A 57350-nucleotide genomic window follows, 5' to 3' on the forward strand; every position below is an offset into this window, starting at 1 on the left:
GAGGAGATGTTGACGATGCGCCCCCAGCCCGCCGCCAGCATGTCCGGCAGGACCGCTTGGACGCAGTGGAAGACGCCGTTGAGGTTGACATCGATCACTCGCTGCCATTCCTCGAACGAGATGTTCTGGAAGCGTTTGAAGCCGTCGACGCCCGCGGCGTTCACCAGCACGGTGACCGGGCCGAGCTTGCCGCGGATGGCGGTCAGCGCCTCGGCGATCTGCTCCGGTTCGGTGACGTCGGCGCGGTAGGCGAAGTCGTCGTCGGCGGGCGAATCGAGGTCGAGCGAGGCGACATGGAAACCGTTGCTGCGCAACCGCCGTGCGATCCCCAGCCCGATTCCGGACGCGCCTCCGGTGACCACTGCCGTCTTCACGCGCGCGACCCCTCTCCGGTGCTCGAGCCGCCCGGCGCCCGGCGCTCACGCGGCTCGGTCGAGGTCGGGTTGCGTGTTGTGTCGACCACAAGAATCTCCCTTCCGAATGTGAGAACCGTACTCTCGTTCTGATCGGGCGCGCAAGTGTCGCGCTCCCGACCGGCGGAGTCCGGCCTCGCGGGCCCGCGGCGTCGTGTGGCGAGGCCGCAGGTTGGCGATAGTGGCTGCATTTCGGTACCGCGAGTGTTAAATTCTCGGATATAGAGAATGTTATTTCCACATCCGGCGAGGAGACAGGATGTCAACGCAGGAACAAGCGGTAGCGGTGGCGCGGCGGCTGCTGATCGACGGACAGCTGGTCGAGACAGGGCGCACGCTCGCATCGCTCGATCCCGCCACCGGTGCGGTGTACGGCCACGCGCCGGAAGCCGGTGTGGCGGAGGTGGACGCGGCCGTCGCGGCGGCGCGGCGGGCGTTCGACACCACCGATTGGGCGACGAATCACGAGTTCCGGGCGCACTGCCTGAATCAGCTGTACCAAGCGCTGCGCGACAACGTGGAGGAACTGCGCGAGCTGACCATCGCGGAGGTCGGCGCGACGCGCACGCTCACCCACGGCAACCAGCTCGAGGTCCCGTTCGAGATCGTGCGCTACTACGCCGGACTGCTGGCGGACTACGCCTGGAGCGAGGACCTCGGCGTGGTCGAGCTCCGCGGCCAGCGGCACCGGCGCTGGGTGGAGCTGGAAGCCGCGGGCGTGGTGGCCGCCATCGCGGCCTACAACTACCCGCATCAGCTGGCGCTGGCCAAGCTCGCGCCATCGCTCGCCGCCGGATGCACCATCGTGCTCAAAGGCGCCCCCGACACTCCGCTGGCCACTTTGGCGCTGGGGGAGATCATCGCGCGGCACACCGACATCCCGGCCGGCGTGGTGAACGTCCTGGCTTCCTCCGATGTCGAGGTCGGCAAGCGGATGACCACCCACCCGGACGTCGACGTGGTGACCTTCACTGGGTCCACGCCGGTGGGCCGCCAGATCATGGCCGCCGCCAGCGGCACGCTCAAACGGGTGTTCCTCGAGCTGGGCGGCAAGTCCGCGATGATCCTGCTCGACGACGCCGACTACACCAAAGCCGCTCTGTTCGCGGCGTTCAGCGTGGTCACCCATGCCGGGCAGGGTTGCGCGCTGACCACCCGGGTGCTGGTGCCGCGGCAGGACCACGACAAGGTCGCCGAGCTGATCGCGGGCAATTTCGCCCACGTCACCCACGGCGACCCCAGCGATCCCAAGACCTATATGGGCCCGCTGATCAGTGAACGCCAGCGCGAGAAGGTGCACGGCATGGTGCAGCGCGCGGTGGCGGCGGGCGCCACCCTCGTCACCGGCGGCGAGAAGCTGGACCCGGGCTACTTCTACAAGCCGACCCTGCTGGCGAATGTCGACCCGGACAGCGAGATCGCGCAGGAGGAGGTGTTCGGGCCGGTGCTGACGCTCATTCCCTACACCGACGAGGAAGAGGCGGTCGGCATCGCGAACAACTCCATCTACGGCCTGTCCGGAGCGGTGTTCAGCGCCGACTCGGAACGGGCGAAGGCGGTCGCGCGCCGCGTCCGCACCGGCACCCTCAGCATCAACGGCGGCAACTACTTCCATCCCGACGCGCCGTTCGGCGGATACAAGCAGTCGGGCATCGGCCGGGAGATGGGCCGCGTCGGGCTGGAGGAATTCCTGGAGCGCAAGACGCTCGCGGAGGTGGTCGCGTGAGCCGGCGTCGGCGAGTGAATCGAGGACCCAGCGCGCACTCGCGCGCGACGGGGACGAGCACGGGCGAGGTGGAGTCGTGAGCAAGCCGCTGGAGGGCATCCGCGTGCTCGAAGTCGCGATGTACGGGTTCGTCCCGTCGGCGGGCGCCGTGCTCTCCGACTGGGGCGCCGACGTCGTCAAGGTCGAGCACGCCGTCACCGGTGACCCGCAGCGCGGCCTGCGGCAGGTCGGGGTGTTCAAGATCGAAGGCGACCCGAATCCCAATGTCGAGCACGCCAATCGGGGCAAGCGCAGCATCGGCGTCGACATGTCGGTGGCCGAGGGCCGCGAGGTGATCTACGACCTGGCCCGCCGTGCCGACGTGTTCCTGACCAGCTTCCTGCCGCAGGCGCGCACCAAGTTCGGCATCGACGTGGACGACATCCGCGCGGTGAACCCGGACATCGTCTACGCGCGGGGTAGCGCGCTGGGACCGCGCGGTGTCGAATCCGACCGTGGCGGCTACGACATGACCGCGTTCTGGTGCCGCGGTGGCATCGCGGCCACCATCACCCCGCCCGGCATCGAGGGCATGATCCAGCCGCCCGGCCCGGCGTTCGGCGACACCATCTCCGGCACGAATCTCGCCGGCGGGATCGCCGCCGCGCTGCTGAAACGGGAACGGACAGGGCAACCTTCGGTGGTCGACGTCTCGCTGCTCGGCAGTGGGCTGTGGGCGATGGGCCACACCGTCGCGTTGTCGGCCAGCCAGGACAAACCGCTGGTGGCGCCGGTACCGGGCGCCCATGGCGCGCCGACCAATCCGCTCTCGGGCCTCTACGCCACCGCCGACGACCGCTATCTGTCGTTCGTGATGCTGCAGCCCGCCAAGTTCTGGGCGGACGTCTGCCGCCACATCGACCGGCCGGAGTTGGCCGACGATCCGCGTTTCGCCGACGCCGGGCAGATCGCCGCGCACACCGCTGATGCGGTGCAGATCCTGCGCGAGGTGATCAAGGGACGCACCCTGGCGGAGTGGACCGAGCGCTTCGCCACCCTGGCCGGACCGTGGGCTCCGGTGCAGGACTCGTGGCAGGTGACGCAGGACGCGCAGATCAGGGCGAACGAATATCTGTTGCCCGCGGGCGAATTGGAGCTGGTGTCGAGCCCTGTGCAGTTCGACGTCGGCGCACCGGAACTGCGGCCAGGGCCCGAATTCGCCGCCCAGACCGAGGAGGTCCTGCTCGAACTCGGCCTGGATTGGGATCGCATCATCGCGCTGAAGGCCGCGGGCGCGGTCGCCTGAGCGTGGGAAAAGAGGGACCGATGCCGTACGTCGCATCGCTGGGCACGTATCTGCCCTGCTGGGGTAGCCAGCGCAGCCGGATCCCCGGTGACGACGAAGACGCCGTCACCCAGGCGGTGGAGGCGGGGCGTTGCGCTGTCGCCTCCGGCGAGCCGGTGGAACGCGTGGTGCTGGTCAGCCGGGACCTGCCGCTGGTGGAGGGCAGCAACGCCGCGGTGCTGCTGGCCGGTCTCGGCCTGGATCCCGAACTCGAGGTCATCGAACGGCTCGGCGGCGCACCGGCGGCGCTGGACGCTCTGAGCTCGGCCCGCCCGCGCACCTTGGTGATCGGTGTCGACCTCGAACCGGCGGGTGCGGCGGCGGCTTGGGTCGGCGACCGCGACGGCTTGCAGGTGCGCACCGCGGCGCGGGTCACGCGCAGCCTGCCGGTGCGCACCCGCAACGCGCTCGGCGCGGTGCACGACTACGGCGATCCCCGGCTGCTGCACGAACGGGGGTTGGTCGCCTCGCTCTCGGCGGCTTGGCTGGACACCCCGGTCGCGGTGGCAGGCGTCGATCACAAGCAGGCCGCGGCGCTGTGCCTGGTCACGCCGCCGCAGCTGCCGACGCTGGGCGCCAGCGCAGGGCTTTTCGCACTCGCCGCGATGGCCGACTGGGGCAGGGTCGGGTTGCTGGTCGGCGTGGAGCAGGCCAACCTGTCCGGGATCATGGTGGTCCCGGGCGCGGCACGGGTGCGGCGCAACGAACCGCCCGCGCGAGCGCTTCCGGACGTCGTCTCCCTGCCCGGCGCGGACCTGCCGATCTCCCTGGCCGCCTACGAGCGCGCGTTCGAGGCCAAGGTCCGCTGGGAGGCGGGCAGGCACGGCGACAGCGCGGAGCTGGACTTCCCGCCCCGCTACCGGGTGGGCCCGGACGGCACCCTCAGCACCGCTTACACCCTGGTGCCGCTGCCGCGCACCGGCAGCGTCTACGCCGAGACCACCGTGCGGATCCCGGTGCCGGGTCTGAAGAGTCCGTACTCGCTGGTGATCGTGGAACTCGACGACGTCGGGGTCCGCGCGCTGGCCAAGGTCACCGGCGCCGACCCGGGCACGGTGGCCATCGGCGACCGCGGGCGCATGGTGCTGCGCCGGGTGGCGGTGCGCTCCGGCGTGCCCGATTACGGATACGCGTTCGAACCGGAACCGGAGGCGGCATGAGGAAAGTGGCCATTGTCGGCGCGGGGATGACACCCTTCGCCGAACATTTCGCACTCGGCATCCAGGACCTGCTGCTCATGGCGTTCGCCGACTGCGCGGCCTCGGTCGACAAGGGCCTGCGCACCACCGACCTGCAGGCCGCCTGGTTCGGCGCGATGGGCGCCACCGGCGGTTTCCCGGCCGGGGCGCTGGCCGACGCGCTGGATCTACCCGACCTGCCCGTGACGCACATCGACAACTCCTGTGCCACCGGCAACGACGCGGTCCGCAACGCGCTGTTCGCCATCTCCTCCGGCGCGGTCGACGTCGCGCTCGTGATCGGTGCGGACAAGCTGCGCGAGACGGCGCAGAAGGACCTGCTGCGCGAGTGGGAGACGCTGACCAGGGACAACGCCTGGGACTACCAGCTCGGCCTGTTCGCCCCCGCCGGTTTCGCGTTGCACGTCAACCGCTATCTGTACGAGTCGTCGGCGACGCGGGAGCACCTGGCGATGGTGGCGGTGAAGAACCATCGGCACGGCGCACGCAACCCCAAGGCGCGGTTACGGTTCGAGATCACGCTGGAGCAGGCGCTGGCCGCGCCGATCGTGGCCGACCCGTTCGGCGCATACGACTGTGTCCCGCAGAGCGACGGGGCGGCGGCCCTGGTGCTCGCCGCCGAGGACGTGGTGGACCGCTACACCGACAGCCCGGTGTGGGTCCGCGGCGTCGGTCTCGGCTTGGATTCGGTGATGCACCAGCACAAGCGGGACATGACCACCTTTCCCGCGACGGTGCGCGCGGCGCGCGCGGCGTTCGCGATGGCGGGGCTGGGCCCGGCCGACGTCGATGTCGCCGAGGTGCACGATTTCTTCACCGGCATCGAGCTGATCAGTTACGAGGACCTCGGTTTCGCCGAGCGCTTCGAGGCGCACAAGCTGGTCGAGGCCGGGGCCACAGCGGTCGGGGGCGTGCTGCCGGTCAATCCCAGTGGCGGGCTGAAGACGAAGGGGCATCCACCGGGTGCGACCGGCGTCGCGCAGTGCGTGGAGCTGTTCGAACAGCTGCGCGGACATGCGGTCAACCAGGTGGATGGCGCGCGAATCGGGTTGGCGCACAACCTCGGCGGTCCGACGGCGGTGTCGGCGGTGACGATTCTCGAAGGGCCGCACTGAGGCGTGCCCCGGCAGCGGACAGCCCCGGTGCCCGACGGTCTCGGCCGTTGCGCACCGGGGCTGTCGTCGCTCAGATCGGTTCCCAGACGGTGATCCTGGTGCGGGCCGGGTCGGCGGCCGGGGTGACCGCCATGCGTCCGTCGGCGGCCCGCTCGCCGAGTTCCGCGAGCACGGTGCGGACGTCGCCGTCGATGTCGTACACCGCGAGGTAGCGTGCCTCGCCTTCGCCGCCACGGATCAATCGGTGGCGGGTGCACGACAGGACGCCGGGAACGGCGAGCATCTCGGGGATGTGCGTCCCGGCGTACCACTCGTTGTATTCGGCGTCCATTCCGTCACGCGGAGTGGAGAAGATCAGCAGCCGCACTCCGGCGCCTCAGCTCGCGCGCTGGGCGTAGGCAGCCGCGTATTCCTTGCGCGACCTGGTCGAGGTGTCGACGTCGGTCGCGTTGGCCCGCAGCGCACCCACGGTCGCCTGCTCCTTCGGGATGTGCGCGAACGGGTCCCAGTTGAAGTGGCGGGTGGCGTTCGCCCAGGTGATCTTGTGGATGTCGGTGTCGTCGGCGCCTGCGGCCTGCAGTTCCCCGAGCACGAACTCCGGGGCATCGGGCCAGATCGAGTCCGAGTGCGGGTAGTCGCATTCCCACGCGATGTTGTCGATGCCGATGTCGTGGCGGAACTTCAGCGCGGTCTTGTCGGTGACGTAGCAGGCGAGCACGTGCTCGCGGAACACCTCGCTGGGCAGCTTGCCGCCGAAGTCGCGGCGCAGCCAGCGCTGATTGGTGTAGTGCCGGTCGGAGCGGTCCAGGAAGAACGGGATCCAGCCGACGCCGCCTTCGGACAGCGCGATCTTCAGTTTCGGGTAGGTGCGGAACGCGGGGCCCCACAACAGATCCTGGGCCGCGATCAGCGAGATGCTCGGCGCCAGCACCATCAAGTTGTCGATGGGCGCGTCCTGCGCCAGCCGCAGCACGCCGAAGCCTTGGCCGATATGCAGGTTCATCACCGTGTCGTTGTCCGACAGGGCCTGGAAGACCGGCGCCCAGTAATCGAGATCGTGGTAGCTGGGCAAGCCGTCGATGTGCGGCAGCTCCGGCATGGTCACCGAGTGGCAGCCCCTGGCGGCCAGCCGCTCGATCTCGGCGACCGCCAGCGCCGGGTCCCACATCGGCAGGATCCCGATCGGAATGAAGCGGCCCGGGTAGGCGCCTGCCCAGTCCTCGATGTGCCAGTCGTTGTACGCCGAGATCATCGCGACGGTGATCTCGTCCTGGCCGCCGCGGCTGAGGTGGCCCGCGCTGAAGCCGGTGAACGTGGGGAAGCACATGGAGGCGAGGACGCCGTTGGCGTCCATGTCGCGGACGCGGTCGTGCACGTCGTAGACCGCGGGCCGCATCTCGGCGTATCCGGCCGGGTCCTTGCCCCATTCCTCGGCGGGCCAGGTGACGACGGCGTTGAGACCGGCCACGCCGGTGGGCCGGTCGCGGTATACCCACCGGTCGATGCCGTTGTCGTCGACAACGACCTTCGGTGCGAGATCGGCCCACTTCTTCGGAACGTGGCCGTCGAACATGTCGAGCGGCTCGACCACATGGTCGTCGATGCTCACCAGGATCATGTCGTCGATGTTCACGTGACTCCTCGCTGTTCGTACGCTGCGCCGGGGGTGCGCCCCGGCGATCCGAGACGGTAAATCTTCAATGAAGAGAATGGCGCTCTCGTAGCTGTAATAGACGATACACCCATGATTGGGGCCTGGTCGACACTCCGTCGGTACAGCCGCGCTCGGTCTCCGCCCGGCGCATGCCTTGCCGCGGCCGTCACTTCCTTCTCGCAAATGAAGAATTCAATTTCCGCTGAATCGGCCGCGGACCGCAATCGCAGCAAGCTCCGAATGAATGACAATCGGACCCCGAGCGGAACTGGACGGGCATACCGAATTCCGGCTCCCCCCATCGGAATGGCGGATATCCGCGGGATCGGCACGCTGACCCGGTACTGCTGAGCCGTGCGGACTAGCCGTCCGCCACATGCACAGGGGTGCCGTCCACGATCGTGGCCGCGACCAGGTCCCGGTCCGGGACGGTGACCTCCTGCGGCGGCACGCGCAGCAGGGTCAGGTCGGCGACCTCCCCGGCGGCGATGCCGCGTGGCACGCTCGGCCGGTCGGGGTGTCCGGCGAACAAGGCGAGTGCGGCGGCCGGCGACAACCGCTCCGGGCCAGGCTCGCGCTCGATGGCCGCGCGCACCACCCGCCACGGGTCCGGGTCGCCGAACGGAGCGTCGGTGCCCGCCGCGACACCGACTCCGGCGGCCTGCAAGGAGCCGAGCCGCCACAGGTCGCACCGGTCCTCGGCGGCCACCTCGCGGGCGTACTGCTCGGCCCGCTCCACCGGGAAATGCGGTTGGGTGATCACCGGAATCCCGTTGCGGCGCAACCATTCCATGCTGTCGACCGGCACCATGGCGCCGTGCTCGATCCGGTCGCCGGCCAGCGCCCCGGCCTCGTCGACGGCCGCGATGGTCAGGATCAGCTGCACCCGGGTCACGCAGTGCACCGCGACGGGTCTGCCCGCCAGGTGTGCTGCCCGGACGAGTGCGACGAACTCCGGCAGCGGGGGAAGCGCGGTGTCATCGAGCAGGATCTTGGTGGGTCCCAACGAGAATCGCGGCTGCCCTGGATCGGTCACGCCGGGCGGCGCCATGCAGTGCACCCGCTGCCGGATCTTCCCGGCCGCCACCGCCTCGCCGAGGGCGTCGATGTCATCCTGGGACAATCCCGGTGTCGCGTCGGTGTAGCCGGTGACGCCTGCCGCCGCGGCCCGAGCGCTGATCAGCGCCGGATCGGCCGTGCCGGCAGGCACTCTGGTGCCGAGCCAGGAGTCCAACCGCCACAGTCGTCCGTTCGCCGCACCGTGCGAGTCGCGCTCCACGCCAGGAAGCGCGCAGGCATTCGCCCCCGTATCCTGGCAGCCGCGGGAGTTCAGCACCCACAGCGCACCGGACCGGTGCTGGATCCGCACCGGCCGATCCGGGACCAGATGGTCGAGCACAGCGCGGTCGAGCGGACCAGCGACACTCTCGTGGTAGCCGACGCCGCGAATCCACTGTCCTGCCGGTAGCTCGGCGTCGGCCCGGCGCAGCGCCGCGGCGAACTCGATGGCGTCCCGCACTCCGGGCGGGCCGACCGGTACGGACCCGGCCTGCGCGGCGAGCGCCCGCAGATGGATGTGGTGGTCGTGCAGTCCGGGCAGCAACCATCCGCCGTGCGCATCCAGGTCGTCCTCGCCGGGCAGCGGACGCAACCCGGTGGCGCACTCGACGATGCGCCCGCCGCGCCAGCGCACGTCGGTGTGCGGGCTTCCGGTCAGCGTGGCGTTGCGAATCAGCATGTGCCGCTCAGGCCAGGTACCTGACCACGTGCTCGGCGACGCAGGCCGGCTTGTCCGCGCCCTCGGCGGTGATCGTCACGGTGCGTTCGGCCTGGACCCCGCCGGGCACATCGGTGACGGCGGTGAGGGTGACGGTGCCGCGCACCCGGCTGCCGACCCGGACGGGACTGATGAAGCGCGCTTTGTTCAGCCCGTAGTTGATCGCCATCCGGGCCGACCGCACGGTCATCAGCTGCTGACTGATCGGGGCGAGCAGTGCGAGAGTGAGGAACCCGTGCGCGATGGTGGCTCCGTACGGGCCGTCGACGGCGCGGTCGGGGTCGACGTGGATCCACTGGTGGTCGCCGGTCGCCTCGGCGAACAGATCGATGCGCCGCTGGTCGATCTCGATCCACTCACCGGGCCCGAGCGCGGTGCCCACCGCGGCGCGCAAGGCGTCGAAATCATGGAAATCGGTCATGCGGCATCCCTTCGACGATCGACGTGAGCACGATATCGGGCGCGTGAACCCGGCGCCTCGTCGCCGCTACCGCAGCTGATCCTTCATCACCTTGCCGGTCGCGTTCAGCGGCAATGCGCCCAGAAAGCACACCGAGCGCGGAACCTTGTAGCCCGCCATTCGGTCCCGGCTCCAGGCGATCAGCTCGTCTTCGGTGATCGGATGCTTGGTCACCACGAAGGCACGGCAGACCTGTCCGAGTCGTTCGTCCGGGACACCGATGACTGCGGCCTGCGCGACCGCGGGATGTTCCAGCAGAAATCCCTCTATCTCGGCCGGATACGCGTTGAACCCACCGACGATGAACATGTCCTTCTTGCGGCCGATGATGCGCAGCCTGCCGTCGGAATCGAGACTGCCGAGATCGCCGGTGTGCAGCCAGCCGTCGGCGTCGATCGCCTCGGCCGTCGCCTGCGGATCGTCCAGGTAGCCCTGCATCACGCTGTAGCCGCGGACGAGAACCTCACCGTCATCGGCGATGCGGACCTCGACACCGTCGCAAGCCTGTCCGACGGTCGTCGCGATCTGCTCGAAGGTGTCCCCGGGCCGCGACGCGGTGGCGGTGCCCGCCTCGGTCAACCCGTATCCGGTCATGATCGACTGGAACGGAAGTTCCTCGCGCACCCGGCGGATGAGCTCGACGGGGATGTCGGCCGCTCCGGTGACCGCCGCTCGCAACGACGAGAGATCGTGCTCGCCCGCGGCCTCCAGCAGCGAATGGTAGAGGGTCGGCGGGCCCGGCAGCATCGTGATCCGCTCCCGTTCCACCAGTTCCAGCACCCGATCGACGTCGAACACCGGCACCGGAAGGATCGTCGCGCCACGGATGAGCGACGCGACGAGACCCGCTTTGTAGCCGAAGGTGTGGAAGAACGGGTTGACGATCAGATAGCGATCGCCCTCCCGCAGATCCGCCAGATCGCACCACTCCGCGTAGAGCCGCAGCGTCTGCGCGTGATTCATCATCACGCCCTTGGGACGGCCGGTGGTGCCGGAGGTGTAGACGATGTCGGCGATGTCGGTGCCTGCCACGCTCCGTTCGAACGGAGCGCCGCTGTCCAGGAAATCCGACTTCAGATCGATCACCGGCACCTCGGCGGCGCCGGTGTAGTCGACGCCGAGGAAGCCCTGCTGGACCAGCACCGCTTTGGCGCCGCTGCGGCGGATGACGTCGCCGGCTTCCTCCGCCTTGAAGCGGGTGTTCACCGGTACCAGCACGCCACCCGCGGTCAGCAGGCCGAATGCCGCGACGATCCACTCCGCCGAATTCGGCGCCCAGATCGCCGCCCGGTCGCCCTTCTCGATGCCCGCCGCGGCGAACGCCCCCGCGGCCCGGCGTACTCGGTCCGCGAGTTCGGCGAAGCTCCACCGCAGGTCCCCGTCGACGACCGCTTCGGCATCGCCGAAGCGGTCCGCCGTCGTCAGCACCATCTGCGGGATGGTCTGCCAGGTCATACCTTCAGCAGCCGTGCCAGGTTCCCGCCCATGATCTTCGCTTGGTTCTCCAGCGGCATGTCCTTGATCTCGTGGATGTAGCGCGCCGGCTCGGCCAGGCCCTCCGGATGCGGCCAGTCGGAACCGAACAGCACGTGATCTGCGCCGATGACGCTGGACAGCCGTTCCAGATCCTCTTCCCAGAAGGGGCTGACGTAGAGGCTCTGCTTGATGGCCTCGATCGGGTCGCGGAACCCGAAGCCCTCCGGCGCCTTCTTGTAGACGTCGGACAGCTGCTGCAGCAGCGGCTCCAGCCAGGCGGAGCCGTTCTCGATGACGGCGATCTTCAGCTCCGGGAAGCGGTTGAGCGCGCCGTGGCAGACCCAGGACGCCACCGCGTCGGTGACCGGACGCCATTGGTTGGTCATCGCGAAGGTGTTGGTCTTGAACGGCAGCATCTCGAGGGAGCTGCCCTCCCATTCGGCGTCGAAGCGCGAGTAGCCGCTGTCCGAGGAGTGCATGGTGACCAGCACGTCGAGCTCGACGACCCGCTTCCAGAACGGATCGAACTCCGGCAGTGCGAACGAGCGCATGCCCTTGAAGCCGGGCACCGGAGCCGGGCGGACCAGGATCGCCTTGGCGCCGTGCTCGACGACGCACCAGTTCAGCTCCTCGATCGCCTTCTCGACGATCGGCAGGGTGACCACCGGGACGGTGAAGATCCGGTCGGAGTGCACGAAGTTGCCGTCTCGGCCCCAGGTCTCGAGCATCCACTGGTTCAGCGAGTGGATCACCGCGTGGATCAGCTCGGGATGGTTGCGCATGCGTTCCTCGACCAGGCTGGCCAGGGTCGGGAACATGAGCGCGCGCTGCAGCTGCAGCTCGTCCATGACCTTCAGGCGTTCCACCGGGTCGCGGAAGGCCTGGATGGCGCGCATCGGCTCACCGAAGATCTCGCGCCTGCTCTTGCCCTCGGGATTGCCGTGCTTGAAGTACTCCTCCATGGCGCCGGGCCGGGCCACGACATCGAAGGTGGGATTGGGGATGTACTCGCTGATCTGGCCGAGCACCGCGATCTTGGTGCGCCCGTTGATCTCGACGTACTGGATGGTCCCCGCGTACTCCTTGGGCAGGTATTTGGTGAGGGCGTCCTTGGTCTCGTACAGGTGGTTGTCGGCGTCGAAGAGCTGATAGGGCAGCTCGACTTTGGTCATGGAATCCTCCTTGGCGAATAATGAGAATGTTATTCTCTTCAGGGTTGCACCGCAACGCTCTCGGCGACGGCGCGCGTGGCGGCGAGATCCTCGCGGACCACGAACTTGCGGATCTTGCCGCTGGCTGTCCGGGGGAAGTCCGCGACGACGTGCACTTCCTCCGGCCATTTCTGCTTGGCCAGTCCGGCGGTGGCGAAGTGGGCGCGCAACTCGTCCAGGCTCGGCACGGATCGGCCCGGCTGCAGGCGCAGCACCGCGGCGGTGCGCTCGCCGAGCCGGGCATCGGGCACGGCGACCGCCACCGCCTCGGTCACGCCGGGCAGGGTCAGCAGAACTTCCTCGACTTCGAGCGCGCTGATGTTCTCGCCGCCGCGAATGATCATGTCGGACTTGCGGTCGGTGATCGTCAGGTAACCGTCCGCGTCCAGCGCGCCGACGTCGCCGGTGTGGTACCAGCCGTCGTCGTCGAAGGCGGAGGCGGTGAGCTCGGGATCGGTGTAGCCCAGGCACAGATCCGGTCCGCGGCTGAGGATTTCGCCGTCCTCGGCCAACCGCAATTCCACGCCGGGGAGCGCGGCGCCGTCGGTGAACAGCCGCTTGGCCTCCGGTGCGGTGTGGTGCGATCCGGTGATCGAGGGGTGCTCGGTACTGCCGTAGGAGCGGTACACGGTGATGCCGATCCCGGCCAGCCGAGTGGTGACCACGGCGGGCACCGCCGCGCCACCCAGACCCGCGTAGCGCAGGTGTGGCAGGTGCGCGCGGGTGTAGTCCGGATGGTCGAGCAGGCTGGTGACGTAGTAGGGCACGCCGCCGCCCACGGTGAGCCGCTCGGTGAGCATCAACTCGAGCACCTTGCCCGGATCCCAGACATCGAGGAGGTTGATCGGCACCCGGTCGAGCACCGGGATCAGGAAGGCATTCACCATGCCGATGAAGTGACCGATCGGCGCGCCGGTCAGCTGGTCTCCTCGATCGGCCGGGTATATGCCGGCCAGCTGCCGGGTCTCGTGACCGAGCGTCTGGTGGCTGTGCACCACGCCTTTCGGGGCGCGGGTGGTGCCGGAGGTGAACGCGATCAGCGCGGGGCCCGCGGGATCGACGGCAACGGTTCCCGGCAGGGGTTCCCGATCGAGCAGGTCCTCGAAATCGTCGCCGACCACGCCGACGATCGGGACGGGCTCGCGCAGGTCGGGAGCGAACTCGGCGTTGCCGAACCGATCGGTGGTCACGAACACCTTCGGCCGGACCGCCGCCAGGATGTAGGCGACCTCCTTGCGTCCGTAGAAGTGCACGATCGGCACCACGGTCGTCCCGAGGAGGGCCGACGCCCAGAACACCGCCGCCGCCTCCATCCAGTTCGGCAGCTGGAAGGCGACCGCGTCGCCCGGGCCGACGCCGCGGCGGCGCAATCCGGCGGCCAGCCTGCGGGCGACGTTCTCGACGTCGGCGAAGGTGCCCGACCAAGGGCGCACCGCGGAGTGGACGCGGAACGCGGTGTCCGGCGCGGCGGCCAGTCCGGCGGCCAGGAGGTCGCCGATCGTCTCCGAGGTCCACCAACCCTCCTCCTGGTAGCGCTGGACCAGGTCGAGGGGGATCTTGCGCATCGTCGACTCCCATCCCGTGGCGGTGCGCCGCGCGAGATACGTATAGTGTTCTCTGAAACAGAGAATCACATTTCCTAATGGGAGAACAAGACATGGTCGAGCTCGAGCTGGACGCGGGATCGGCGGTCGTCACGATCAATCGCCCGCACGCCCGCAACGCCATCGCCCCGGCCACGATGGACGAACTGGAGAAGGCGATCGACGCCGCCTCCGGAGCCAGGGTCCTGGTCATCACCGGGGCGGGGGACCGTGCCTTCGTTTCCGGCGGAGACCTGAAGGAACTCGCCGCGTTGCGGACCGAGGAGCAGGCGGCGGCCATGGCCCGGCGGATGCGCGAGATCTGCGACCGGCTCGCCGCGTTCCCCGGCCCGGTGATCGCCGCGCTGAACGGGCACGCCCTCGGCGGTGGTGCGGAGGTGGCGGTGGCCGCGGACATCCGGATCGCGGCCGACGACATCAAGATCGGGTTCAATCAGGTGTCGCTGGCGATCATGCCCGCGTGGGGTGGCGCCGAGCGGCTCGCCCGGCTGGTCGGCCCGGGCCGGGCGCTGCTGCTCGCGGGCTCGGGGACCATCCTCGACGCCGCGTCCGCCGAGCGGATCGGGTTGGTCGACCAGGTGTTGCCGCGCGCCGAATTCGACAAGGGCTGGCGCGCCGTGGCCCGGTCGCTGGCCAACTCGTCCGCCGCCGCGATCAAGCGGGTGGTCGGCGGTGTGCCTCCGGAGGAGGCTGTCGCGGCGTTCGCCCGGCTCTGGGTGGCCGACGAGCACTGGCGCGCGGCGGATCGAGTGATGAACCGCGCCAGATGATTTCGTGCAGTCACGGCCGTGGGGCGGCATGGCTGGACGGAGTGAATGTTGTGCCAATAGTGATGTAGATCACATACTGCATATTTGCGAGGTAGGTATCACGGATGCGAGAACCAACTTACGGTGTGATCGGTAGGTCTCCCGGTGGAGCGAGGCGATGGTCCGTCAGCAGCCCTGGCGCTCCGTTCACTTCCCGGATCGACCTCTCGGCTCGGCGTGCGGCCGCCGTCGAGGCGACGGTTCCGCCGATTCCAGTGTCGGCGCGACCAGCGGCGCCCGATGCCGGGCCCGCGGTCGGACCTGCCCGGAACTGCACGTTCGATAACGGGATGAGTAACCATGGCCAGACGATCCGTCGATTCCGTTGACCGAGGTGTTCGGGAAATCCGCTCCGTTTCGCGCTGGCGAGCCCACGCGCGACGGCATCCGCTGCGCTACCGCTCGGCGGTGGTGGCGCCGAGTGCGATCGAGGTGATCCGCCACGCGGGCGGCTGGCTGTTCGACCGGACCGCCGCGGGGTGGGAGGTGACCGTGCTGGTCTCCGACCACGCCGATGTGCGTCCGCTGCGGATCCTCGGCGCCACGGTGCTCGACCTGGAGCAGTCGCTGGCCACCCCGGTGCACGACACCTGGCCGACGGCCGTCGCCGTGGCCGCGCGGACCTACCGGTCCGACGCCCGGGTGCGCGACGGGGTGCTCGACTGCCTCGACCGCGGCCTCACGGAGGTCGCGGTGTGGGGTGCGGACCTGCCCGCCGAACTGGATCAGCGCGTCGGCCCCGCGCGGCATGAAATGAGCGTTGCGGCAAAAGCTTTCAAGTCGTGTGCCCTCACCGCGGCGGGACTGCCCGCCGAGGTGGCGGGATCGAGCGAGGTGTTCCGGACCGGAGGACTTCGGCCGTCGACCTACCGGTGCGAGGTGGATCTCGTTCCGGCGCAGTGACGGCCGCCGATCGCGCCGCCGGTCAGGCAGGGGCCGGTCCGGCGTCGCCGCGTTCGCCTTCGAGCTTCTCGATCTCCCGCTCGACCAACTCGAAGGCTTCGGCGTGCCCGCCGGACATGCCCAGCGCCCGCTCCAGCACGACCACCCGGGAGACGCTGGTCATCAGCACCGCCATCGCGGCCGGCGGAAATCGCGTTGTGTCGAATTCGTATTCGTTCAGAATTCGCTGCAGCACGGCCGTCTGGATGGTGCGGAATCGCTCCGCGTAGTCGGCCACCGCCTCCCGTATGGCGGGCCGATGATTGGACAGGCCGACGAATTCCATGGTGAAGCGCACTGCCGCCGGGTCGGTGCTGAAATCCCACAGGGCGCGCAGCGGTTTGTCCGTTTTCATCATCTCGGCCTGGAGTTCGAGCCCTTGCTCGGCGCGGCGCTGGAAGATTTCCAGCAGCAATTCGTCCATGGAGCGGAAGTAATAATGCACCAGCTGCGGCTTGAGTCCGGCGCGGTCGGCCACGCGGCGGGAGGTCACCGCTGCCCAGCCCTCCTCGAGCAGAAGCTGTTCAGCGGCGTCGAGCAGGACGCTGCGATTTCTGGCGTCGGGGGCTCCGATCCTGCGGGGCGATGGCATCCGCCGTCCTCCTTCGAGAAAGCTGGTCGTGGGATCAATTCGTATCGTAGTACCGGACACCGGTTCTATTGACGCGTTGTCTCGGCACATGCTATGCATGTGCACAGCATCTTGCTGAGCATCCGCTCGGCATCCGGTGCCGGGGCGGTGGATCCGGCCGCTGTGCACCGATGTCGCGGGGTACTCGACACGTGAACATCAGGTAGTCAGGAGGCCTGTGCGGGCTCGCGGTGATACGGCGCGCACTTCGCGGCACCTCTTTCGTGGTGCGCGCGGAATTTATCGCACGGCGGCTCGGCCGCCGGAATAACGACGCCTCGTTCGGCGAAACGAGTCGTTCGGTCGACGATGTCGTCGACTGTTCGAGTGGCAGGAAACAGCCTGTCACTCCATTTGTGCTCTCGTTCTCGTGTCGTGTCCAATACTATTCACTTCTTTCCGGCGAAATTGCGAAAATCTTTTCACTTACGCTATTGACTCGTGATGTGACTGCCCGCACAATAACGATGTGACGCTTCGTTGCCGGAGCGAGCACTCGGGGCGAGATTCGAGTCGGGCAGGTGGGCCGACGTCTCGGGTGCGGATTTCCGACCCTCCGGAAGCGCGGCAGTCACTGGACCGTTCGAATGTCCGGACAATTCCTTGTGCAACCGTGTTGCCGTCGCGTGGAACAAAACTGTTTCAAATTGTTCTCCAGTGCCGATGGATATGGGCCGATGGATGCCGGACCTGAAGAGTTTCGAGAGCATGATGATTCCCCGAGAAGCCGACGCGCGTGCAGGCACGCGCGCCTCCGCCGGCGGCGACGCGCCGCCGGAGAGGTGGGCGACTCGGGCGATCACGGCGTGGTTCCGCGGATACCTGCGCCGGCATCCGATCACCGCCCTGGAAACCGTTGGCGGCCAGTTCGTTCTGGGCGTGCGCGCACTGCAGTACCTGTGCGTGGACGTCGTCACCGGGCGTTTCGCGTTCGCGGAGTTCGTCAGGCAGGCCGCCTTCATGGCTTCGGCGGCCGTGTTGCCGACGATCTTCGTGTCGTTGCCGATCGGGGTGACGCTGTCCATTCAGTTCGGCCTGCTGGCCGGGCAGGTCGGCGCGACCTCGCTGGCGGGCGCCGCGAGCGGGTTGGCGGTCATCCGGCAGGGCGCGCCGATGGTGGCCGCGCTCCTCATGGCCGCGGCCGTCGGCTCGGCCATCTGCGCGGACCTCGGCTCCCGGAAGATCCGCGACGAGCTGGACGCGATGGAGGTCATGGGGGTTTCGGTGGTGCGTCGACTGGTCGTGCCGCGGCTGGCCGCCGCCGTGGTGGTGGGCGTGTCGCTGACCGGTGTCGTCTGTTTCGTCGGCTTCCTGGCCGGCTACCTGTTCAACGTCTTCGTCCAGAGCGGTGCGCCCGGTAGTTTCGTCACCACCTTCGCGTCGTTCGCGACGGTCAGCGACCTGGTACTGACCCTGTTCAAGGCCGTCGTGTACGGCGCCATCGTGGCCGTCGTGGCGTGCGAGAAGGGATTGTCGACCAAAGGCGGTCCCGCGGGCGTGGCGAACTCGGTCAACTCGACCGTCGTCGCGTCGATCCTGCTGTTGATGACGGTGAACGTCGCGGTCACGCAACTGTCGATGATCCTGTTCCCCAGGCAGGGGTTGTGATGGCCGCGCCCTACCGCCCGCCGGGGACGCGCCTCGCACTGCGGAGCTTCACCCTGCTGGGGACGGCGATCATGCGCCTGGGGCACATGATGACGTTCTTCCTGCGCGCCGTGTTCTCGATTCCGGTGATGCTGCGCCACTACCGAACCGAGTTCGTGCGCATCCTGTCCGATGTCACGTGGGGCAACGGTTCCATCGTCGTCGGCGGCGGGACCGCGGGCGTCATCATCGTGCTGGGCGCCGCGGGCGGGGCGATCGTGGGCCTGGAAGGCTACAACGCCCTGCATCTGCTCGGGATGGAGCCGACGGTCGGGTTGATCGCCTCGACCGCCTCCACGCGCGAACTCGCTCCGATCATGGCCTCGCTGGCGTTCGCGGCGCAGGCGGGCTGCCGTTTCACCGCGCAGCTGGGCGCCATGGGCATCGCCGAGGAGATCGAGGCTCTGGAGTCGATGGGTATCCGCTCCATCCCATACCTGGTCAGCACGCGGATCCTGGCCTCGGTGCTGGCGATGATCCCGCTGTACGTGGTGTGCCTGGCGGTGAACTATCTCGCGGTGCGGGTGGTGGTCGGGCTGTCCGGCGGGCTGTCGGCGGGAACCTACGAGCACTACTTCCAGCTGGTGCTCAACGGGCCGGACATCGTCTACTCGCTGATCAAAGCGGTCGTCTTCGTCGTCCTCACCTCGACCGTCCAGTGCTACTACGGCTTCTACGCCGCCGGCGGCCCGCAGGGGGTCGGCATCGCCGCCGGGCGGGCGATGCGAGCGGCGATCTCGTTGATGATCGTCGTCAATCTGCTGCTCACGGTTGCGCTCTGGGGCATCGGCGCCAGCGCGAGGCTCGGAGGATGACCATGTCCATCCTGTTCGAGAAAGACGGGCGTGGCCCCTCGGCGGTCGCGCTGCTCTTACGCGGACTGGTTCTCGTCGTGGTCACCGTGGCGGTTGTGTCGGTGCTGCTGATGAAGTCCACCGGCCGCTTCGACGACAAGGTGGAGGTGACGGCCTTGCTGGAGCAGCTCGGCGACGGACTGCCCGCCCGCTCGGACGTGAAGTTCCGGGGGATGCTGGTCGGCACCGTGGCCGAGGTCGCACCAGCCGTCGGCAGCGGCCCCAACCGGGTACGGCTACTGCTGGATCCGTCGGCGGTGGCGCGGATTCCGCGGACGGTGACCGCGCGGGTGGTGCCGAGCAACGTCTTCGCCGTGTCGTCGGTGCAATTGGTGGACAACGGTCCCGGCGCCCCGCTACCCGCGCACGCCGAGATCCGCCAGGACCGCAGCCTTTCGACAGTGCAACTGCAGACCGCGCTCACCAAACTGCGCGAGATCATCGCGAGCACAGCGCGGATCGGCGCGAGCAACACGGTGGGTGTGCTCGCCGCGGTCGCGACGGCGACCGACCGTCGTGGCGCCGACATCGTCGCGGCGGGCGCTCGACTCGAGCGCATCACCAAGGAGTTCGACGCGCTGCTCACCCCGGATGGCGGGCCGCCGACGCTGACCCTGATGGCCGACGCCGTGCGCGGACTGAACGCCTCCGCACCCGACCTGCTCGACGCGCTGCATCACGCGGTCGCGCCCATGCGGACCTTCGCCGAGCACAACCAGCAACTCGTCGGCCTCCTGTCTGCCGGTGGCACGACCCTGTCCGCCGTCGGCGACACGCTGGACCGGCGCACCGACCAGATCGTCACCGTGGCGAACCAGATGGGCCCCGTCCTCGACGTGTTCGCCGAAGGCTCACCGGCGTTCGGGCCGATCGTCGTCCGGATCAAGAAACTGTCCGACCAGTGGTTCACCGAGTTCTGGAATCAGGACAGCCCCCGCGGGCGCGGCAAGTTCCAGTTCCGCTTCACCCCGCACACGCTGTACACCAGGGCGGATTGCGCACATTACGGCGAGCTGGCGGCGCCCAGCTGCAGCACGGCGCCGACCGCCGTACCCACCCAGGAGCTGCCGCCCACGATGGACCCACGGACCTATCCGCCGGCGCCGGTCCTGCCCGCGGATCTGCAAGAGCTGATCCGCCGCGTACTGAGCGGAGACGCCAATGGCGCGGAATCGGTCCTCGCGCCGCTGCTGGGCGACGGCCCCTTCCCTGGAGGCGCTCGATGAGTTATCGCCGTTCCCTGGTCGGGGTGAGCCTGTTCGTCGCCGTCGCTGTCGGCCTGCTCTGGGTCACCTTCGTGACACTGGATCGCGGGGTCAACGGCGGAACCCACCCTTATTCGGCGGTGTTCAGCGATGTCAGCGGATTGCGGGTCGGCGACGACGTGCGCATGGCCGGGGTCCGGGTGGGCCGCGTCGACAAGATCGAGCTGGACGGCACGCGAGCCAGGGTGCGGTTCCGGGTCGAGGACGCCCAGAAATTGTCCGGCAACACGAAGGCGTCGATCACCTACCAGAACGTCATCGGCCAGCGATACCTCGGTCTGTCGCCGGCCGATTTCGGTGACCCGTCTCCGCTGCGTCCGGGCGGGGAGATCCGGCTCGAGCACACCGAGCCCTCGTTCGACATCTCCGAGCTGCTCAACGGATTCGAGCCGCTGTTCGGCGGGCTCGACCCGAAACAGGTCGACAACGTGACCGGTGCTCTGATCAAGGCGTTGCAGGGGGACAACACCTCGGTGGTCCTGCTGATCCAGCAGGTCTCGACCCTGGCCCGATCGCTGGCCGGCCCGGATCAGGTGCTCGGCTCCGTCATCACCAACCTCGATCGGGTGGTGGGCGATCTGGCGGTGCACAGCGGTGAGGTGAGCTCGCTCATCACGCGGTCACGCTCGATCATCGACGGGCTCGCACAGCACCGCGACGAGCTGCTCGGCACGCTGAGCACCGCCGCGACGATGACCGACCGGATGGCGGGCGTGGTCGCGGGCGTGCAACCCGAACTCGACGAAATGCTCTATCGCGAACCGGGTTTCACCCGGCACTTCATGGAGAACAAGGAGAACTTCGCCTACCTCGGATTCAACCTGCCCGCCCTGATGAAGGGCCTGGCCAGGGTGAGTCAGGAAGGCGCCTACCTCGGCACCTACCTGTGCAATTTCGGCGTCGACCTGTTTCCCAGCCTGACGACGCTCGTGCCCACCGTGGTGGGGCTGGCGTCGGCCACCGGGAAGCCCCAGCAATCACCGATCTGCGGGTGAAAGTATGAGACTGAAAAACGTTGCGAGACAGATTGTTCCGACGATCAGGCAGCCGATCGAGGAGCACCCGCGCGGCACCCTGGGCGTGGTCGCGTTGGTGGCGCTGCTGGCCGTCCTGGGCGCCGCGCTGGGGTTCGACGCGCTCGGCGTCGGAAAGGTGACCTACGAGGCGGAATTCGCCCAAGCCGCCGGGATCCGCCCGGGTGACTCGGTGACCGTCGCCGGCGTGCCGGTCGGGACCGTCGAGGCGCAGCGGCTGGCCGGCGACCACGTGGTGGTCACCCTGGAAGTGGACAAGAATGTCTCCCTCGGCTCGGAGACCGGCGCCGCCATCAAGCTGACCACCCTGCTCGGCGCGCGCTATGTGGAACTGCGTCCGGCGGGACAGGGTTCGCTGCCCGGCAGGCGAATCGGGTTGAGCCACACTGCCGTCCCCTACGATCTGCAGCGAGCGCTGGAGAACGCCACGGTCACCTTCGATCGGATCGACGCTCGGCAGATCAGCAAGTCGCTCGACAGCTTGGCCACCCAACTGGACGGGGTGCCCGCGGTGCTGCCCGGCCTGCTGGAGAACATGCGCGCGCTGTCGGAGATCATCGGCGACCGCCGCGGGGAGCTGGGCGCGCTGCTGGCCGGCGCCCAGCGGTTGACCACGGTGGTCACCGAGCAGCGTGCGGACCTGGCCGCGATCACGACTCGGGGCCGCGACCTGCTCACCGAGATCGTCGCGCGTCGCGACGCCATTCAGCGACTGATGGACGGAACCCGGCGTCTCGCCGACCAGCTGCGCGTGCTCGTGGTCGAGGACCGGCCGAAACTCGAAGAGCTGATCACCGGCTTGAACGGATTGCTCGGCAGCCTCGCGCGCAACGACCGACTGCTGCGGAACACGCTGGAGATCCTGCCCGTCCCGGTGCGCAATTTCGCCAACGCCTCCGGCACCGGGAACGAGGTCGACTTCACCTCGCCGGCCGGGCCGCTGGTCGACTCCTGGATGTGCGCCATCAGCAGCCGCGCCCTGCAGGCCGATCTGCCCCCGTACTTCAAGGACTGCAAATGAGAGCGATAGGTCTTCTGATCCGGTTCGGCGCGGTGCTTGTGGTCGGTGCGCTGGCCGGCTGTGCCGGTGACGCGGTGGGTTTGCGAGACAGCGGCAAGACCGTGACCGCCTCGTTCGACAACGGCGCGGGTCTCTACGTCGGCAACGCGGTGGCCGTGCTCGGTATGCCGGTCGGCGAGGTCACCGCGGTCGTCGCGCGCGGCTCACACGTCGAGGTGACGATGGAGATCGACGCCGAGGTGGACATCCCCGCCGACGCGACAGCCGTCACGTTGTCGACGTCGGTGCTGACCGACCGTCACGTCGAGTTCACCCCGGCCTACCGCGGCGGCCCCACCCTGGCCGACGGCGCCCGGATCGGGCTCGACCGCACCAGGACGCCGGTGGAATTCGATCGCCTGCTGGGCGCTGCCGATCGGATGGCGGGCGAGCTGAAAGGCGCGCAGCCCGGCGACGGCCCGATCGCGAGATTGCTCGGCGTCTCCGCGGCGATCACCACCGGAAGCGGTCCCCAGCTGCGTGCGACCATGGACGAACTGGCCGCCGCGATACGCCTGGGCGACGACGGCGGCGCCGCGGTCCGCGACTCGATCACCCGGCTCGTCGACCAGCTGGCCGTCCTGGTGCGCGCGGTCGCCGACAACGAAGGCGTGATCCGCGAATTCGGCGCCGCCACTGGGCAATTGGGTGATGTGCTGGCGGACCTCGATATCGGCGCCGGCGACACGGGTGCGCAGATCAACAAGATTCTGCTGCAGGCGAGCGATCTGCTCACGCACAACGCCGAGAGCATTTCGGCCACGGTCTCCGACGCGAACACGGTGACGCGGGCGCTCGCCGACTACCGGCGCGAGCTGGCCGAATTCATCGACGTGACGCCGCTGCTGCTGAACAACGCCTACAAGGCGGTCGATTTCGAGCATCGCGGTGTGCGGGTGCACGCGCTGCTGGACAAGGTGTTCTTCGACAGCCAGCTCGTCAAAGAGGTGTGCAACATCCTGGGCTTGCGCCAACTCGGCTGTGCGACCGGTACTTTGCAGGACTTCGGGCCGGACTTCGGGATCACCGACATGCTCGAAGCGATGTCGAGGCTGCCACGATGAGGACCTGGCGACAAGGATTCCGCGCGGCGGCACTCGGCGTGGTGGTGCTGGCGACGACCCCGGCGTGTTCGGTCGGGCTGGAGGACCTCCCGTTGCCCGCGCCCGGCGTCGGAGGCGCGAACTACACCATCCACGCCGACTTCGCCAATGCGCTCAACCTGCCCGCCAAGGCGAAGGTCCGGCTCGCCGGAGCGGACGTCGGCGAGGTGACCGGTATGGCGGTGCGCGACTTCACCGCGGTCGTCACGATGAGCATCGGGCAAGACGTGATCCTGCCGCTCGGGACGCGCGCGGAACTGCGCACCGCCACCCCGCTCGGCGATGTCTTCGTCTCGCTCACGGCACCGGCGGACGCCACGCCCGAGACTCCCGTGCTGCGCGACGGCGACAGCATCGCTCGCGCTGCCACGGCCGCCGCCGCCACCATCGAGGAACTGCTGACGACGGCCTCCCTGCTGGTGAACGGTGGCGCGATCCGCAATCTCACCACCCTCGTCAACGGCCTCGGGCAAGCGGTCGGTGACCGCGGCGACCGGGTCGGCGCCTTGATCGAACAGTCGACCCGAGTGGTCCAGGCGCTGTCCGCGCGCTCGGAGGACATCCGCACCACCCTCGCGCAGATCGACCAGCTGACCGGACAACTCGACGCGCAACGCCGCACGATCGATGACGTGGTCTTCGCGGCCGGGCCTGCGCTGACCACCCTTCAGGACAATGCGCGGCAAGCGCTGGATCTGGTTCGCAGAGTGGACCGGATCAGCGGGCAGCTCGCGAAGTTCCCGGGACTGAACGGCGCCGCCACCACCGGCATGGTCGCCGATATCAACCGGATCGCGGCCGAACTGAACGCCGCGGCAACAGATCCGAACGCGAGCGTGGCGGCGATGAACGCGATGCTCGGACCGATCATCGCGATCACCACGAGCACGTCGGCGAGTGTGGACGCCGACATGCGCGATCTGGCGATCGGCGCCTTGCCCGATCCGAACCACACCGGTGATCCGGAGAGCCGGGTGCCCGGCGCGGGGGACTGGGCGGCGTTCGTGGGGAGTCTCACCTACACCCTGCTGAGGCTCCAGCAGCGGGTGACCGGCGGTGGCCGATGAGCGGGTCGACCCGGCTGCGCGCGGCGGGCGCGACGGCGCTGGAGATGCCCGCGCGGGTGCTGGTGAGGACGGTGCGCGCGGGACGAGCCAGGCGTTCGGTCCTTTCCGCGAGCGCGCTGGTGCTCACCCTGGTGGTGGGAGTGGGTTATCTCGTCTTCGGCGCGCTCGGCGTCGATCCGGTGGCCTCGACGATCACCGTGCGGGTGCATCTCGCCGACTCCGGCGGTCTGCTGGCCGGTCGGCAGGTCACCCTGCGCGGCGTGCCGATCGGCCGGGTCGAGTCGGTGGAGCTGACCGGCACCGGCCTGGTCGCGGTCGCCGCCGTCGACGCGGATGCGCGGGTGCCCGCCGAGGGGGAGGTCCGCGTGGCGAGCCTCTCGATGGCAGGCGAGCAGTACCTGGACTTCCGCCCCACCCGCGACGACGGACCGTATCTCGCCGACGGCGCAGAGATCGCGGTCGAACGCACCACGACGCCGACACCGCTGTGGAAGACGCTCACCGAACTGGATTCGGCACTGGCCCAGGTGGATCCCGCAGAGCTGGCGGCCATCGTGGACGAGCTCGGTGTCGGTCCCGAGGGGCCGGGCAAACTCGCCGACATCCTCGACGGCGGCCTGTTCCTGGTCTCCACCCTGGATGCGGTGCTTCCGCAGACCGTGAGCCTGCTGCGCGACAGCCGGTCGGTGCTCGCGACGATCAGCGATTTCGGTCCCGGCCTCGGCAGATTCGCCGCCGACACGAATACCTTGCTCAGTGGCGTCGAGCAGAAGTCCGGTGGTTATGTCGAGTTGCTCGCAGCCGCACCGGGAACCTTGCGCGCGCTCGACGCCGTGCTCGCGGAGAACTCCGCCGCGGGCGCGGGGCTGCTGGCGAACCTGACGGTGGTGGCCGATACGACGTCGAAGCGAGTGCCCGCTTTCCAGGAGTTCTTCTTCCCGACCGAGCGCTCCGGCTCGACGCTGGATGCGATCGGCGTGGCGTTCCACGACGGTGGCGTTTGGGGATTGGTGAATCTGTATCCCCGCTACACCTGCGACTACGACCTTCCTCGGCGCCCGCCGTCGCTGCCGGACTTCCCCGAGCCCTACCTGTACACGTCGTGTCCCAACCACGATCCCTCGGTGCTCATCCGCGGCGCGCGCAACGCGCCCCGCCCGCCGGGAGAGGAAATTCCGGACGGGCCGCCGCCGGGCGTCCGTGCGGATCAGCAGGCCACACCCACCCCGATCGGGCCGCTGTCGCTTCCGCTCACGTTCGCGGGACCGCCGCTGCCGCCCCCGCCGCCCGCGCCGCGGCGATGACCGAACGGAGAAAGGAAGATCTATGAGCCACAGCGACATCGAGACAACGGTAGCGACGAAGGAGAAGCCGCCGACAGGGCAGGACGAGCCCGAGGAGGCGGCTGCCACGACGGACTCCGCCCGGTCCGAGCAGCCCGCCGACAGCGCCGCGGCCGAAGCGCGGCCGAGCGAGACCCCACGGCGGGGCCGGATGTCCCGGGTGCTCCCGTTGGTCCGCCGGGGGCTGCTGCCCGTCATCGCGGCGGTGGCGGTGGCGGCGATCGTCGCCGCGGCCGTGCTGGGATGGCAGCTGAAGAAGGAACGTGACGTGGACGCCGCGGCGGAGGCCGGGCTCGCCGCGGCGCGCTCGTACGCTGTCACGCTGACGAGCGTGGACTCGGGCACGCTGGACCATGATTTCGCCGCCGTGCTCGACGGGTCGACAGGTGAGTTCCACGACATGTACACCCGCTCCAGCGGACAGCTGCGGCAGCTGCTGCTGGACAACAAGGCGACCGGTAAGGGCACGGTGCTCGACGCCGCGGTCAAGTCGGCGACGGAGACGAAAGTCGAAGTCCTGCTGTTCATCGATCAGACGGTGACCAACACCGCCTCGTCGGACCCGCGGGTCGATCGCAGCCGGGTCATGATGACCATGGAACTCGTCGGCAGCCGTTGGCTGGCGAGCCGCGTCTACCTGCCCTGATAGCTGATCCGCTCATTACCCTTGCAGCCAGATGAGAATGCTATTCGCATATGCGAAGAGTGCTGTTACCATCGAGAAAGGTTGCTTCTACCCCTCCAGGAGTGCTCCGCATGACTGACTTCGATTCGGTCGACTACTTCACCGATCCGGCGCTCGTTCCGGACCCACACCCGTATTTCGATCATCTGCGGGCGAAATGCCCCGTGACGCAAGAATCCCGGTACGGCGTGTACGCGGTGACGGGGTACGAAGAGTCGACAGCGGTGTTGAAGAACGCCGATGTGTTCTCCTCGGCGATCGCGGTCGGCGGGCCGTTTCCCCCGTTGCCCTTCGAGATCGAGGGTGAGGACATCACCGAATTGATCGAGCGGCACCGTGATCGGTTGCCGATGTTCGAGCACATGGTGACGATGGATCCGCCGCAGCACACCTATGCGCGCTCGCTGCTGAATCGGTTGCTGACGCCGGCGCGACTGAAGGAGAACGAGGACTTCATGTGGCGGCTGGCCGATCGCCAGCTCGACGAGTTTCTGGAGCGTGGCCGGTGTGAGTTCCTCGCCGAGTACGCCAAGCCGTTCTCCTTGCTGGTGGTGGCCGACATGCTCGGTGTGCCGGAGGAGGACCACGAGCAGTTCCGCATCGCGCTCGGCGCCGAGCGCCCCGGGTCGAGGGTCGGCGCGATCGACAACGAAATCGTGTCGAGCAACCCGCTGGAGTGGCTGGACGAGAAATTCGGTTCCTATATCAGTGATCGGCGGCGTGAGCCGCGTGACGATGTGCTGACCTCGCTGGCGCTGGCGAAGTACCCGGACGGGTCGACCCCCGAGGTCATCGACGTCGTGCGCTCGGCCACCTTCTTGTTCGCGGCCGGGCAGGAGACCACGGCGAAGTTGCTGAGCGCGTCGTTGCGGATTCTCGGCGATCATCCCGAGGTGCAGGAGCGATTGCGGGCCGACCGCAGCCTGATTCCGGTGTTCATCGAGGAGACGCTGCGGTTGGATTCGCCGGTGAAGAGCGGTTTCCGGTTGGCGAAGCGGGCGACGACGATCGGGGACACCGATATTCCGGTGGGATCGACGGTGATGTTCTGCCCCGGTGCGGCCAATCGTGATCCGCGTCGTTTCGACGATCCGCACGAATTCCGTTTGGATCGCCCGAACTTCCGCGAGCACATGGCTTTCGGCCGCGGCGTGCATTCCTGCCCCGGCGGCCCGCTGGCGCGTGTCGAAGGCCGGGTCTCGATCGAACGCATCCTCGACCGCATGCTCGACATCTCGATCGATGCGCAGCGGCACGGTCCGGCGGGGCAGCGTGACTACACCTACGAACCCACCTTCATCCTGCGTGGGCTCACCGAACTGCACATCACCTTCACTCCCGATCCCTGAGCGACCGGGCGCGAATTCCCCTCGCTCCGAGTCCATTCACGAGCAAGCCGTTTCGGCGAGACAACGAATAGAGGTAACCATGACCGGACGGGTCGAAGGAAAGGTCGCGTTCATCACCGGCGCGGCGCGCGGCCAGGGCCGCAGCCACGCGGTGCGGCTGGCGCAGGAGGGCGCCGACATCATCGCCGTCGACGTCTGCAAGCAGCTGGACAATGTGCCCTTCCCGATGTCCACGCCCGAGGATCTGGCGACCACCGCCGATCTGGTCAAAGCCGAAGGCAGGCGCGTATTCACGGCCGAGGTGGACGTGCGCGACTACGCCGCGCTGAAGACCGCCGTGGACAGCGGCGTCGAGCAGCTCGGGCGGCTGGACGTCATCGTCGCGAACGCGGGCATCGGCAACGAGGGCGGGCAACTGCTCGACCTCGAGGAGAATCTGTGGGACGACATGATCGATGTCAACCTCGGCGGCGTGTGGAAGACCGTGAAAGCCGGCGCGCCGCATCTCATCGCCGGTGGACGCGGTGGTTCGATCGTGCTCACCAGCTCCGTCGGCGGGCTCAAGGCGTACCTGAACGTGGGGCACTACGTCGCCGCGAAGCACGGCGTCGTCGGTCTCATGCGGACCTTCGCCGTGGAACTCGGCCAGCACTCGATCCGGGTCAACTCGGTGCACCCGACGCACGTGAACACGCCGATGGTGATGAACGAGGGCACCTACAAGCTGTTCCGTCCCGACCTGGAGAACCCGGGCCCGGCCGATCTCGAGCCGATCTGCCGGATGTTCCACACCCTGCCGATACCGTGGGTGGAGCCGGTCGACATCAGCAATGCGGTGCTCTACCTGGCCTCCGACGAATCCCGTTTCGTCACCGGTGTTCCGCTGCCGATCGACGCGGGCAGCATGCTCAAGTAAGCAGCGGCGGTATCGAACCGGATCCCGTGGGCGAGAACGCTATGCGATACGGCCTGTGTGTGCCCTGCCTCGGCGAGTTCGCCGAACCGCGTCAGGTCGCCGACCTGGCCCGGCGAGCCGAGGAGGCGGGGTGGGACGGCTTCTTCGTCTGGGACCACGTGGTGTTCCCCTACGGCGCCGTCGACCTCGCCGACCCGTGGGTGCTGCTCACGCTGGTCGCGGCCGCGACCGAACGCATCCGTCTCGGCCCGTTGGTGACTCCGGTCGCGCGCCGCCGCCCCGGCACGCTGGCGCGCCAGACGACCTCGGTGGACCGGCTCTCCGGCGGCCGCCTGGTGCTCGGCGCCGGACTCGGCTTCACACTGGAAGCCGAATACGGCGCCTGGGGCGAACCGGCCGGGCCACGTGAGGTGGCCGAACGGCTCGACGAAGGGCTGGCCCTGCTCACCGAACTGTGGTCCGGCGAGAAGATCGACTTCCACGGCGCGCATCTGTCCGCTACCGACGTCACCTTTCGGCCGACCCCGGTGCAGCGCCCCCGCCCGCCGATCTGGATCGGCTGCAACTGGCCCAACCGTCTGCCGCTGCGGCGCGCCGCCCGCTGGGACGGCGTCGCCCCGATGATCGTCGGCTCCGACGGAGCCTTCGGCCCGACCCCGGAGATCGTCACCGAACTGATCCGCGCCGTCACCGAATATCGCGAGGACGCAACTCCTTTCGACGTCGTCATCACCGGGCGCACGCCCGCAGACCGGCCCGGCACGGCCTGTGCCACGGTCGAAGCCATCGCGGCGGCAGGCGCCACCTGGTGGCTGGAGGGCTTTCATCCCGGCCCGGGGGAGTACGCGCAGGCGCTGCGCCGGGTGACGGCGGGTCCGCCGCGCCACGGCAGGACCACTCGGCCGCGGCGCCGCGGAGAGGGAACGAGATGACGCATACCGAGCACGACCGGATCGGCTCGGGCGCCGACGCGATGAGCGCCACGGAGGAGACGTCCGCGCACGGCGAGTCCTCCGTGACGCGGATGCTCGAGATCTTCGATGTCGCTCCGGTCGGCGCGAACACCTTCATCGGCGCCAGTGACGGCGGATCGCGCAAGGTGGTCGACGGCACCCAACTGCTCGCCCAATCCGTCGTCGCGGTCGCGAAACGACTGCCCGGCAAGTCGATTCGTTCGGCGCACGCCGTCTTCGTGCGGGTTGCGGATCCGGACGAGCCCGTGGAGTTCGTCGTCGACGTGACCCACGAGGGGCGTTCGATAGCCGCCGCGTCGGTGGCGGTGAATCAGCACGGGCGGCGCTGCGCTTCGGTCTCCGTGCTGGCCGACACGCCGGCAGCGGACGTCATCCGGCATCACGCGCCGCGCCCGCGGGTGGCCGGGCCTGCCGAGTCGATCGAAGCCGATATGCCGATGGCAGGTCGCGAGTTGCGCATCGTCGGCGTCGCCGACGTGAACGATCCCGCGGAGGTCGGCCCGCCCGAGTTGTCCGCCTGGCTGCGCTACGAACCGATTCCGGTTCGCGACGATCTCGCCAAAGCCCTGCTCGCCCACTTCACCGGTCACCTGTCGGTGTCGACGACCATGCGCGCGCACCTCGGAGTCGGCACCAGCCAGGCGCACCACACCATCTCCACGGCGGTCATGACCGTGACGGTGAGTTTCCACGAACCGGTCGGGTGGGACGGTTGGCTGCTGTATTTCCACGAGAGCACGCAGGTGGGCGCGGGCATGTCCTATGTCCGTGGTCAGGTGCACACCGAGGACGGTCGGCTGATCGCCTCGTTCACGCAGGAGGCGATGATCCGCCCGCCGCGCAGGGAACATTCCGCGATCCCCGCGAATTCGCGGCTCTAGGACATCGGCAGTTGGGAAGGAGTCTTCGGATGGGTGAACAGCGGGCAGCCGCAGGCGTCGAGGTCTCCGGCTTCGCGGCCAGACCCGACTATCGCGTCGACATCCACCGCCGCCGCAACCTCGTCACCGCCCGTCTCGGCGACCGGCTCGTCGCCGAGACGACCCGGCCCCTGCTCGTCGACGAACAGGACCACGGGCTCGTGTTCTATTTCCCGCGCGAAGACGTGCGCGTCGCGCTTCGGCGCGACGACGCGCGCGGCAGCCGATGCCCCTTCAAAGGGCAGGCGACCTACTGGCGTTTCGACGGCGACGGCGACGCGGCCGTGTGCTGGAGCTATGACAACCCGGTCGGCCAAGTGGCCCGTCTGCGTGGGCACGTCGCCTTCTATCAGGACAGGGTGCAGGTCTGCGTCGGTGTGGCGACGCCTGCGGTGCTCGGTGTCCGCGCCGCGGTCTGAGACGGCGGCTGCCGCACCGACGGCCTGCTCCTCGTCTGGCCCGCGATCCTTGCTGGAAACCAGATTCTCCAATCTGAGAATTTTGCTTCTGAGAAGCGCTGCGGGCGCCTATGCTGAGCGGGTGCCAAACACAGCTACGTACAAGGTCGTCCAGTGGACGACCGGCAACGTCGGGAAGAGTTCGGTGCGGGCGATCGTGGCGAATCCCCTGCTCGAACTGGTCGGCTGCTACGCGTGGTCGCCGGACAAAGTGGGGCGCGATGTGGGCGAGCTGTGCGGTATCGAACCCCTGGGCGTCACCGCCACCGGCGACGTCGACGCGCTGCTGGCGCTGAAGCCGGACTGCGTGGTCTACAACCCGATGTGGATCGACGTGGACGAGCTGGTCCGCATCCTGTCGGCTGGTGTCGATGTCGTCGCGACCGCTTCGTTCATCACCGGCCACAACCAGGGGGAGGGGCGCGAGCGGATCGCCGAGGCATGCCGCCGCGGCGGATCGACCATGTTCGGTTCCGGCATCAGCCCCGGGTACATCAATCTGCTGGCCATCCTGTCGGCGAGCATCTGCGACCGGGTCGACAAGGTCACCGTCAACGAGGCCGCCGACACCACGTTCTACGACTCGCCGGAAACGGAGCAGCCGGTAGGGTTCGGCCGACCGATCGATGATCCCGGCCTGCCCGCGATGACCGCGCACGGCACCGGAGTGTTCGGCGAGGCCGTGCGGCTGATCGGCGACGCGCTCGGTGTCGAACTCGACGAGGTGCGCTGCGACGCGGAATACGCGCAGACGACAGCCGATCTGGACCTCGGATCGTGGACCATACCGGCGGGATGCGTGGCCGGCGTGCATGCGACCTGGAGGGGGCTGATCGGAGACCGGACCCTTGTCGAGATCGACGTCCGCTGGCGCAAGGGGCATACGCTCGAGCCCGATTGGAAGATCGATCAGGACGGGTGGGTCCTGCGGGTCGACGGGCGTCCGACGGTGCAGAACGTCGTCAGCTTCCTGCCGCCGCCGGATTTCCAGGCCGAGACGATCGCCGATTTCATGACCCTCGGGCACATCATGACCGCGATGCCGGTCATCAACGCCATTCCCGTCGTCGTGGCCGCCGGCCCCGGCATCGTGACCTACAACGACCTGCCGCTCACGCTGCCGCGCGGCGTGGCGCGGCAGGGCTGAGGCCGTTCATCCGCCGAATGTGCGGGCCGTCGCCAACGTGGTGAGCCGGTTGTCGTTGCCGCTGTCGCGGAGCTCGATCCGGCCGAGGCCCTCGTGCAGCCGGGCCTCCGCGACCACCGGTCCCACCCGCGCACCGAGCAGATAGCGCAGGCCGAGAAAACTGAGGGTGTCGCCGGGGGCGAGTGAGAGCACGGCCTCCTCGGCGGCCAAGGCGATCAAACCGCCGTTGACGGTGTCCGAGGCGTTCAGCCCCTCCATCGTTCGCGGCAGTACCACCGTTCCGGGGGCGACGCGCTCGCAGCGGGCCCGTTCGGCCAGCGGCATCGGCAGCCGCTCGGCGGTGGCAGGCAGCTCGACGCTCAGCCGCGGCGGCAGCTGCACGTCCGGATCCGGCGCCACCATGAAGGAAGCCGCCCCGAGGGCGATCGGTTCGGCGTCGACGCCGAACTCGAACTCGGCCACGAACACCGAGCGGCCCACCTTCACCGTTCGCCCGACGGCGCGGACCTCGCCCGTTCCGGGGGCGGGGCGGTAGAGGCCGACGTCGAGTTCCAGCGTGACCGGCACGCGCGGGCCCATCACGAGCGAGGCCGGGAGGCCCGACACTGTGTCCGCCCAGGTCGCGAGCACAGACGTGCGCAGCACGGTGGTGCCGGGGACGTGCATCTCGGGCGTGATCTCGGCGCGACCGTGCAGTTCCTCGCCCACCCGCCGGGTCGTGAAGCCCAGTTCACGCAGGATGCGCCCGCGTTCCTCCAGGCTGCTCGGCACGATCGTCACGGCTTCCTCCTGCTCGGCACCGGGGGGCCCGGGCTCATCTGCTGTGCCTCGGACGACCCTTCCATTGGTAACTGCATTCTCGAATACGAGAATGTCAATTTCGAAGGTAGCGCGCCGTCAAGGGTCGAAGTCGTCCTCGGTGTGCGACACAGGGCAGCGGTGAGGCGTTTTACCTGCCGGGTCCTGCCGGTTGGGCAGCGTCGTCCGACCCACGCGGAGCAGGACCGACGGCGAACACCGGGAATCTGTCCCCGCGAGGACACGCGTGGAATCGCACACGGATCGGCGTGGCGGAGGATGGCGGCAGCTCGCCGTGGATCGTCGTGTACAACCACGGTCCCTCGTCGAGTTCGACGATGGCGATCGTGGATCGCTTCGTCTCGGCGCGCGGGTTCGCCGAGCAGTGCAGCACCCGCCAGGAGACGACCGACCCCGCACCGGAGGACGGCACCCATTCCAGGTCCTCGGATCGGCAGGACGAACACGCGTCGAACAGCGGGGCCAGCAATCTGTCGCAGCACCCGCACCGCCGGATCATCAACGTCGTCTTCGCGCAGCCAGCGGGGTTGTCGCCGCAGGCTCGAGCGTGCTGGTGGTACGTGGAAGCCTGGTACATGGAAGCCTCGGTGTGATCGTGTTGATGTAACCAACCACGTCAGCGTCTCGTGTACGCACGCCGATCCGCGACGACCGATCGGCCGGGGGTATACCTATTTCTGCCGCCCCCCCGAATCCAGGAGGTTTCTCGACGCCCGCGATGACCAGCGCCTAATCGAGCGCGAATTGTTCGCCGACCTGGGTGCGGGCTTCCCGCGAGGCGGCGACGGGACGGGGGAAATTGCCCTCCGCGGCGGTGCCGAGCGTCCGCCTGACATGATCTGCTCGCCGGTCCACCGGGCTGCCGGTCGCTTTCGGAGCACTCCGCTGAGCGCAGCGGGCTCGGGAGGCCGTTCATGCCAGTGACGCGGGTGTCGCGTGCCGGGCGTGTATCTCCCCGGTTCGCTCCGCCGCAGGTCGCCGACCTCGTCGCCCAGGGACTCAGCAACAAGCGGATAGCCGCCGAATTGGTGATCTCGCCGCGCACTGCCCAAGGCCACGTCGATCGCGGCCTGGGTGGCGGTGGATGCCGGTCGCGAATGAACAGCACCGCGGGTGCAGGTCGCACAGCCTGCTGCGGCGGGAACACGTGCACGCAGACTTTCGCGTCGACCTGCGCGATCGTCCGGCCCGAAGGGCTGCGGTTCCCTCGACAGGCGGGTCGAGTTCCTGGAGAGGGCGAGCGAACGCCGCGCTCACAGCTGCGGCATGACTTCGGCGGCGAAAAGCTCCATCGTCGCGGCGGCCTGTTTCGCGCCGGTCATGAATACGAAAGACGAGATGCCTTGCTGCGCTCGTTCACCCAGCCGGTCCACCAGCATGGCGGGCGTCCCGATGTAACCGTCGTCGACGCCGAACGCCTCCGCGTCGAAGCGGCGCCGGATTCGCGCGCGCAGTTCGGGGAGGTCACGCTCGTGCGGGGCCACCGCCAAGACGGCTTGGTGCGACCTACGGATCTGGCCCGGATCCCGGCCGAGGCGTGCGCATTCCGTCTCGAGCACGCGGGTGAGCGCCGGCCAGTCGCGCAGCCCATAGGTAGGGACATTCCATACGTCGGCATAGCGAGCGACCAGCGGGATGGTGTATTTCGGGCCCACGCCTCCGATGTGGATCGGCGGACGCGGCTGCTGAATCGGGCGTGGCCAGTTGGGCATGTCGCTCACCTGGTAGTGGCGGCCCCGGAACGACGTGCGGTCCGAGGCGAACATGCGGGTGATGATCTCGAGGGCTTCACCGAGCCGCTCCGATCGCTGCGCGGCCGACCCCCAGGGCAAGCCCGCCTGCTGGTGCTCCGCTCGGATCGAACCGCTGCCGAGCCCGAATTCGAGCCGGCCCCGGGAGATCACATCGAGCGTGGTGGCCATGCGGCCGAGTAGCACGGGATGCCGGAAGTTGTTGCACAGGACCAAAGTTCCGACACGCAGCGTCGTGGTTTCGGCGAGCAGCGCGGTGGTGGTGGTCCACGCCTCGAGCGCCGGGTGGTCGGGGAGCCCGGGAGCGTAGAGGTGGTCGAACAACCACAAGGTGTCGAAGCCGGTGCGCTCGGCTGTTCGAGCCAGGCCCGACAACGTCTCGTAGTCCGCGACGATCTGGGGAACGTAGATCCCGAACTCCGTCCCGCCGGAAGTTCTGACCCTCCCGTGCGGCGCAACCGGATCAGGGCCCGGCATGTCCGTCGTCACGTGACCACCTCCGAGGGGATCTTCGGCTGCAGATCCGGAACGCACCGGACATATATGTCCGGTTATATCACTGCCGCGTAGCGGCGCAGGTCGGCTTCGCGAGATCTCGGCTCGCGTCCGATCCTCGAGCTGGGGCGGTCAAGCGTCGGGAAGGAGGGGGCGCACCGCTGTTGCTTCGGGCCCCCGCTTGCGCATGGTGGCGCGGAAAAGGACAGGCTGGCCCGCCATCAGTGACTTGTATCCGGTGGTCTCGATACTTGTGTACTCGACGAAGACCGGCACGGGGTGGTCGTCTGGCTGAAGGAATCCGAAGCCCTTCTCGATGTTGAACCAGGCCACCGTGCCGCGGCGCCAGAAATCCGCCGCGGTGCGATGATCGGGCCGGTCGGTCACGAGACGATGGGCCGGCTCACGCGGCGCTGCGATTCATCGGATCGGAATGCATGATCCGGTGCCACCAAGCGTCCAGGGGGCTGGGGTCCGGCCAGACAACCGCTGCTTCGGGCGAGGCCCCGGCTGCGTCCGCGGCGGGTATGAGCAGAGGGTCGCGTACTTCGGTGGATGCCATGATCGGGTACTCCATCAGGTGTTCCGTATCTCGAGAATAACCTCTGTGCGGTAACGCCTTACGCGTTCCGGCCAGAAGCGGGCCCGGAAGTCCGGGCCCGCCCGAAGGGGTGATATGACACTTTTCGCAGATCTGCTCCTGTAGCACCGGCTTCGACATCACCTCTCTTTCGGCTGCGTATCTTTCGCGGACGGGTCAGGCGTCGATCGCTTTGTGCCCGTTGCCGCGACCGATCTCGATCTTGCGCGGCTTGGCCTTCTCCGCGACCGGAATCGTCAGGCGGAGGACGCCGTCGGTGTAGTCGGCGCGGATATTGTCGGTATCGAGGTTCTCGCCCAGGAACAGCTGGCGGCTGAACACGCCGCGGGAGCGTTCCGCGGCGATCATCTCGCGGCCCGTGTCGAGCTCGGGACGACGCGCGCGCACCGTCACCACATTGCGCTCGATGTCCAGGTCCAGGGACTCGGGGTCGATTCCGGGCAGATCGAACTCGACGACGAACTCCTCGCCCGCGCGCCAGGCATCCATCGGCATCACCGCTGGATGTGCCTTCGTGCCGAACACCTGCTGCGTCAGACGGTCCAGATCGCGGAACGGATCGGTGCGCATCAGCATGGTCGCCACCTCCACCTCACTCCATTCTTAGTAGTAGGGGCCAGATAACCTCTGTCATCTGGTACAGATTTTTTATAGCACCGAGAGAAGTTGAGCGCAAGGCGCTAAACTAGGAAATCTGTTGGACGACGCGAAGTGAGGATGGATGGCGCAGGAGAGGGGCGACTCGGGGCATCTACCGGATCCCGGCCAAGCCGTGTACGGGATCTCGGTGGCGGCCGGACTGGCGGGAATCGGCGTGCAGACGCTCAGACTGTACGAGCGCCACGGGTTGCTGACTCCCGCGCGCAGCGACGGGGGTACCCGCCGCTACAGCGGCGACGATCTGGCCCGCCTGCGGCGGATCACCGACTTGGTCGCCACCGGCGTGAATCTGGCCGGGATCCGCCGCATTCTCGACCTGGAGGATGCCAACGCCGACCTGCACGCCGACAACGACCGGCTGCAGGCCGACAACGTCCGTTTGCGAGACGCGCAGGACAGCCCGTCGGAGTTGTAGGTCCGGGGCTCACTCCGTGAAGCGTGTGCGCAGATCCACGACCGTACCGGACTCGCCGGTGACGACGTCGACCTCCGGAATGAGGGCGCGAATCAGCGGCATGCCGCGCCCGCGCATCGAATCGGCCTGCGGATCGGGTGGTTTCCACCGCCCGCTGTCGGCAATGGTCACCCGGAGTTCGTCTCCGCTGATCGAGGCCCGCAAACGGACCACGCCACCGTCCCCGCGATGGCCGTGCTCGATGGCGTTGGTACACGCCTCGCCGACGGCGAGCAGCACATCGTAGGCCGGACCCGCCGCCACACCGGAGTCGGCGAGCCATTCCTGGAGCGCGTGCCGGACGGATGCCAGTTGGACGGCCTCGGCGGGGAAATCCAACTCCAGCGGCGTCACCGCGCTCGGTAGCGGGACCCGCTCGCCCGCGCTCACGGGCGCGTACCAGCCGCCGTAGTCGTCGTCGTGCGTCTCTCGCGGCCCGCGCTTCTCGTCGTCGTGCTGTCCCAAGGGCGTCGATGCGCCGTCACCTCGTTACCTCCCTGTCGGGGATCGGTGCGCTGTATCCGCGCCACGCCGAGCACGCGGGCCGTCGGGCTCGGCTGCCGTGTTCGCCGTGCGTATGCCATGCTCCCCGAAGCTATACCCAGTCGAGCAATCGGCATTCACTTCCGCGGTTCCGCTCATGGGAACCCCGCCGGGCGCAGCGTTCGGCGACCCCGTAAAGCGCTGTGCCGCAGTCGCGACGACGCGGCGGCGGGCCTGTAGAGGCTACTGGCTCTGGCGGGGGAGCCGGACGACCTGGACGAAGAAGTCGTCGATCTGCTTGATGGCGGCGACGAACTGGTCGAGGTCGACCGGCTTGGTGACGTACGCGTTGGCGTGCAGCCGGTAACTGCGCAGTATGTCCTCTTCGGCGGCGGAGGTGGTCAGCACCACCACCGGAATGTGCGACAGATCGGGATCGGCCTTGATCTTCTCCAGCACCTGCCTGCCGTCGTATTTGGGCAGGTTGAGGTCGAGCAGGATCAGGTCCGGTTGGGGCGCGTCCGCGTGCTCGCCTTGGCGGTAGAGGAAGTCTAGGGCCTCCTCGCCGTCCCTGGCCACATGCAGGTTGTTGCCGATCTTGTTGTCCTCGAACGCCTCTCGCGTCATCAGCTCGTCGCCCGGGTCGTCTTCGACGAGCAGGATGTCGATGGGCCGGCCGGGATTGGTCATGCGGTGACTCCTTCGTGGGCGGGGGCGTCGGCGGTGAGGGCGGTGCTGTCGGCCTCGGCGACGCGCAGCGTGAAGCAGAAGCGGGTGCCCTCGGTGTACTCGGTGTCGATCCAGATCCGGCCGCCGTGGTACTCCACGATCTTCTTGCACACGGCCAGCCCGATGCCGGTTCCGCTGTACTCCTCCCGATTGTGCAGGCGCTGGAAGATGACGAACACCTTCTCGGCGAATTCGGGTGCGATACCGATGCCGTTGTCGGAGACCGACAGCAGCCAGTCACTGCCGTGCTCGGCCTGCTCGCAGGTGATCTCGATCTCCGGGCTGCGGTCCGGCTCGCGGAACTTGACGGCGTTGGCGATCAGGTTCTGCCAGAGCATCGTCAGCAGTGTCGGATCGCCGATGATCTCGGGAAGCTCCTCCGGGCGCCGGACGAGCGCGCCGGTGTCGTCGATCGCCGAGGAGAGATTGGTCAGCGCCTTGTCCAGGGTCTGGCCGAGGCCGGTCGGAACGTTGCGGTCGGTGATCCGGCCCACGCGGGAGAAGGTGAGCAGATCGTTGATCAGCACCTGCATCCGCTTGGCGCCGTCGACGGCGAAGTCGATGTACTGTTTGCCGCGCTCGTCGAGCTGGTCGCCGTACCGCTTCTCCAGCAGCTGGCAGAACGCCGCTACCTTGCGCAGCGGCTCCTGCAGATCGTGCGACGCGACGTAGGCGAACTGCTCCAGCTCGGTGTTGGACCGGCGCAGCTCTTCGGCCTGCAGGTCCAGATCGGTTTTCTGCTCGGCGAGCGCGGCTTCCTTGGCCCGCGAGGAACTCAGCTCGGCGACGATGCGGCGGCGCATGCCCTCCACCGCGTCCGCGACGCTCGCGAGATCGGCCGGGCCGTGCGCGTCGATGTGATGATCGAAGTCGCCGCCCGCGACCCGCAGTGACGCATCCGTCAGGTAGCTGAGCGGGCGGGCGATCAGGCGCCGGACCAGCACGGTCAGCAGCACGCCCGTCAGCAGGAACGCGATGACCATCCCGGCCAGCACCGCGTCGCGGACCGCGCGGGTGTGCGCGAGCTGATCTTCGTCGTGCGCGATGGCCGCCGCGAGACTGTTGTTCTGGATTTCGAAGCGCGCCCGGAGTTCGTCGAACAGCGGTTTACCGCGCGTGGGGGTGGCGGGATCCATGCCACGGGCCGAGCCGGAAGCCAACGCCGCGACCAGCGGCTCGGCGTACTCGGTGCGCCACCGCCGCGCGGCGGACTCCACGGCGTCGAGCTCGTCGAGCAGTGGTTGCCGGTCGGCGAGCAACTCCCGCAGGCGGGCGACCGACTGGGACTCGTCCCGGGTGCCGTCGCGGTAGGGCTGCAGGAACTGCGGGTCGGCGGTGATCCCGTATCCGCGCAAACCGGTCTCCTGATCCACCAGTGCGTTCTGCAACCGGTAGGCCTCCGTCGCCGCTGGCATGGACTTGTCCAGCAACCGATCGGTCACCCGGTTGGTCTGGGCGATCACCTGGGCGCCCGCCACGGTGCCGATGATCACCACCAGCACCATCGCGGCCAACACCAGCTGGAACCAGGCCTGCGCGGTCAACCGCGCGCTCAGGGGCGTCCGGCCGGTCTCGGTCCTCATCGCTTGTCGTCCTGTTCTCGCTCGTCCTGTTCTCGCTCGTCGCGGTTCCACCCCAGATACAGGATCGCGACATCGTCGTCCAACCCACCCGACGCGCTCGCCAGCGACTCGACCCGCCCGATCAGCTCGTCGACGAACCAGTCGGGATCGGCGGCTCGGACGGCGCGCGCGACCTCCATCAGGCCCTGCTCGCCGAGTCGTTCCTGGTCGGTGCCGACTCGCCCCTCGAACAGACCGTCGGTGAACACCATCAGCCCGGAGTCCAGCGGCAGGTCGAGGTCGTGGACGGGCCACTCGGCACGTCCGGGAAGGAAGCCGAGCGCGGGCCCGCCGGGGACCTCCACCCAGGTCAGCTCGGTGGCCGAGCGCAGCAGCATTCCGGGGTGCCCGGCCCGCAATACCTGCGCGCGACGCCTGCCGGGGTGCAACATCAGGCTCGTGACCGTCGCGAAGGTCTGCCTGCGGGTGCGTTCGGCCAGCAGGACCTGTTCGAGCAGCCGCAGCTGCCGATCACCGGTCACCCCGCTCAGCACCAGGGTGCGCCAGGCCAGGCGCAACGCCACACCGGTAGCCGCCTCGTCGGGCCCGTGTCCGGACACGTCACCGATGACGGCGTGCACGGTGCCGTCCGCGTCCTGCACCACGTCATAGAAATCGCCGCCCAGCAGTGAATGCGCCCGACCGGGACGGTAGCGCGCCACCACGTCGACTACGCGCTGTTCGCGCAGCAGGGGGGTGGGCAGCAGGCCGCGTTCCAGCCGCGCGTTCTCCTGTGCCCGCATGTTGCTCGCCTGCAATGCCGCGCTGGTTCGCTCGGCCTGCTTGCGCTGGATCGCGTAGCGCACGGCGCGCCCGAACAGTTCCGGCTCGACCCGCCCTTTGACCAAGTAGTCCTGGGCTCCCGCCGCGACCGCCGCCAAACCGGTCTGCTCCTGATCGAGACCGGTCATCACCACGATCGCGACCTGATCGGTGTGCTGGCGGATGCGCTCCACCGCCTCCAGCCCTTGGGCATCGGGAAGGTGCAGGTCCAGCAGCACGCAGTCGGGTTCCGCCGAGGCCAGGTGCTCGGCGGCCTCCGCCAGCGACCGGACCCAGTGCAGCCGCAGGCCGGGGGCGCCGTCCACGACCAGTTCCTCCACCAGCAGCGCGTCCCCGGGATCGTCCTCGATCAGCAGCACCGAAGGTTGCTGCCACGGCCAATCCGTGTTGACGATCACCTCGGGATCGTCATCCGTCCCGTCACGCCGCACGGAAACCACCGGTCGCGGGTCCAGTTGTGGCGGAGCGAATGGCAGCACTACTGCCGACGTCGGCCGACACCGACAACCCGGTCTCCGATCACCAAGGGGCGGCACGAGCGCACGCCGACTGTCTCAGCGGCCGTTTGCTGGACCGAGAGCCAGCCAAGATCGTATCGGATCTTTTACCCGATCGAGACATGAGGCGTTGACCTGCGTGGAAGGGAAGGACGGCGAACGGGGCCGCCGAGAATCAGACCGAGGTGCCCGTGAGCCGCGCGGTGTCCCGCACGTCGCCCCGCGCCGCGCCGGCGCGGCGCGGGGAGCGAAGTTCCGCCAAGCTGCGTGCGACGACCGTGGCATGGACCGCGATGACGGCAAGGGAAGCCGAGCCGATCACAGCAAGAAGCACAACCACGACAGATACCGGTCCTTTCGGGTGCGAGCGGGCCCGCTGCCCACTCGATCGGGTGCCGAGTTCGCATCCGCCGATCCCGGCGGCCGCGCGCTCCGTCTCCAACGTGCCCCGGCGTCTGCGGACCAAACCCACGATTCCGGCGCCGCGAACAGCGGTTGCCGGGATCACGCGAGGACGACCTCGGCCGTCGCGCGACCGAAGATCCTGCGTCCGTCGTGCTCGGCGGTGATCGCGATGGTGGCGGTGCGTGTCTGCGCGTCCAGGTGTTTCACCCGGCCCGAGAACTCGATGTTGCCGCCGGTCACGCCCACGTGGACGGGATTGGTCAGGCGCACGTTGTAGGAGCGCAGGCCGACGGGGTCGCCCAGCCACGACGTGATCAAGTCCACACTGAGGCCGATAGTGTACATGCCCTGGGCGACAACGGTTTCCAGCCCCATCCGCGCGGCCGTCTCGGTACTCCAATGGATGGGGTTGGGGTCGCCGGCGACTCCGGCGTAGTTGACCAGGTCGCCCCGGCTGACCCTGAGGGTGCGCGGGGGAAGCTCCGCCCCGGGAGCCACCGCGTCGAACCGGCGCAGCCGGGGGCCGGCCGGTGCGGTGCGCGCCTCGCTCACCGACTCGGTGCCGTTTCCCGCGTATCGCGGCTGCGGCGCACGGCGAATCCGCTGTGCCTCCGGGCGCGCGCCGTGCATCACAACCGCGTCGAACCACGACGGAAGAGCCTCGTCGGACCGCCCGACCAAACTGGTCCGAGACGTGAGGACGGGCCGATCGTCCTGGTCCAGCATGGTCTGGCGCAGCCCGATGAGATCGCCGCCGAACGCGTGCCGGAACGAGTCCAGGCACATCTCGAAGCCGATCCGGTCGCCGGCCAGGAGCGGGCGGTGGAATTCGATCATCTGATCGGTCTGAATGGTCCGGCTCAGGTCGTAGCCGGGCAGAATCGTATCGAACACTTCGGCATAGGCGAGGTAGCCGGGCACCGCCCCGAAGGTAGGGGGAGCGAGCAAGCCGTCGTAGCCGAGGTCTGCTGCGGCGTCCTCCGACCAGTGCGCGGGATGATGATTGCGCACCGCGCGGGCGTACTCGCGGATCTTCTCACGTCCGACCTCATAGTGATCGCCGCTGCGATACCGGCGCCCGACCATCGAGGCGGGAACCGCGGGATCGGTCACTTCGTTCGCACCCGATGGGGCAGGGATTCTGGACATCGCGGGGGAATCTACCCAACGGAGGCCGGAATTCCGGTCAGCCCGCAACGCACGCCGTTTCGCGCCCGACGGCCCCCGCGATCAGCGCACCGCACAGCGCGAGCTTCATTTCGTTTTTCCGATCGAAAGAAATTGTCGTCGGACGGAATTCGGCATGCGACAGTCGGCGCAGCCCGGCTGCCCACCGGCCGCCGCGCCGGAGAACTCGTGCACCCGTCATCTGCGCACCGATGCTCCGGAGATTTCGGTGGCCGGTCCCGGTCGATCCGGTGACTTTTACGGCGGCCGGCCCGGTCAGCAGTAGTTTGAGGCCCGGGCCCCTGGGAAGTCGATCGACAGAACCGACGGAAGGGCAATCGCGGCATTCGGTCGGCGAGGGCCGCGCTCCTCGACCGGCTGTCCGGCTCCGAGAGCCGACCGGCATCGGCCGGCCCGCCGACCCCGTGAACCATCGCCGCCACGCACCGCGGTACCGCGCCGCTCGTTCCGGCGGTTCGTCGCCGGGCTTTCCGCCCGTGCTCGGAGGAGAGGAGAGAAATGCCTGTTCCGAACTACACCACCGACGACGCCGGAATCCCGGTTCCCAGCGACGAGCATTCGCTGACCGTCGGGCCGGATGGACCGATCCTGCTGCAGGACTGGTATCTGATCGAGAAGATGGCGGCGTTCAACCGTGAACGGGTGCCCGAGCGCCAGCCGCACGCGAAGGGCGGCGGCGCGTTCGGCGTCTTCGAGGTCACCCACGACGTGAGCGCCTACACGATGGCCGACGTGTTCCAGCCGGGCAAGAAGACCGAGATGCTGGCGCGGTTCTCCACCGTGGCGGGCGAGCGCGGCAGCCCGGACACCTGGCGGGATCCGCGCGGGTTCGCCCTGAAGTTCTATACCGAGCAGGGCAATTTCGACATGGTCGCCAACAACACGCCGATCTTCTTCGTCCGCGACCCGATGAAGTTCCAGGACTTCATCCGTTCCCAGAAGCGCCGCGCCGACAACAATCTGCGCGACCACGACATGCAGTGGGACTTCTGGACGCTCTCGCCCGAATCCGCCCACCAGGTGACCTGGTTGATGGGTGACCGCGGCATCCCGCGCACCTGGCGGCACATGAACGGCTATTCCAGTCACACCTATATGTGGGTGAACGCCGCGGGGGAACGGTTCTGGGTCAAGTACCACTTCAAGACCGATCAGGGCATCGAGTTCTTCACCCAGCACGAAGGCGATCAGATGGCCTCGATGGACACCGACTACCACACGCGGGATCTGTGGGAGTCGATCGAAGGCGGCAACTATCCGAGCTGGACGCTGAAGATGCAGATCATGCCGTTCGAAGAGGCGAAGACCTACCGGTTCAACCCCTTCGACCTCACGAAGGTGTGGCCGCACGGCGACTATCCGCTGATCGACGTCGGCAAGATGACGCTCAACCGCAACCCGGCGGACTATCACACCGAGATCGAGCAGGCGGCATTCGAGCCGAGCAATTCGGTGCCGGGCACCGGGCCGAGCCCGGACAAGATGCTGATGGCCCGCTGGTTCTCCTACCCCGACGCCCACCGGTACCGCATCGGCGCAAATTACAAAGAGGTGCCGGTGAACACTCCGCACGCCACCACCGTCCGTTCGTACAGCAAGGACGGCGCGCTGCGCCACCACAACCCGGGCGACCCGGTCTACGTGCCGAACTCGAAGGGCGGCCCGCACGCCGATCCCGCCGCCGCGGGACCGCCCGCGACCTGGTACGCCGACGGTGAACTCGTGCGCTCGGCTTACACCCTGCACCGCGACGACGACGATTGGGGTCAAGCCGGGACCATGGTCCGCGACGTGCTCGACGACGCGGCGCGCGAGCGGCTGGTGGACAACATCGTCGGACACCTGCTCAACGGTGTCTCCGCGCCCGTGCTGGAGCGAGCGTTCGAGTACTGGCGCAACGTCGACAAGAGTCTCGGCGACCGGGTCGAGGCCGGGGTGCGCGCGAAGCGGGATGAACGCGACCCGAAGGCGGCCGACCAGGCCAATCCGGCTCGATCGTCGGCGCAGGCCAAAGCTTGACGGACGCGTCCGCCGAGCGTGCCGACGATCGCTCCGGCGTGCCCGCTTGCCGCCCGGCGAGCGGGCACGCCGTGTGACGTGGCAAGACGGTTTGTGATCCTTTCGTTATCGCCCGCTCGTGTGTCTCGTTCGGGCTCTCCGATCTCCTGCGGAAGCATCACTGCCGGATCCAGTGGACCGACAGCACCGTGGTGTATCGAATCATTTCGAGGCTCGGTGACGTCCCTGTGGCACCCCATGGGTCGCACCGGCCTGCCGACGGAGATCGGAGGACCGCGCCATGGCGTTCGACGCCGATATTCGATCTGATCGACTCTCGCACCGAAGTTCGTGGCAGGCCGTCGCGGCGGGCGCTGTCGCCCTGGCCGCCGCGGCAGTGCTCAGCGCAGCACCCGCAACCGCGCAGCCCGTATCGAGCAGGGCATCCGATATCCCGGTGGAGGTGCCCATACCCGGTGGATTCCCGGGTTTCTCCGGGATCTTGCGATTTCTTCCGCCCGCCCCTCCCCAGCCGCAAATGCCCCTCGGGCGACTGGTGCCCGATCGCGGCCCGCAGCCCGCTCCGACGGCGTACGGATAGGTCCGCCGCGCAGCCATTCGACGAAATCCGGATCAGGGTGTCGCGCCGGGCGAGGCATCGCCCACCGCGATGCGGACATCGCCGACCCACTCGAACAAGACGTCGTCCCGTGGCGAACCACCCGTCGCGGGCGCCCCCGCCCGGCGCGCGATCGGCGCCTCGTCCTGGCCCGCCGCTTCCGCGCGCGCGGAAGCTCTGCGCAGCAACTCCCGGACCTCGGCGTCGCTGGTCTGCTCGAACTGCCAGTAGGACGCGCCGACGGCGGAGAACGGTGTGGGCGTGGTCGCGCAGACGACGCGATCCGCGAGGCGGCTCAGTTCCCGGCACGTGGACTCGGGTGCGGCGGGTACGGCGACGACGATCCGCGCCGGACACAGCTTGCGCACCGCCTCCAACGCGGCGCGCATGGTCGCGCCGGTAGCGAGGCCGTCATCCACCGCGATCACGGTCTTGCCTGCGACGTCGACCAGCGGCCTGCCTTCCCGATAGGCCGCCTCGCGCCTGCGCAGTTCCCGCGTCTCCTGCTCGGACACTCGCTGGAATTCCCATGGGCGGACCTGTTCGGCACGTAGCACGCCGTCGTTCGTCACGAGCACACCACCGCTGGCGATGGCTCCCATCGCGAGTTCCGGGAACCGGGGGACGCCCAGTTTGCGCACCACGAACACGTCCAGCGGGGCGCCGAGCCGCTGAGCCACCTCGTACCCGACGGGTACACCGCCGCGAGGGAGGGCGAGCACCACCACGTCTTCGCGGTCGTGGTACTGCTCGAGCAGTTCGGCCAGTACCCGGCCTGCGTCGTGCCGGTCATGAAACGTTGTGGCCACCATGTTTTCGCGCTACCCACAACGCGCGCCGGGTAACTCGGTTCGGCGCGCTCGGCTCGAGCCGCTGCCACCGCTTCGGGGTCACCCGGCCATTGATCAGGCTGTATTGCCGCTGCGGCTGCAGCACGGCGATCCGAGAGGGTTCGTTCTTCGGTACGGCGCGGAGCACGAGGCCGACCGCGCAGCCGACCACGATGGCGAACGCCGCCCATCCCGAACCGGAGAACACGGTGGCGGGGCCCCAGTCGCCGAGATAGCGCGGCGGAACCATCGTCCAGTCGAACGATTCGGTACGAATCGGCGCCACGGTGGACGGCCGCCACAGCATCGCGATCGCCAGGATGCTGCCCGCGGTTCGTGGCCGGACGAAGGCCGCGCAGTACCCCGCGGCGACGGCGAGCGCGGCCGTGGTGAAGTTGCGCACGCCATCTGCCGGAGCGATGGCGGCCAGCAGCGCGACAGCCGCGAGTAACCCGGTGCCGACCAGCGGATTCGATAAACGCATTCGGGCGGGCGGTTTCGGCGACCGGGTTGCGGACGGCGGATTCCATATCCGGGTTCCGGCCAGGTAGCCCAGCGCGATCAGCCCCAGTAGCAGCGGCACGCTCCATGCCGGTCGCGGCCCGTTGCCCACCGCGCTGCCGGTGGCGCTGAGCGCGACCGCGAGGTAGATCGCGACCCCGTCCCGGCGCGGCAGCAGCCATGCCGCGACGGTCGTGGCCAGCAGGGTGCACAGCGCCGTCACGAGCAACTCGACGCCGCCGTCGCCGTGGCGGAAGCGCCACTGCGCGACGGCCAGTTCCGTCATCACCAGCACGATCGCGGCGACCACGGGGCTGAGCGGCAGCTCCGGGTAGATCGGTTCGGGTGTGAACCGTTGTCGCGTGACCAGCTGACACGTCAGGATCAGCACGACCACCGCCGCGAGCAACCAGAGGGGCTGCGTTCCGAATACCGACCACACGTGCGGTTCGGACGTCGCGCGATGCGGATTCCCCAGCAGGCCCGAGGCCTGCGAGAGCGTGATGACGACGAAACCACCCACGCCGCCCAGGACGAAACCGGTCGCGGGGATGCGGCGGCCGAGTACCGCCACGCCCGTCGCGCCGAGCAGGATTCCACTGCCGATCGCGTCGAGGTATGCCGCGGTCGTCAAGATGTCCGGTGAGGCGCTGTGCGCTTCGATGGTGTGGGTGATCAACAGCAGCAGTGTGGCCGCCAGCGCGATCCACCACGCGGTCCGCGAGCGGGCCAGACTGACCGCCACCACGGCGGTGACCGCCGCGACCAGCACCCCGATCGCCGCTTCCCGGGGCACGCTGAGGACCAGCCGGTTGACCTGGTAGGGCGTGCACAGGCAGGTCCGGCCGTAGCTGAGCGGCACGACCAGCAGCAGCCCGGCCACCGCGGTAGCCAGGAACGCCGTGCCGCTCTCGAGCGCTTCACTCCGTCGGACCACTTCACAGTCGTACCCAGCGAGGACGAACCGAACATCGCGCCCTCGCCCGGTCTGTGCACCCACGGTCTGCCGGCCGGGGCGCGACAGCTCGACGCCGAGCGAGAAGACCGGGGAGCAGATGCGGCGATCCCATACCGAAGGGCGTCCGCGGCGCCTACGCGGCGCCCGGCGACGCGGACACGCCGCTGGTGCTGATAAGCGGTCTGGTCGAGCGCGGTAGCTACCCGGAGGGCTCCGCCGTGGTGAATCTTTGGGTCTCGGTCACCCGCAACAGCTCCAGCGCGGAGGCTTCCCGGCTGCCGGGCGCCGCCGAGTAGACCACGACGGCTTGGTCGGTGTCCGGAACCAGCAGGGTGTCGCAGTCCAGCCGCAGGGATCCGAGATCCGGGTGGTCGATCGTCTTGGTAGCGCTGCGCCACTGCCCGGATCGTCGCGCGGTCCACAACTGCTCGAATCGCGAACTGCGCGAGCGGAGTTCGGAGACCAAGCGCAGGAGACCGGGATCGTCCGGGTAGCGTGCGCGTGCGCTGCGCAGGCCGGCGACCGAGAAGGACGCCGCGTTGTCGGCCTCGGCGGGCGTCATCGCGACGCGACCCGGCTCGGTGCCGAGGAAACGCTGCCAGATGATGTTGCGCTGGGCGGGCGGCCAGGCGGAGAAATCGCCCAGCAGCGCGATCGCCATCGGATTCCATGCCAGCACATCGGCTTTCGCCGACAGCACCAGTGCGGGCAGGTCCGCCATCCGGTCCAGCAGACGTAAGACGCTCGGCCGCACCACCATATCGATGCGGTCCTGCTGCGGGGGAGCCGCGCCCGCGAACTGGAACAGCAACGCGCGATCCTCGTCGTTGAGCCGCAGTGCGCGGGCGAGCGCGGCCAGCACCGAGCTGGACGGACGGGGACCGCGCCCCTGCTCCAGGCGCACGACGTAGTCGACGCTGACCCCGGCCAGTTGGGCGACCTCTTCGCGGCGCAGCCCCGGCACCTGTCTGCGCGGGCCCGCGGGTAGGCCGACATCGCCCGGACGCACTCGGCCGCGTGCCTGCTGGAGCAACGCGGCCAGCTCGGTTCGATCCACACCTCGATCATGCCGCAGGCGGTCGGCGCCGAGGTGGGATCGCTGCTCCAGGCGCTGACAGCCTCGGTACGCCGGGTGCCGGATGAATCACCTGGCCGGGCCAGGCGTACCGGCTGACCCGGTTGCCGCGGCGAGAACTGCTGGTTGGGAGCGTACTTTGCTTGGGTCAGCGCTGCTGCCAGTAGCCGTTGGGGGTGTGGATGGACTGCGGCGAGTGGGCGCTGGGCGCACCAGGCGCGGGCTGCTGCCATGCGGCGTTGGGCGCACCGGTCGCGGGCTGCTGCCATGCGGCATCGGGTGCGCCGGGCGCGGGTTGCTGCTGCCATTGCGGGGTGGGTGCGCTGAGGGCGGGCTGCTGCCAGTGCGCGTTGGGGCCGCCGGGCGCGGACTGGCCGGGACCCATGGTCTCGGCGTTGGCGCGGGCGAGCAGGTCGGGGATCTGGGGGACGGCGACAGGTGACGAAGCGCCGCACCAGGTGCATTCCAAATAGTGCTTGGTGCTCAGTGGGAAGAGCGGAATGAAGAAGAACGTGAACTTGGTGACGAGTTTGCGCAGCCCGTGTGCGGCGGGATTGCCGCAGCGGCCGCAGACCAGAGTGATCATGACGAGCGTGTGAATACGCTTCTGCCAGCCCCAGATCAGCATGTGAAACCCCCAAAGATAGAGAATCTGATGTCGGTCACAGTAGTAGATCGACCAGACAGCTGCGGAAGTTAACGGACCGGTTTCCCTGACAGTCGACGCATGCGGTTCAAATTCTGTAATGCCACCTGGCAAGGGGTGTTCGGAGCGTTGCTTTCTGATCGCTGGAGCCGACGGCAGGACGTCCCGCGAGACCGGCAACGCGGGCGGCTTCGGGTTGGTCCGGCCGCGGCGGATCGGCGAGCGCCGCGTTGAGTGGGCCGTCGCGCGGACCGGCGACAGTCAGCGCCACCGGTGGTTCCCTGACGCTCAGCCTGGGGCGCACTGCCCGGTTCGGCGGCACCAGGCCGAACAGGGTGTCGATTCCCCGGTAAACGAACGGGATTGGGCTCTGGTCCTGGATGGGCGCGGGCCAAGATGGTCTAGCCCGAGCTCGAGGTGCCCTGGAGGAAGATGACTCGGGGCGTTCTGCGTTCCGCATCCGGCCGGACTATGCGGCCGATCAGGGGTGGGCACTCGGCTGCTCACCAGGTACGCGCGGAGCTCCGATGATCGTCCGCGGCTGGGAAGCGGGGACATGGCTTCGGCGCGGACCGCTCGACCGAGGCGGGCGCCTCGGCCCGAGCGATCGGCGTAGGTCAGCGGGCGCCGCCGTTGACGTACAGCGTCTGGCCGCTGACGTAACCGGCCTCGTCGCTGGCGAGGAAGGCGATCACCGCGGCGACCTCCTCGGGCTGTCCGACCCGGCCCAGCGGGGTGCGTTCCGCGGCGGCCTTCTGGTGGTCCTCGGCGTTCATGCCGACGCGGTTGGCCGTGGCGGCGGTCATGGCCGTGGCGATGTAGCCGGGCGCGACCGCGTTGACGGTGATGCCGTACGGGCCGAGTTCGAGAGCGAGCGTCGCCGTCAATCCCTGGATGCCGGCTTTGGCGGCCGCGTAATTGGCCTGGCCGCGATTGCCGAGCGCCGAACGGCTCGACAGCGACACGATCCTGCCGTACCGCTGGGCCACCATGAACGTCTGCGCGACCTGCGCGCAGTGGTAGGCGCCGGTCAGATTCACGGCGAGCACGGCGTTCCAGTCCTGCTCGGACAGCCGGAAGAACAGGTCGTCGCGGGTGATGCCCGCGTTGTTCACCAAGATCTGCGGGCTGCCCAGGTCGGTGGCGACGCGGTCGAACACGGTCTGCACCGATTCGCGCTCGGTGACATCACAGACGTAACTGCGCGCCACCCCGCCCGCCGCCGTGATCTGCGCGGCGGTCTCGTCGGGAGCGTTGCGGTCCAGTACGGCGACGGCCGCGCCCTCGCGGGCCAGGCGCAGCGCGGTGGCCGCGCCGATGCCTTGGGCCGCGCCGGTGACGACGGCGACCCGATCGGTGAAGCGATGCATCGAATATCCTCCGGTCAGAACGCGGCGACGCCGGTGAGGGCGCGGCCGATGAGCAATTTCTGGATCTGGCTCGTCCCCTCGTAGAGGGTCATCACCTTGGCGTCGCGCAGGTACTTGCCGACGGGGAACTCGTCGATGTAGCCATATCCGCCGAACACTTGCACCGCGCGGTCGGCTGCGCGGACCGCGGCTTCGGAGGCGAACAGCTTCGCCTGCGAGGACGCCACGGCGAAGTCCTCGCCGCGGTCGATGAGATCGGCGACCCGCCACACCAGCAGCCGCGCGGCGTCCACGTCCAGCGCGATATCGGCGAGCAGTTCCTGGACGAGCTGGTGGGCCGCGATCGGCTTGCCGAACTGTTGGCGCTGGGTGGCGTAGCCGACCGCGGCGTCCAGGCACGCCTTGGCCAAGCCGACGCATCCGGCCGCGACCGACATGCGGCCCTTGGCCAGCGCGGCCATCGCCACGGTGAAGCCTTTGCCCTCGGCGTGTAGCCGGGCGCTGTCGGGTACCCGCACCCCGTCGAGCACGAGCTCGGCGGTGGCCTGCCCGCGTAGTCCCAGCTTGCCGTGGATCTCGCGTGCGGTGAATCCCGGCGAGTCGGTCGGCACCAGGAACGCGCTGATGCCCCGGTGCCCTTCGCCGCCGGTGCGCGCGAATACCAGCGCCACCTCGGCCCAGGTGCCGTTCGTGATGAACATCTTCGTGCCCGACAGGATCCAGTCCGAGCCGTCGCGCACGGCGCGGGTGCGCAACTGGGCGGCGTCGGATCCGGTGCCCGGCTCGGTGAGCGCGAAACAGCCGAGTGCCTCGCCCGCGACGAGCCGCGTGAGCCAGGTCTGCTTCTGCTCCTCGGTGCCGAAGTAATGAATCGACTTGGCGACCAAGCCGAGGGAGACCGAGACGATGCCGCGCACGGCCGAATCGCCGCGCCCCAGCTCCTCCAGGATCAGGCAGTAGGTGAGGTGGTCGCCCGCGCTGCCGCCGTACTGCTCGGGGATGGTCAGTCCGAGGAATCCCAAGGCGCCGAGGCGGCCGACGATCGCCCGGTCCACGCTTTCCTCGCGGTCCCACCGTGCGGCGTGCGGGGTGATCTCCCGGTCGACGAAATCGGCCGCGAGCTGCCGCGCCGCCGTCTGCTCGTCGGACAGTTCGAGGTTCATGGGCAGTAGGCTAGCGACAGCTAAACTAGCACCGCAAGTTTTGTCGGAAGAATGCTGCGAAGCGACCGAGTTCCGCTGCTCGGTCGAGTGGCGCCAAATTCCGGCCGCGACGGCACGGCGTACCTGAGAAAGCCCGCCCGAAATCTCGGGCTCGGGCAAGCGCCCTCCGATCGGATGCGCGGGGCCTCGTCCGGAACGGAGGTGGACACCAGAAATCGCTCGGTTCGACGGCCGATACGGCCAGGTCGAGACCGCGTTCCGCGCCGGGTGTGCGCGCCGCCGAACGGGCTGACGCTGCGGTCAGCCGGTGGTGACCGGCCTGAATTCGGTGGCGAGCCAGGCGGGGAACTCGGTGAGGCTTGTGAGCACCACGTCCGCGCCCGCCGCGCGCAGTTCGTCGGCCGTGCACGGCCCGGTGCTGACGCCCACCGCGAACACCTCCGCGGCTCGTGCGCCGTTCATGTCGCCGACGTGGTCGCCGACGAACAGATCCGCGCCCTGTTCGCGCAGCGTCGCCGCCTTGCCCGCCGACCAGAGGTCACCCGCGAGATGGTCGACGCGCCAACCGAGTTCGGCGATGTGCAGCTGCGCCAGCGGGGCGTGCTTGCCGGTCACCACGACCACCCGTCCGTCGTTGGCCTCGACGGCCGCCAGCGCGGCCTGTGCGCCCGGCATCGGGGGAATGGTCGAGACGAGCGTCGGATAGAGCGCTCGGTAGCGGGTCACCAGGGCCGGAACCAGTTCCTCGGGCGCGCCCGCTTCGACGAGCAAGGTGGCCAGCGGAGGGCCGAGCCGATCGGCGAACGTCGTCCCGCACAGCGGCAGATCGAACTCGGCGCCGAGCAGGTCGATGGCTCGAGCGACGCCTGGCCGGGAATCGATCAGCGTCATGTCGAGGTCGAAGCCCACGGTCCAGGTCACCTACACGACCCTAATCGCCTACGCTCCGGTACGCCGGGTCGGCTGTTGTGATTCACAACTCCGCCGCGCGAGCATCAGGCCCGATGGAACGCAGGCGGGTGGCGCCGGTGATTCACGTGGAACCCGCACTGCGCTCGATGTCACGAAAGCGGCTGTTGCCCTTCGGATTCGGCAGCGAGTGCAAACGTGCGTCAGGTGCGTCGCGGTGGCGCGGCACGCTTGGTGTAGCCGCTGATCGGACCGATCTCCATTCGATCGATTCCGCGCAGCGCGCCGAGCCGCTCGGTGGTGTAGCGGAACAGGGCGTCCGCGTCGCGGCAGACGACGCACGCCAGCAGAGTGTGCGGTCCGGTGGTCGCGGCGACGAACGCCGCCTCCGGATCGTCGGCCAGCGCGGTCGCGACGGCCAGTAGATGCGCGGGGGCGACGGTCAACCACAGCAGGCTCTGCACGGTGAACCCGAACAGCGCGGGATCGATCTCGACGTCGAAACCGAGGACCCGGGCGTCGCGCAGTTCTTCGACCCGCCGTCGCACCGCGGATTCCGACCACCCGACCGCCCGCGCGAGCCGCGGATAGGTCGCCCGCCCATCGGCGGCCAGCGCGGGGAACAGACGCTGATCCAGTTCGCTCGGCGCCACCGGTGCGGGCGGGTCCGTCGCGGGCGCACGCAGGGCCGCGCTCTGCTCGGTGGACAGCGCCGACATCCGGCCCTGCCAGCGGCGTTGCATGACGTGCCGCAGCACGCGGTGGGCGTCCACGGATAGGGCGGCCGGGTGGCGGGCGAGTTCGGGCAGGGGAGCGTCGCCGGGGACGCGGAACAAGCAGACCAGTTCGGCGCCACCGGCGATGACCGTCACCCAGGCGGTGTCGGCGCGGCGGGCCAGCGCGCGGGCCAGCGCGGCGGTGGCCTCCGGCCGGACCCGCAGGCGGACCAGCCACTCGGCGTGACCGACGCGTCCGGTGTCGGCGATCCCGGTGACCCGCAGTCCTCCGGTGTCGAGCAGGCGCCGGTAGCGGCGCGCCAGGGTGCGCTCGGAGACGTCCAGCACCGGTGCGAGCCTGCTGAACGGCGCACGACCGTCGAGCTGCAAGGCGTGCAGCAAACTTCGGTCGATGTCGTCCAAGCTGACCGAATCCACCACGTCAGGGTAGGGCAATGTCGGAATCCGGCGGATCCGCCGTGGTGACAGGCAGGCGCACCTGCTACCGGACGAGCATCGTCGGCGTGCAGAAACCGATCGACGCCATCCACCACACCGGAATCCTGACTCGCGATCTGGACGGTCTGGAACGCCGCTACCTCGACCTCGGCTTCACTCTCAGTCCCCGCTCCCGGCACCTGCTGAGCGCGCGACCGGGCGAACCGCCCACACCCGGATGCACGGCCAACCGCTGTGCGCTGTTCGGCGGTTCCTACCTCGAACTGCTCGGCATCGTGGACGAATCCGCGCCGGACCCCTGGCACACCAAGGCGATGGCCGACGAGTACGAAGGCTTCCGCCTGCTCAACTTCGAAACCGGTGACGCGGAATCGGCGCGGCGCCGGCTCACGGAGGCGGGCGTGCGCGCGACCGGCGTGCTCGACCTGGAGCGCGACGTCGAGACCGAGGACGGCATCCGGACGGTGCGCGCGCGGGCCGTGCACGTCGACCCGAGTTCGACGCCGGAGGCGCTGCTGGGCGTCGCGCAGCATCTCACCCGCGAATACGTCCACCAGCCGCGCTATCTGACGCACCCGAACGGCGCCCGCGCCATCGCCGCCGTGCTGATCGTGGTGGACGACGACGCGTTCGACGCGACCGTCGCACGCTACGGTCGCATCCTGGCCGTGTCCGCCGTGCGCAAAGGGCCGCTGACTGTGCTGGAGATGGGCTCGGGACGACTGGAGATGGTGCGCGCGTCCCAGGCGGGCGCCGTGTTGCCGGGCGAGGCGGCGCCCGCGCCGTCCTACCTGGCCGCGATGACCATCGCCGTGCACGATCTGGCCGTCGCCCGTGCGGTCATCGCGAAAGCGGGCGTGCCGGTCCGCGAGACCGACGAGGGTTTCTTCGTCTCCGCGCGTGACGCCTACGGCGCCGGGCTGTTCTTCGTGACGGACTGACTCAGGCAGGCGGCGGGCCGGGGCGGGGTTCGGCGAGGGTGGAGCGCTTGCGGCCGTATCCGAGGTAGACGGCGATACCCACCAGCACCCAGACACCGAACCGCACCCAGGTCAGCGCCTCGAGGGTGGTCGCGAGCAGGACGCAGCCGATCAGCGCGAGGATCGGAACCAGCGGCACGAGCGGGGTGCGGAAGGGGCGTTCGCGCTCGGGCTCCACCCGGCGCAGCACCAGCACGCCCACGCACACCACCGCGAACGCCGACAGGGCGCCGATGTTCACCAGTTCGACCACGATATCGATCGGCAGCAGCCCCGCGATGATCGCGCCGATGGCCCCGAGCAGCAGCGTCAGCCGCACCGGGGTCGAACGTTTTCCGGTCGCCGCGAGGCGGTAGGGGAGCAGCCGGTCGCGGCACATCGCGAACATCAATCGAACCTGCGCGTACACGATCAGCAGCAGGCCCTTGGTCAGCGCGACGATCGAGGCGATCACGATGACCTCGCCGATCCATCCGATGCGCACCGCGCCGAACGCGGTCGCGATCGGCGCGCTGTTGTTCAGCGTCGCGAACGGCACCATGCCGGTGAGCACCACGCTGACCAGCGCGTAGAGCACGGTGGCGATGAGCACCGTGCCGATGATGGCGAACGGGACGTCGCGGCGCGGGTTGCGAGCTTCCTCCGCCGAGGCGGCGACCACGTCGAAACCGAGGAAGGCGAAGAACGCGATCGCCGCGCCTCCGACGATGCCCCCGACCCCGAACGGGGCGAACGGGGTCCAGTTGTCCACGGCGACGTGCGGTGCGCCGACGGCGATCACCAGCACGAGCACACCGATGGTCACGCCGACCAGCACTTTGGTGATGCGCGCGGTGAAGGTGACCTCCCCGGCCAGCACCGCGACGACGACGGCGACGATCAGCACGGCGGGCAGATTCACCACACCGCCTTCGGCGGGCCCCGCGGCGAGCGCGTGCGGAACGGTGAGGCCGAACAGCGAGTCCAGCGCGGACACGGTGGTGCCGGACCATCCGATCGCCACCGCGGCTCCCGCGATGACGAACTCCAGCAGCAGGTTCCAGCCGACCAGGAACGCCGGACCTTCGCCGAGGGTCGCGTAGGTGTAGGTGTACGCGCTGCCGGAGACCGGCGCCATCGCCGCGAGTTCGCTGTAGCACAGCGCCACCAGTACGCACACCGCTCCCGCCAGCGCGAACGACAGCACGATGGCGGGCCCTGCCTTCTCCGCGGCGGCGACGCCGGTGATGACGAAGATTCCCGCGCCGACGATGGTGCCGACGCCCATGGCGGTGAGGTCGAGTCGTCCGAGCCTGCGCGCCAGCGCGGGCGCGCCCGCCTCGGTCGTCGCGGTGTCGGGCAGGCGGCGGCGCCATCGCCGGGCTGATGCGGTGGTCATGACTCCCTTACGAGAACGGTCCGTCGGTCGCGGCCGGGTATGCCGAACCGATGGACCATTCTCGCCGCGCAGCCGTGGCTGGGAATAACTGGGGTGTTGCGGACGGTGCGCGCCCGCACCGGCCCGGATCGCTCAGCTGCTGGAGGACGTGGCGAAGGGCGTTGCCGCGGCGACGCGGGCCGCGCGGTTGGGATGCCGCCACAGGCCCTTGCGCTCGAGGATCGGCAGCACGCCTTCGCCGAACCAGTACGCCTCTTCCAGGTGGGGGTAGCCGGAGAGGATGAAGTGCTCGATGCCCAGCCGGGCGTACTCGGCCAGCCGATCGGCGACTTCGGCGTGCGAGCCGACCAGCGCGGTGCCCGCGCCGCCGCGGACCAGGCCGACGCCCGCCCAGAGGTTGGGCGCGATTTCCAGCCGCTCGGTGCTGCCGCCGTGCAGTTCCGACATCCGTCGCTGGCCTTCGGATTCACTGCGCGCCAGATTGGCCTGCACCCGCTCGATGTCGGCGGGATCGATGCCGGCCAGCAGGCGATCGGCCTCGGCCCACGCCTGCTCGGAGGTGTCCCGGCTGATCACGTGGACGCGCAGGCCGTAGTCGAGCACGCGCCCGTGGTCGACCGCAAGGCGGCGGATCCACTCCAGTTTCCCGCTCACCGCGGGCAGCGGTTCGCCCCAGGTCAGGTAGGTGTCGCTGTAGCGGGCCGCGATCGGGCCGGCCGGTGCGGAGGAACCGCCGAAGAACACCGGCGGCACCGGATCCGGACGGTTGCTCAGCAGTGCCTGCTGTACCCGGATGTGCTCGCCCTCGAAGGTCACCGGCTCGGTGGAGGTCCACAGTTCGCGTACCACGTGCAGGAATTCGCCGGTGCGGGCGTAGCGCTGGGTCTTGTCCAGGAAGTCGCCGTAGGCCTGCTGCTCGTGTGGCTCGCCACCGGTCACCACGTTGAGCAGCAATCTGCCCCGGGAGTGCCGCTGGAACGTCGCCGCCATCTGCGCCGCGAGCGTCGGGCTGACCAGCCCTGGGCGGAAGGCCACCAGGAACTTCAGCGTCTCGGTGGTCTCGACCATCATCGCGGTGGTCAGCCAGGCGTCCTCGCA

Annotated in this window: 54 protein-coding genes and 1 pseudogene (2 of these 55 running past the window's edge); 25 read left to right on the forward strand and 30 right to left on the reverse strand. The window is 68.8% G+C overall.

The features are described from left to right. Positions 1–374, reverse strand: partial view of an SDR family NAD(P)-dependent oxidoreductase gene (locus IU450_RS11710; protein WP_195149798.1) — the 5' portion only. Its footprint begins 334 nt before the window's first position; only the first 374 of its 708 coding nucleotides appear in the window; the start codon lies at positions 372–374; the stop codon falls past the left edge of the window. Between the two features lie 298 nt (positions 375–672). On the opposite strand from IU450_RS11710, the gene IU450_RS11715 reads away from it, so the two are divergent. From IU450_RS11715 to IU450_RS11730, 4 genes are all read left to right on the forward strand, one after another. Continuing rightward, on the forward strand, positions 673–2139 hold the full coding sequence (locus tag IU450_RS11715) for an aldehyde dehydrogenase family protein (protein WP_195149799.1): 1467 nt from the start codon (positions 673–675) through the stop codon (positions 2137–2139). A gap of 76 nt (positions 2140–2215) precedes the next feature. Next, complete coding sequence (locus IU450_RS11720; RefSeq protein ID WP_195149800.1) at positions 2216–3424, forward strand: CaiB/BaiF CoA transferase family protein; 1209 nt, start codon at positions 2216–2218, stop codon at positions 3422–3424. A gap of 20 nt (positions 3425–3444) precedes the next feature. Beyond that, positions 3445–4623 (forward strand): OB-fold domain-containing protein, encoded by a 1179-nt coding sequence (locus IU450_RS11725; RefSeq protein WP_195149801.1) that lies wholly within the window; start codon positions 3445–3447, stop codon positions 4621–4623. Continuing rightward, on the forward strand, positions 4620–5777 hold the full coding sequence (locus IU450_RS11730) for a thiolase C-terminal domain-containing protein (protein ID WP_195149802.1): 1158 nt from the start codon (positions 4620–4622) through the stop codon (positions 5775–5777). The genes IU450_RS11725 and IU450_RS11730 overlap by 4 nt, the downstream gene beginning before the upstream one ends. Before the next feature lie 70 nt (positions 5778–5847). Here the strand turns inward: IU450_RS11730 and IU450_RS11735 are convergent, their stop codons facing one another. From IU450_RS11735 to IU450_RS11765, 7 genes are all read right to left on the reverse strand, one after another. Beyond that, positions 5848–6144 (reverse strand): DUF4286 family protein, encoded by a 297-nt coding sequence (locus IU450_RS11735; RefSeq protein ID WP_195149803.1) that lies wholly within the window; start codon positions 6142–6144, stop codon positions 5848–5850. Positions 6145–6153: 9 nt separating this feature from the next. After that, entirely contained in the window at positions 6154–7410 is a 1257-nt protein-coding gene (locus IU450_RS11740; RefSeq protein WP_195149804.1) for an amidohydrolase family protein, read from the reverse strand. Positions 7411–7792: 382 nt separating this feature from the next. Continuing rightward, positions 7793–9169 (reverse strand): amidohydrolase family protein, encoded by a 1377-nt coding sequence (locus IU450_RS11745; protein ID WP_195149805.1) that lies wholly within the window; start codon positions 9167–9169, stop codon positions 7793–7795. A gap of 7 nt (positions 9170–9176) precedes the next feature. Then, the gene (locus IU450_RS11750; protein ID WP_195149806.1) at positions 9177–9629 is read right to left on the reverse strand and encodes a MaoC family dehydratase; all 453 of its coding nucleotides are present in this window, start codon (positions 9627–9629) and stop codon (positions 9177–9179) included. A 66-nt stretch (positions 9630–9695) separates the two neighbouring features. Beyond that, on the reverse strand, positions 9696–11123 hold the full coding sequence (locus IU450_RS11755; RefSeq protein ID WP_195149807.1) for a FadD3 family acyl-CoA ligase: 1428 nt from the start codon (positions 11121–11123) through the stop codon (positions 9696–9698). After that, entirely contained in the window at positions 11120–12316 is a 1197-nt protein-coding gene (locus IU450_RS11760) for an amidohydrolase family protein (protein WP_195149808.1), read from the reverse strand. Before IU450_RS11760 ends, IU450_RS11755 begins: the two co-directional genes overlap by 4 nt. A 38-nt stretch (positions 12317–12354) precedes the next feature. Then, the gene (locus IU450_RS11765) at positions 12355–13920 is read right to left on the reverse strand and encodes an AMP-binding protein (protein WP_195149809.1); all 1566 of its coding nucleotides are present in this window, start codon (positions 13918–13920) and stop codon (positions 12355–12357) included. A 92-nt stretch (positions 13921–14012) separates the two neighbouring features. On the opposite strand from IU450_RS11765, the gene IU450_RS11770 reads away from it, so the two are divergent. Continuing rightward, entirely contained in the window at positions 14013–14729 is a 717-nt protein-coding gene (locus IU450_RS11770) for an enoyl-CoA hydratase/isomerase family protein (RefSeq protein ID WP_195149810.1), read from the forward strand. Positions 14730–15068: 339 nt separating this feature from the next. Continuing rightward, complete coding sequence (locus IU450_RS11775; protein ID WP_228834436.1) at positions 15069–15671, forward strand: hypothetical protein; 603 nt, start codon at positions 15069–15071, stop codon at positions 15669–15671. 22 nt (positions 15672–15693) lie between these two features. On the opposite strand, the gene IU450_RS11780 is transcribed toward IU450_RS11775, so the two are convergent. After that, the gene (locus tag IU450_RS11780; RefSeq protein ID WP_195149811.1) at positions 15694–16302 is read right to left on the reverse strand and encodes a TetR/AcrR family transcriptional regulator; all 609 of its coding nucleotides are present in this window, start codon (positions 16300–16302) and stop codon (positions 15694–15696) included. 750 nt (positions 16303–17052) lie between these two features. Here IU450_RS11780 and IU450_RS11785 point away from each other — a divergent pair. From IU450_RS11785 to IU450_RS11855, 15 genes are all read left to right on the forward strand, one after another. Continuing rightward, complete coding sequence (locus tag IU450_RS11785; RefSeq protein WP_195150030.1) at positions 17053–17949, forward strand: ABC transporter permease; 897 nt, start codon at positions 17053–17055, stop codon at positions 17947–17949. Continuing rightward, complete coding sequence (locus IU450_RS11790; RefSeq protein ID WP_195149812.1) at positions 17949–18803, forward strand: ABC transporter permease; 855 nt, start codon at positions 17949–17951, stop codon at positions 18801–18803. The genes IU450_RS11785 and IU450_RS11790 overlap by 1 nt, the downstream gene beginning before the upstream one ends. Further along, on the forward strand, positions 18800–20068 hold the full coding sequence (locus IU450_RS11795) for an MlaD family protein (protein ID WP_228834438.1): 1269 nt from the start codon (positions 18800–18802) through the stop codon (positions 20066–20068). The genes IU450_RS11790 and IU450_RS11795 overlap by 4 nt, the downstream gene beginning before the upstream one ends. After that, on the forward strand, positions 20065–21102 hold the full coding sequence (locus IU450_RS11800) for an MlaD family protein (RefSeq protein WP_195149813.1): 1038 nt from the start codon (positions 20065–20067) through the stop codon (positions 21100–21102). The genes IU450_RS11795 and IU450_RS11800 overlap by 4 nt, the downstream gene beginning before the upstream one ends. A gap of 4 nt (positions 21103–21106) precedes the next feature. After that, the gene (locus IU450_RS11805; RefSeq protein ID WP_195149814.1) at positions 21107–22162 is read left to right on the forward strand and encodes an MCE family protein; all 1056 of its coding nucleotides are present in this window, start codon (positions 21107–21109) and stop codon (positions 22160–22162) included. Next, positions 22159–23265 carry an MCE family protein gene (locus tag IU450_RS11810; RefSeq protein ID WP_195149815.1) on the forward strand — a complete coding sequence of 369 codons (1107 nt, stop codon included), beginning with the start codon at positions 22159–22161 and terminating at the stop codon, positions 23263–23265. Before IU450_RS11805 ends, IU450_RS11810 begins: the two co-directional genes overlap by 4 nt. Beyond that, complete coding sequence (locus IU450_RS11815; protein ID WP_195149816.1) at positions 23262–24371, forward strand: MlaD family protein; 1110 nt, start codon at positions 23262–23264, stop codon at positions 24369–24371. The genes IU450_RS11810 and IU450_RS11815 overlap by 4 nt, the downstream gene beginning before the upstream one ends. After that, positions 24368–25675 (forward strand): MlaD family protein, encoded by a 1308-nt coding sequence (locus IU450_RS11820; protein WP_195149817.1) that lies wholly within the window; start codon positions 24368–24370, stop codon positions 25673–25675. Before IU450_RS11815 ends, IU450_RS11820 begins: the two co-directional genes overlap by 4 nt. A gap of 22 nt (positions 25676–25697) precedes the next feature. Next, positions 25698–26360, forward strand: a complete 663-nt coding sequence (locus IU450_RS11825) for a hypothetical protein (RefSeq protein WP_195149818.1) — start codon at positions 25698–25700, stop codon at positions 26358–26360. A 110-nt stretch (positions 26361–26470) separates the two neighbouring features. Further along, positions 26471–27748: a cytochrome P450 gene (locus IU450_RS11830; RefSeq protein WP_195149819.1), complete on the forward strand. Its 1278-nt coding sequence runs from the start codon at positions 26471–26473 to the stop codon at positions 27746–27748. Between the two features lie 79 nt (positions 27749–27827). Next, complete coding sequence (locus IU450_RS11835) at positions 27828–28664, forward strand: mycofactocin-coupled SDR family oxidoreductase (RefSeq protein WP_195149820.1); 837 nt, start codon at positions 27828–27830, stop codon at positions 28662–28664. A 26-nt stretch (positions 28665–28690) separates the two neighbouring features. Next, complete coding sequence (locus IU450_RS11840; RefSeq protein WP_324197635.1) at positions 28691–29596, forward strand: LLM class flavin-dependent oxidoreductase; 906 nt, start codon at positions 28691–28693, stop codon at positions 29594–29596. A 41-nt stretch (positions 29597–29637) separates the two neighbouring features. Continuing rightward, on the forward strand, positions 29638–30519 hold the full coding sequence (locus IU450_RS11845) for an acyl-CoA thioesterase domain-containing protein (protein WP_195150033.1): 882 nt from the start codon (positions 29638–29640) through the stop codon (positions 30517–30519). 29 nt (positions 30520–30548) lie between these two features. Beyond that, positions 30549–30977: a DUF427 domain-containing protein gene (locus IU450_RS11850; RefSeq protein ID WP_195149821.1), complete on the forward strand. Its 429-nt coding sequence runs from the start codon at positions 30549–30551 to the stop codon at positions 30975–30977. A 121-nt stretch (positions 30978–31098) separates the two neighbouring features. Then, positions 31099–32163, forward strand: coding sequence for a dihydrodipicolinate reductase (locus IU450_RS11855; RefSeq protein WP_195149822.1), 1065 nt, complete (start codon positions 31099–31101; stop codon positions 32161–32163). 6 nt (positions 32164–32169) lie between these two features. On the opposite strand, the gene IU450_RS11860 is transcribed toward IU450_RS11855, so the two are convergent. Together IU450_RS11860 and IU450_RS11865 are read right to left on the reverse strand one after the other, a co-directional pair. Next, on the reverse strand, positions 32170–32943 hold the full coding sequence (locus tag IU450_RS11860; RefSeq protein ID WP_324197636.1) for a hotdog domain-containing protein: 774 nt from the start codon (positions 32941–32943) through the stop codon (positions 32170–32172). A 169-nt stretch (positions 32944–33112) separates the two neighbouring features. Next, on the reverse strand, positions 33113–33559 hold the full coding sequence (locus IU450_RS11865) for a Zn-ribbon domain-containing OB-fold protein (protein WP_195149823.1): 447 nt from the start codon (positions 33557–33559) through the stop codon (positions 33113–33115). A 337-nt stretch (positions 33560–33896) separates the two neighbouring features. On the opposite strand from IU450_RS11865, the pseudogene IU450_RS41295 reads away from it, so the two are divergent. After that, positions 33897–34034, forward strand: a pseudogene (locus IU450_RS41295) (LuxR C-terminal-related transcriptional regulator); the annotation flags it as partial. A 201-nt stretch (positions 34035–34235) separates the two neighbouring features. On the opposite strand, the gene IU450_RS11870 reads toward IU450_RS41295, so the two are convergent. From IU450_RS11870 to IU450_RS11880, 3 genes are all read right to left on the reverse strand, one after another. Further along, positions 34236–35222 carry an LLM class flavin-dependent oxidoreductase gene (locus IU450_RS11870; RefSeq protein WP_324197637.1) on the reverse strand — a complete coding sequence of 329 codons (987 nt, stop codon included), beginning with the start codon at positions 35220–35222 and terminating at the stop codon, positions 34236–34238. A 138-nt stretch (positions 35223–35360) separates the two neighbouring features. Further along, complete coding sequence (locus IU450_RS11875; RefSeq protein WP_195149824.1) at positions 35361–35615, reverse strand: cold shock domain-containing protein; 255 nt, start codon at positions 35613–35615, stop codon at positions 35361–35363. Positions 35616–35985: 370 nt separating this feature from the next. Next, positions 35986–36405: an Hsp20/alpha crystallin family protein gene (locus tag IU450_RS11880; RefSeq protein ID WP_195149825.1), complete on the reverse strand. Its 420-nt coding sequence runs from the start codon at positions 36403–36405 to the stop codon at positions 35986–35988. Positions 36406–36550: 145 nt separating this feature from the next. On the opposite strand from IU450_RS11880, the gene IU450_RS11885 reads away from it, so the two are divergent. Further along, a complete protein-coding gene (locus IU450_RS11885; protein ID WP_195149826.1) occupies positions 36551–36904 on the forward strand; it encodes a MerR family transcriptional regulator in 354 nt (117 codons plus the stop codon). Between the two features lie 9 nt (positions 36905–36913). Here IU450_RS11885 and IU450_RS11890 read toward each other — a convergent pair whose 3' ends face one another. The 6 genes from IU450_RS11890 to IU450_RS11915 form a co-directional block, all read right to left on the reverse strand. Next, complete coding sequence (locus tag IU450_RS11890) at positions 36914–37408, reverse strand: ATP-binding protein (protein WP_195149827.1); 495 nt, start codon at positions 37406–37408, stop codon at positions 36914–36916. A 261-nt stretch (positions 37409–37669) separates the two neighbouring features. After that, positions 37670–38116, reverse strand: a complete 447-nt coding sequence (locus IU450_RS11895; RefSeq protein ID WP_195149828.1) for a response regulator — start codon at positions 38114–38116, stop codon at positions 37670–37672. Continuing rightward, positions 38113–39738 carry a sensor histidine kinase gene (locus IU450_RS11900; protein ID WP_195149829.1) on the reverse strand — a complete coding sequence of 542 codons (1626 nt, stop codon included), beginning with the start codon at positions 39736–39738 and terminating at the stop codon, positions 38113–38115. Before IU450_RS11900 ends, IU450_RS11895 begins: the two co-directional genes overlap by 4 nt. After that, positions 39735–40958, reverse strand: coding sequence for a fused response regulator/phosphatase (locus IU450_RS11905; protein ID WP_324197638.1), 1224 nt, complete (start codon positions 40956–40958; stop codon positions 39735–39737). Before IU450_RS11905 ends, IU450_RS11900 begins: the two co-directional genes overlap by 4 nt. Positions 40959–41232: 274 nt before the next feature. Beyond that, entirely contained in the window at positions 41233–41397 is a 165-nt protein-coding gene (locus IU450_RS11910) for a hypothetical protein (RefSeq protein ID WP_195149830.1), read from the reverse strand. Positions 41398–41561: 164 nt separating this feature from the next. Further along, positions 41562–42575: a fused (3R)-hydroxyacyl-ACP dehydratase subunits HadA/HadB gene (locus IU450_RS11915; RefSeq protein WP_324197639.1), complete on the reverse strand. Its 1014-nt coding sequence runs from the start codon at positions 42573–42575 to the stop codon at positions 41562–41564. A gap of 573 nt (positions 42576–43148) precedes the next feature. Between IU450_RS11915 and IU450_RS11920 the strand changes: the two genes are divergently transcribed. Then, complete coding sequence (locus IU450_RS11920) at positions 43149–44669, forward strand: catalase (protein ID WP_195149832.1); 1521 nt, start codon at positions 43149–43151, stop codon at positions 44667–44669. 612 nt (positions 44670–45281) lie between these two features. Here IU450_RS11920 and IU450_RS11925 read toward each other — a convergent pair. From IU450_RS11925 to IU450_RS11960, 8 genes are all read right to left on the reverse strand, one after another. Beyond that, positions 45282–46079, reverse strand: coding sequence for a phosphoribosyltransferase (locus IU450_RS11925; RefSeq protein WP_195149833.1), 798 nt, complete (start codon positions 46077–46079; stop codon positions 45282–45284). Beyond that, the gene (locus IU450_RS11930) at positions 46057–47535 is read right to left on the reverse strand and encodes a hypothetical protein (protein ID WP_195149834.1); all 1479 of its coding nucleotides are present in this window, start codon (positions 47533–47535) and stop codon (positions 46057–46059) included. Before IU450_RS11930 ends, IU450_RS11925 begins: the two co-directional genes overlap by 23 nt. 220 nt (positions 47536–47755) lie before the next feature. Next, positions 47756–48613 carry a helix-turn-helix transcriptional regulator gene (locus IU450_RS11935; protein WP_195149835.1) on the reverse strand — a complete coding sequence of 286 codons (858 nt, stop codon included), beginning with the start codon at positions 48611–48613 and terminating at the stop codon, positions 47756–47758. A 166-nt stretch (positions 48614–48779) separates the two neighbouring features. After that, positions 48780–49217 (reverse strand): zinc-ribbon domain-containing protein, encoded by a 438-nt coding sequence (locus tag IU450_RS11940; RefSeq protein ID WP_195149836.1) that lies wholly within the window; start codon positions 49215–49217, stop codon positions 48780–48782. A 677-nt stretch (positions 49218–49894) separates the two neighbouring features. Further along, positions 49895–50647: a 3-oxoacyl-ACP reductase FabG gene (fabG, locus tag IU450_RS11945; protein WP_195149837.1), complete on the reverse strand. Its 753-nt coding sequence runs from the start codon at positions 50645–50647 to the stop codon at positions 49895–49897. Between the two features lie 14 nt (positions 50648–50661). Continuing rightward, on the reverse strand, positions 50662–51810 hold the full coding sequence (locus IU450_RS11950; protein WP_195149838.1) for an acyl-CoA dehydrogenase family protein: 1149 nt from the start codon (positions 51808–51810) through the stop codon (positions 50662–50664). Between the two features lie 300 nt (positions 51811–52110). Next, positions 52111–52731, reverse strand: coding sequence for an HAD family hydrolase (locus tag IU450_RS11955; protein ID WP_195149839.1), 621 nt, complete (start codon positions 52729–52731; stop codon positions 52111–52113). A gap of 191 nt (positions 52732–52922) precedes the next feature. Further along, on the reverse strand, positions 52923–53873 hold the full coding sequence (locus tag IU450_RS11960) for an Lrp/AsnC family transcriptional regulator (RefSeq protein WP_195149840.1): 951 nt from the start codon (positions 53871–53873) through the stop codon (positions 52923–52925). Between the two features lie 17 nt (positions 53874–53890). Here IU450_RS11960 and IU450_RS11965 point away from each other — a divergent pair, with 17 nt between their 5' ends. Then, complete coding sequence (locus tag IU450_RS11965; protein ID WP_195149841.1) at positions 53891–54835, forward strand: VOC family protein; 945 nt, start codon at positions 53891–53893, stop codon at positions 54833–54835. Position 54836: 1 nt separating this feature from the next. Here the strand turns inward: IU450_RS11965 and IU450_RS11970 are convergent, their stop codons facing one another. Next, on the reverse strand, positions 54837–56252 hold the full coding sequence (locus IU450_RS11970) for an amino acid permease (RefSeq protein ID WP_195149842.1): 1416 nt from the start codon (positions 56250–56252) through the stop codon (positions 54837–54839). A gap of 132 nt (positions 56253–56384) precedes the next feature. Next, a protein-coding gene (locus IU450_RS11975; protein WP_195149843.1) for an LLM class flavin-dependent oxidoreductase crosses the window boundary here: on the reverse strand, positions 56385–57350 show its 3' portion. The gene runs 180 nt beyond the window's last position; the window shows 966 of its 1146 coding nt (coding positions 181–1146); its start codon lies off the right edge, out of view; it ends in the stop codon at positions 56385–56387.

Source organism: Nocardia abscessus, from assembly GCF_015477775.1.
Lineage (GTDB): Bacteria > Actinomycetota > Actinomycetes > Mycobacteriales > Mycobacteriaceae > Nocardia > Nocardia abscessus_A.

Coding starts and splice junctions, on each gene's coding strand:
- IU450_RS11715 (WP_195149799.1), top strand. CDS start 673: ATGTCAACGCAGGAACAAGCGGTAGCGGTGGCGCGGCGGCTGCTGATC.
- IU450_RS11725 (WP_195149801.1), top strand. CDS start 3,445: ATGCCGTACGTCGCATCGCTGGGCACGTATCTGCCCTGCTGGGGTAGC.
- IU450_RS11730 (WP_195149802.1), top strand. CDS start 4,620: ATGAGGAAAGTGGCCATTGTCGGCGCGGGGATGACACCCTTCGCCGAA.
- IU450_RS11745 (WP_195149805.1), bottom strand. CDS start 9,169: ATGCTGATTCGCAACGCCACGCTGACCGGAAGCCCGCACACCGACGTG.
- IU450_RS11750 (WP_195149806.1), bottom strand. CDS start 9,629: ATGACCGATTTCCATGATTTCGACGCCTTGCGCGCCGCGGTGGGCACC.
- IU450_RS11755 (WP_195149807.1), bottom strand. CDS start 11,123: ATGACCTGGCAGACCATCCCGCAGATGGTGCTGACGACGGCGGACCGC.
- IU450_RS11760 (WP_195149808.1), bottom strand. CDS start 12,316: ATGACCAAAGTCGAGCTGCCCTATCAGCTCTTCGACGCCGACAACCAC.
- IU450_RS11765 (WP_195149809.1), bottom strand. CDS start 13,920: ATGCGCAAGATCCCCCTCGACCTGGTCCAGCGCTACCAGGAGGAGGGT.
- IU450_RS11770 (WP_195149810.1), top strand. CDS start 14,013: ATGGTCGAGCTCGAGCTGGACGCGGGATCGGCGGTCGTCACGATCAAT.
- IU450_RS11775 (WP_228834436.1), top strand. CDS start 15,069: ATGGCCAGACGATCCGTCGATTCCGTTGACCGAGGTGTTCGGGAAATC.
- IU450_RS11780 (WP_195149811.1), bottom strand. CDS start 16,302: ATGCCATCGCCCCGCAGGATCGGAGCCCCCGACGCCAGAAATCGCAGC.
- IU450_RS11785 (WP_195150030.1), top strand. CDS start 17,053: ATGATTCCCCGAGAAGCCGACGCGCGTGCAGGCACGCGCGCCTCCGCC.
- IU450_RS11790 (WP_195149812.1), top strand. CDS start 17,949: ATGGCCGCGCCCTACCGCCCGCCGGGGACGCGCCTCGCACTGCGGAGC.
- IU450_RS11795 (WP_228834438.1), top strand. CDS start 18,800: ATGACCATGTCCATCCTGTTCGAGAAAGACGGGCGTGGCCCCTCGGCG.
- IU450_RS11800 (WP_195149813.1), top strand. CDS start 20,065: ATGAGTTATCGCCGTTCCCTGGTCGGGGTGAGCCTGTTCGTCGCCGTC.
- IU450_RS11805 (WP_195149814.1), top strand. CDS start 21,107: ATGAGACTGAAAAACGTTGCGAGACAGATTGTTCCGACGATCAGGCAG.
- IU450_RS11810 (WP_195149815.1), top strand. CDS start 22,159: ATGAGAGCGATAGGTCTTCTGATCCGGTTCGGCGCGGTGCTTGTGGTC.
- IU450_RS11815 (WP_195149816.1), top strand. CDS start 23,262: ATGAGGACCTGGCGACAAGGATTCCGCGCGGCGGCACTCGGCGTGGTG.
- IU450_RS11820 (WP_195149817.1), top strand. CDS start 24,368: ATGAGCGGGTCGACCCGGCTGCGCGCGGCGGGCGCGACGGCGCTGGAG.
- IU450_RS11825 (WP_195149818.1), top strand. CDS start 25,698: ATGAGCCACAGCGACATCGAGACAACGGTAGCGACGAAGGAGAAGCCG.
- IU450_RS11830 (WP_195149819.1), top strand. CDS start 26,471: ATGACTGACTTCGATTCGGTCGACTACTTCACCGATCCGGCGCTCGTT.
- IU450_RS11835 (WP_195149820.1), top strand. CDS start 27,828: ATGACCGGACGGGTCGAAGGAAAGGTCGCGTTCATCACCGGCGCGGCG.
- IU450_RS11845 (WP_195150033.1), top strand. CDS start 29,638: ATGAGCGCCACGGAGGAGACGTCCGCGCACGGCGAGTCCTCCGTGACG.
- IU450_RS11850 (WP_195149821.1), top strand. CDS start 30,549: ATGGGTGAACAGCGGGCAGCCGCAGGCGTCGAGGTCTCCGGCTTCGCG.
- IU450_RS11865 (WP_195149823.1), bottom strand. CDS start 33,559: ATGTACCAGGCTTCCACGTACCACCAGCACGCTCGAGCCTGCGGCGAC.
- IU450_RS11880 (WP_195149825.1), bottom strand. CDS start 36,405: ATGCTGATGCGCACCGATCCGTTCCGCGATCTGGACCGTCTGACGCAG.
- IU450_RS11885 (WP_195149826.1), top strand. CDS start 36,551: ATGGCGCAGGAGAGGGGCGACTCGGGGCATCTACCGGATCCCGGCCAA.
- IU450_RS11895 (WP_195149828.1), bottom strand. CDS start 38,116: ATGACCAATCCCGGCCGGCCCATCGACATCCTGCTCGTCGAAGACGAC.
- IU450_RS11900 (WP_195149829.1), bottom strand. CDS start 39,738: ATGAGGACCGAGACCGGCCGGACGCCCCTGAGCGCGCGGTTGACCGCG.
- IU450_RS11920 (WP_195149832.1), top strand. CDS start 43,149: ATGCCTGTTCCGAACTACACCACCGACGACGCCGGAATCCCGGTTCCC.
- IU450_RS11925 (WP_195149833.1), bottom strand. CDS start 46,079: ATGGTGGCCACAACGTTTCATGACCGGCACGACGCAGGCCGGGTACTG.
- IU450_RS11940 (WP_195149836.1), bottom strand. CDS start 49,217: ATGATCACTCTGGTCTGCGGCCGCTGCGGCAATCCCGCCGCACACGGG.
- fabG (WP_195149837.1), bottom strand. CDS start 50,647: ATGCATCGCTTCACCGATCGGGTCGCCGTCGTCACCGGCGCGGCCCAA.
- IU450_RS11950 (WP_195149838.1), bottom strand. CDS start 51,810: ATGAACCTCGAACTGTCCGACGAGCAGACGGCGGCGCGGCAGCTCGCG.
- IU450_RS11965 (WP_195149841.1), top strand. CDS start 53,891: ATGTCGGAATCCGGCGGATCCGCCGTGGTGACAGGCAGGCGCACCTGC.
- IU450_RS11970 (WP_195149842.1), bottom strand. CDS start 56,252: ATGACCACCGCATCAGCCCGGCGATGGCGCCGCCGCCTGCCCGACACC.